General features: G+C 35.1%; 52 protein-coding genes and 1 tRNA gene (1 of these 53 running past the window's edge). 30 read left to right on the top strand and 23 right to left on the bottom strand.

Annotation, left to right across the window (positions count from 1 at the left end; translation table 11 throughout):
• Positions 1–534, top strand: partial view of a hypothetical protein gene (locus LS70_RS05610; protein WP_034287687.1) — the 3' portion only. The gene continues 303 nt to the left of window position 1, outside the view; 534 of the gene's 837 nt are visible here — the last part of the coding sequence; its start codon lies beyond the left edge, outside the window; its stop codon occupies positions 532–534.
• Positions 535–544: 10 nt separating this feature from the next.
• Positions 545–1,753, top strand: a complete 1,209-nt coding sequence (trpB, locus tag LS70_RS05605) for a tryptophan synthase subunit beta (RefSeq protein WP_034287684.1) — start codon at positions 545–547, stop codon at positions 1,751–1,753.
• 29 nt (positions 1,754–1,782) lie between these two features.
• Here the strand turns inward: trpB and LS70_RS05600 are convergent, their stop codons facing one another.
• The 4 genes from LS70_RS05600 to accD are packed head-to-tail and all read right to left on the bottom strand — an operon-like array spanning position 1,783 to position 4,489.
• Positions 1,783–2,802 carry a hypothetical protein gene (locus tag LS70_RS05600; RefSeq protein WP_034287680.1) on the bottom strand — a complete coding sequence of 340 codons (1,020 nt, stop codon included), beginning with the start codon at positions 2,800–2,802 and terminating at the stop codon, positions 1,783–1,785.
• 1 nt (position 2,803) lies between these two features.
• Entirely contained in the window at positions 2,804–3,157 is a 354-nt protein-coding gene (dksA, locus tag LS70_RS05595; protein WP_201273969.1) for an RNA polymerase-binding protein DksA, read from the bottom strand.
• Between the two features lie 9 nt (positions 3,158–3,166).
• On the bottom strand, positions 3,167–3,634 hold the full coding sequence (locus LS70_RS05590) for a 23S rRNA (pseudouridine(1915)-N(3))-methyltransferase RlmH (RefSeq protein WP_034287677.1): 468 nt from the start codon (positions 3,632–3,634) through the stop codon (positions 3,167–3,169).
• A gap of 6 nt (positions 3,635–3,640) precedes the next feature.
• Positions 3,641–4,489: an acetyl-CoA carboxylase, carboxyltransferase subunit beta gene (gene accD / locus LS70_RS05585; RefSeq protein ID WP_034287675.1), complete on the bottom strand. Its 849-nt coding sequence runs from the start codon at positions 4,487–4,489 to the stop codon at positions 3,641–3,643.
• 121 nt (positions 4,490–4,610) lie between these two features.
• Between accD and LS70_RS05580 the strand changes: the two genes are divergently transcribed.
• On the top strand, positions 4,611–5,396 hold the full coding sequence (locus LS70_RS05580) for an MnmC family methyltransferase (RefSeq protein WP_034287673.1): 786 nt from the start codon (positions 4,611–4,613) through the stop codon (positions 5,394–5,396).
• A 22-nt stretch (positions 5,397–5,418) separates the two neighbouring features.
• On the opposite strand, the gene LS70_RS05575 is transcribed toward LS70_RS05580, so the two are convergent.
• The 3 genes from LS70_RS05575 to petA are packed head-to-tail and all read right to left on the bottom strand — an operon-like array spanning position 5,419 to position 8,015.
• Positions 5,419–6,261: a c-type cytochrome gene (locus LS70_RS05575; RefSeq protein ID WP_034287670.1), complete on the bottom strand. Its 843-nt coding sequence runs from the start codon at positions 6,259–6,261 to the stop codon at positions 5,419–5,421.
• A 10-nt stretch (positions 6,262–6,271) separates the two neighbouring features.
• Entirely contained in the window at positions 6,272–7,501 is a 1,230-nt protein-coding gene (locus tag LS70_RS05570; RefSeq protein WP_034287668.1) for a cytochrome b, read from the bottom strand.
• Between the two features lie 10 nt (positions 7,502–7,511).
• Positions 7,512–8,015, bottom strand: a complete 504-nt coding sequence (petA, locus tag LS70_RS05565; protein WP_034287665.1) for a ubiquinol-cytochrome c reductase iron-sulfur subunit — start codon at positions 8,013–8,015, stop codon at positions 7,512–7,514.
• Positions 8,016–8,257: 242 nt separating this feature from the next.
• Between petA and LS70_RS05560 the strand changes: the two genes are divergently transcribed.
• From LS70_RS05560 to LS70_RS05550, 3 genes are all read left to right on the top strand, one after another.
• Positions 8,258–9,628 (top strand): MATE family efflux transporter, encoded by a 1,371-nt coding sequence (locus LS70_RS05560; protein WP_034287663.1) that lies wholly within the window; start codon positions 8,258–8,260, stop codon positions 9,626–9,628.
• 126 nt (positions 9,629–9,754) lie between these two features.
• Positions 9,755–11,167 (top strand): aspartate ammonia-lyase, encoded by a 1,413-nt coding sequence (locus tag LS70_RS05555; RefSeq protein ID WP_034287661.1) that lies wholly within the window; start codon positions 9,755–9,757, stop codon positions 11,165–11,167.
• A 27-nt stretch (positions 11,168–11,194) separates the two neighbouring features.
• The gene (locus LS70_RS05550; RefSeq protein ID WP_034287659.1) at positions 11,195–12,538 is read left to right on the top strand and encodes an anaerobic C4-dicarboxylate transporter; all 1,344 of its coding nucleotides are present in this window, start codon (positions 11,195–11,197) and stop codon (positions 12,536–12,538) included.
• Between the two features lie 38 nt (positions 12,539–12,576).
• Here LS70_RS05550 and LS70_RS05545 read toward each other — a convergent pair whose 3' ends face one another.
• The 3 genes from LS70_RS05545 to secA are packed head-to-tail and all read right to left on the bottom strand — an operon-like array spanning position 12,577 to position 17,261.
• Positions 12,577–13,452 carry a radical SAM/SPASM domain-containing protein gene (locus tag LS70_RS05545; RefSeq protein ID WP_034287656.1) on the bottom strand — a complete coding sequence of 292 codons (876 nt, stop codon included), beginning with the start codon at positions 13,450–13,452 and terminating at the stop codon, positions 12,577–12,579.
• Complete coding sequence (locus LS70_RS05540) at positions 13,445–14,683, bottom strand: ABC transporter permease (protein ID WP_034289046.1); 1,239 nt, start codon at positions 14,681–14,683, stop codon at positions 13,445–13,447. The genes LS70_RS05545 and LS70_RS05540 overlap by 8 nt, the downstream gene beginning before the upstream one ends.
• A 7-nt stretch (positions 14,684–14,690) precedes the next feature.
• Complete coding sequence (gene secA, locus LS70_RS05535) at positions 14,691–17,261, bottom strand: preprotein translocase subunit SecA (RefSeq protein ID WP_034287654.1); 2,571 nt, start codon at positions 17,259–17,261, stop codon at positions 14,691–14,693.
• A 129-nt stretch (positions 17,262–17,390) separates the two neighbouring features.
• On the opposite strand from secA, the gene hemE reads away from it, so the two are divergent.
• Positions 17,391–18,404 (top strand): uroporphyrinogen decarboxylase, encoded by a 1,014-nt coding sequence (gene hemE, locus LS70_RS05530; protein WP_034287651.1) that lies wholly within the window; start codon positions 17,391–17,393, stop codon positions 18,402–18,404.
• 62 nt (positions 18,405–18,466) lie between these two features.
• Here hemE and purH read toward each other — a convergent pair whose 3' ends face one another.
• The 7 genes from purH to ppsA form a co-directional block, all read right to left on the bottom strand.
• Complete coding sequence (gene purH, locus LS70_RS05525) at positions 18,467–19,999, bottom strand: bifunctional phosphoribosylaminoimidazolecarboxamide formyltransferase/IMP cyclohydrolase (RefSeq protein ID WP_034287649.1); 1,533 nt, start codon at positions 19,997–19,999, stop codon at positions 18,467–18,469.
• Positions 20,000–20,009: 10 nt separating this feature from the next.
• Entirely contained in the window at positions 20,010–21,083 is a 1,074-nt protein-coding gene (locus LS70_RS05520; RefSeq protein WP_034287646.1) for an LptF/LptG family permease, read from the bottom strand.
• Positions 21,080–21,697 (bottom strand): aminoacyl-tRNA hydrolase, encoded by a 618-nt coding sequence (gene pth / locus LS70_RS05515; RefSeq protein ID WP_034289043.1) that lies wholly within the window; start codon positions 21,695–21,697, stop codon positions 21,080–21,082. The genes LS70_RS05520 and pth overlap by 4 nt, the downstream gene beginning before the upstream one ends.
• A gap of 22 nt (positions 21,698–21,719) precedes the next feature.
• A complete protein-coding gene (locus LS70_RS05510) occupies positions 21,720–22,256 on the bottom strand; it encodes a 50S ribosomal protein L25/general stress protein Ctc (protein ID WP_034287644.1) in 537 nt (178 codons plus the stop codon).
• A gap of 71 nt (positions 22,257–22,327) precedes the next feature.
• Complete coding sequence (locus LS70_RS05505; RefSeq protein WP_034287642.1) at positions 22,328–23,326, bottom strand: transaldolase; 999 nt, start codon at positions 23,324–23,326, stop codon at positions 22,328–22,330.
• A gap of 8 nt (positions 23,327–23,334) precedes the next feature.
• Positions 23,335–23,958 carry a phosphoserine phosphatase SerB gene (gene serB, locus LS70_RS05500; protein ID WP_034287640.1) on the bottom strand — a complete coding sequence of 208 codons (624 nt, stop codon included), beginning with the start codon at positions 23,956–23,958 and terminating at the stop codon, positions 23,335–23,337.
• 125 nt (positions 23,959–24,083) lie between these two features.
• Positions 24,084–26,507, bottom strand: coding sequence for a pyruvate, water dikinase (gene ppsA, locus LS70_RS05495; RefSeq protein ID WP_034287638.1), 2,424 nt, complete (start codon positions 26,505–26,507; stop codon positions 24,084–24,086).
• Between the two features lie 197 nt (positions 26,508–26,704).
• On the opposite strand from ppsA, the gene purL reads away from it, so the two are divergent.
• The 11 genes from purL to LS70_RS05440 all read left to right on the top strand — a co-directional run bounded on the left by purL (position 26,705) and on the right by LS70_RS05440 (position 35,502).
• Positions 26,705–28,915, top strand: a complete 2,211-nt coding sequence (purL, locus tag LS70_RS05490; RefSeq protein ID WP_138109383.1) for a phosphoribosylformylglycinamidine synthase subunit PurL — start codon at positions 26,705–26,707, stop codon at positions 28,913–28,915.
• 36 nt (positions 28,916–28,951) lie between these two features.
• Complete coding sequence (locus tag LS70_RS05485) at positions 28,952–29,401, top strand: hypothetical protein (protein WP_236096444.1); 450 nt, start codon at positions 28,952–28,954, stop codon at positions 29,399–29,401.
• Positions 29,402–29,451: 50 nt separating this feature from the next.
• On the top strand, positions 29,452–30,135 hold the full coding sequence (locus LS70_RS05480) for an AzlC family ABC transporter permease (protein WP_034287636.1): 684 nt from the start codon (positions 29,452–29,454) through the stop codon (positions 30,133–30,135).
• A 1-nt stretch (position 30,136) separates the two neighbouring features.
• Complete coding sequence (locus tag LS70_RS05475; protein ID WP_034287633.1) at positions 30,137–30,469, top strand: branched-chain amino acid transporter permease; 333 nt, start codon at positions 30,137–30,139, stop codon at positions 30,467–30,469.
• 10 nt (positions 30,470–30,479) lie between these two features.
• Positions 30,480–30,833: an arsenate reductase family protein gene (locus LS70_RS05470; RefSeq protein ID WP_034287631.1), complete on the top strand. Its 354-nt coding sequence runs from the start codon at positions 30,480–30,482 to the stop codon at positions 30,831–30,833.
• Positions 30,833–32,191: an SH3 domain-containing C40 family peptidase gene (locus LS70_RS05465; protein ID WP_034287628.1), complete on the top strand. Its 1,359-nt coding sequence runs from the start codon at positions 30,833–30,835 to the stop codon at positions 32,189–32,191. The genes LS70_RS05470 and LS70_RS05465 overlap by 1 nt, the downstream gene beginning before the upstream one ends.
• Position 32,192: 1 nt before the next feature.
• The gene (locus tag LS70_RS05460) at positions 32,193–32,945 is read left to right on the top strand and encodes a metal ABC transporter ATP-binding protein (RefSeq protein ID WP_138109382.1); all 753 of its coding nucleotides are present in this window, start codon (positions 32,193–32,195) and stop codon (positions 32,943–32,945) included.
• Complete coding sequence (locus LS70_RS05455; RefSeq protein ID WP_034287624.1) at positions 32,938–34,296, top strand: FAD-dependent oxidoreductase; 1,359 nt, start codon at positions 32,938–32,940, stop codon at positions 34,294–34,296. The genes LS70_RS05460 and LS70_RS05455 overlap by 8 nt, the downstream gene beginning before the upstream one ends.
• Positions 34,289–35,110: a metal ABC transporter permease gene (locus LS70_RS05450; protein ID WP_138109371.1), complete on the top strand. Its 822-nt coding sequence runs from the start codon at positions 34,289–34,291 to the stop codon at positions 35,108–35,110. Before LS70_RS05455 ends, LS70_RS05450 begins: the two co-directional genes overlap by 8 nt.
• A gap of 8 nt (positions 35,111–35,118) precedes the next feature.
• On the top strand, positions 35,119–35,361 hold the full coding sequence (locus tag LS70_RS05445) for a DUF5408 family protein (protein WP_052083302.1): 243 nt from the start codon (positions 35,119–35,121) through the stop codon (positions 35,359–35,361).
• A gap of 54 nt (positions 35,362–35,415) precedes the next feature.
• A tRNA-Leu gene (locus LS70_RS05440) sits at positions 35,416–35,502 on the top strand.
• Positions 35,503–35,588: 86 nt separating this feature from the next.
• Here LS70_RS05440 and LS70_RS05435 read toward each other — a convergent pair.
• Together LS70_RS05435 and glyS are read right to left on the bottom strand one after the other, a co-directional pair.
• Positions 35,589–36,224 (bottom strand): hypothetical protein, encoded by a 636-nt coding sequence (locus LS70_RS05435; protein ID WP_052083301.1) that lies wholly within the window; start codon positions 36,222–36,224, stop codon positions 35,589–35,591.
• Positions 36,225–36,232: 8 nt separating this feature from the next.
• On the bottom strand, positions 36,233–38,290 hold the full coding sequence (glyS, locus tag LS70_RS05430) for a glycine--tRNA ligase subunit beta (RefSeq protein WP_034287621.1): 2,058 nt from the start codon (positions 38,288–38,290) through the stop codon (positions 36,233–36,235).
• 125 nt (positions 38,291–38,415) lie between these two features.
• Here glyS and LS70_RS05425 point away from each other — a divergent pair, with 125 nt between their 5' ends.
• The 5 genes from LS70_RS05425 (at position 38,416) to LS70_RS05405 (ending at position 47,334) form a co-directional block, all read left to right on the top strand.
• Positions 38,416–39,771, top strand: coding sequence for a sensor histidine kinase (locus LS70_RS05425; RefSeq protein WP_034287619.1), 1,356 nt, complete (start codon positions 38,416–38,418; stop codon positions 39,769–39,771).
• Positions 39,772–39,892: 121 nt separating this feature from the next.
• Positions 39,893–41,482, top strand: coding sequence for a methyl-accepting chemotaxis protein (locus LS70_RS05420; RefSeq protein ID WP_034287617.1), 1,590 nt, complete (start codon positions 39,893–39,895; stop codon positions 41,480–41,482).
• A 168-nt stretch (positions 41,483–41,650) separates the two neighbouring features.
• Positions 41,651–42,781, top strand: a complete 1,131-nt coding sequence (locus tag LS70_RS05415) for an efflux RND transporter periplasmic adaptor subunit (RefSeq protein ID WP_034287614.1) — start codon at positions 41,651–41,653, stop codon at positions 42,779–42,781.
• Between the two features lie 16 nt (positions 42,782–42,797).
• Positions 42,798–45,923 (top strand): efflux RND transporter permease subunit, encoded by a 3,126-nt coding sequence (locus tag LS70_RS05410; protein WP_034287612.1) that lies wholly within the window; start codon positions 42,798–42,800, stop codon positions 45,921–45,923.
• Positions 45,916–47,334 (top strand): efflux transporter outer membrane subunit, encoded by a 1,419-nt coding sequence (locus LS70_RS05405; RefSeq protein ID WP_052083300.1) that lies wholly within the window; start codon positions 45,916–45,918, stop codon positions 47,332–47,334. Before LS70_RS05410 ends, LS70_RS05405 begins: the two co-directional genes overlap by 8 nt.
• An 11-nt stretch (positions 47,335–47,345) precedes the next feature.
• Here LS70_RS05405 and LS70_RS05400 read toward each other — a convergent pair whose 3' ends face one another.
• Positions 47,346–47,894: a membrane protein gene (locus LS70_RS05400; RefSeq protein ID WP_034287610.1), complete on the bottom strand. Its 549-nt coding sequence runs from the start codon at positions 47,892–47,894 to the stop codon at positions 47,346–47,348.
• 125 nt (positions 47,895–48,019) lie between these two features.
• On the opposite strand from LS70_RS05400, the gene LS70_RS05395 reads away from it, so the two are divergent.
• Genes LS70_RS05395 through LS70_RS05375 form a run of 5 tightly spaced genes read left to right on the top strand, consistent with a single transcriptional unit; the run spans position 48,020 to position 54,117 of the window.
• Positions 48,020–49,837, top strand: a complete 1,818-nt coding sequence (locus LS70_RS05395) for an extracellular solute-binding protein (RefSeq protein WP_034287608.1) — start codon at positions 48,020–48,022, stop codon at positions 49,835–49,837.
• Positions 49,838–49,846: 9 nt separating this feature from the next.
• On the top strand, positions 49,847–50,890 hold the full coding sequence (locus LS70_RS05390; protein ID WP_034287607.1) for a microcin C ABC transporter permease YejB: 1,044 nt from the start codon (positions 49,847–49,849) through the stop codon (positions 50,888–50,890).
• A 2-nt stretch (positions 50,891–50,892) separates the two neighbouring features.
• On the top strand, positions 50,893–51,921 hold the full coding sequence (locus LS70_RS05385; RefSeq protein WP_034287605.1) for an ABC transporter permease: 1,029 nt from the start codon (positions 50,893–50,895) through the stop codon (positions 51,919–51,921).
• Positions 51,918–53,504: a dipeptide ABC transporter ATP-binding protein gene (locus tag LS70_RS05380; protein WP_034287603.1), complete on the top strand. Its 1,587-nt coding sequence runs from the start codon at positions 51,918–51,920 to the stop codon at positions 53,502–53,504. Before LS70_RS05385 ends, LS70_RS05380 begins: the two co-directional genes overlap by 4 nt.
• The gene (locus tag LS70_RS05375) at positions 53,494–54,117 is read left to right on the top strand and encodes a thermonuclease family protein (protein WP_052083299.1); all 624 of its coding nucleotides are present in this window, start codon (positions 53,494–53,496) and stop codon (positions 54,115–54,117) included. Before LS70_RS05380 ends, LS70_RS05375 begins: the two co-directional genes overlap by 11 nt.
• A 2-nt stretch (positions 54,118–54,119) precedes the next feature.
• Here the strand turns inward: LS70_RS05375 and LS70_RS05370 are convergent, their stop codons facing one another.
• Positions 54,120–54,500 carry a hypothetical protein gene (locus LS70_RS05370; RefSeq protein ID WP_034287601.1) on the bottom strand — a complete coding sequence of 127 codons (381 nt, stop codon included), beginning with the start codon at positions 54,498–54,500 and terminating at the stop codon, positions 54,120–54,122.
• Between the two features lie 68 nt (positions 54,501–54,568).
• Between LS70_RS05370 and pseI the strand changes: the two genes are divergently transcribed.
• A complete protein-coding gene (pseI, locus tag LS70_RS05365; protein WP_034287600.1) occupies positions 54,569–55,582 on the top strand; it encodes a pseudaminic acid synthase in 1,014 nt (337 codons plus the stop codon).
• 67 nt (positions 55,583–55,649) lie between these two features.
• On the opposite strand, the gene LS70_RS05360 is transcribed toward pseI, so the two are convergent.
• On the bottom strand, positions 55,650–56,750 hold the full coding sequence (locus tag LS70_RS05360; RefSeq protein ID WP_236096451.1) for a YeiH family protein: 1,101 nt from the start codon (positions 56,748–56,750) through the stop codon (positions 55,650–55,652).
• On the opposite strand from LS70_RS05360, the gene LS70_RS10085 reads away from it, so the two are divergent.
• Positions 56,665–56,985, top strand: a complete 321-nt coding sequence (locus tag LS70_RS10085; protein ID WP_201273967.1) for a hypothetical protein — start codon at positions 56,665–56,667, stop codon at positions 56,983–56,985. The two genes, LS70_RS05360 and LS70_RS10085, sit on opposite strands and share 86 nt — an antisense overlap.
• Before the next feature lie 49 nt (positions 56,986–57,034).
• Here LS70_RS10085 and LS70_RS05355 read toward each other — a convergent pair whose 3' ends face one another.
• Entirely contained in the window at positions 57,035–57,508 is a 474-nt protein-coding gene (locus LS70_RS05355; RefSeq protein WP_052083298.1) for a DMT family transporter, read from the bottom strand.
• Positions 57,509–57,671: the final 163 nt, after the last annotated feature.

Genomic DNA, 57,671 nt, shown 5'->3' with positions numbered 1-57,671 from the left:
TTAAAACGTGTTTTTGTTGATTTTTTTTCTTTTAAAGATTCCATAACGCTTAATGAAGAAAAAGCTTTTCATAAAAATATCTATCAGATTGTTGGAGATTATTTCTTTTATTGTTTTTTTGTAGTATTGCCTTCCGCTGTATATTTATTAAGTTTTACTTTTGATAAAAGCACGATTGGAAAAATTTTGCAACTTACGCAGCCGGGTTTTAATGTAATTGTTTGCACACTTTTTGGCTTTGCAATCACGCCATTTTTTAAAGGTGGCATTTATGGATATATAGATTTAGTGCTATTTGTTTTGGGGCTTTGTTTTGTGGGATATTATTGTTTTAAGCGTTATAGCAGTATAGATTCTTATGAGTATTTTAATCTATTTTTGCTGCTTGTAGTGTGTTTTGTGATGCTTTTTGGAAATTTTAAATTTGTTAATGGGGAATCGTATTTTGAAGTGCGTAAAGTATTTTATATTTTAGTATTATTTGGTTGGTGCAATAATTGGATGATGAAATTAACGACAAAGAAAAAAATATAAAGGATAAAAAATGCAAAAAGAAAAACCTTATCTAAAACAATTCCCAGATGAAAATGGATTTTTTGGAAAATTTGGCGGAAGTTTTGTGCCACAAGAGATTAAAAGGGCAATGGAAGAAATCAATGAAGCTTATGATTTAATTGCGCAGAATAGTGATTTTATTACCGAACTTCGTAAGATTCGCAAACATTTTCAAGGACGCCCAACACCTATTTATTTTGCGCATAATTTAACCAAAAAATATGGTGGAGCTGGAATCTATCTTAAGCGAGAAGATTTGAATCACACGGGTGCGCATAAACTTAATCATTGTATGGGTGAAGCTCTCTTAGCAAAATTTATGGGCAAAAAGAAACTCATTGCAGAAACAGGGGCTGGGCAACATGGTGTAGCAATTGCAACTGCAGCAGCGTATTTTGGGCTAGAATGTGAGATTCACATGGGAGAAGTTGATATTGCAAAAGAGTATCCAAATGTCGTGAGAATGAAGATTTTAGGTGCTAAAGTTGTTCCAGTAAGTTTTGGAGCAAAGACGCTAAAAGAGGCTGTGGATTCTGCGTTTGAAGCATATTTAAAGGATTTGGATAATTCTATCTATGCGATTGGTTCTGTGGTTGGACCACATCCTTTTCCTAAAATGGTGCGTGATTTTCAAGCAATTGTAGGAGTGGAATCTAGGGAGCAGTTTTTGAAGATGACAGGAGAGTTGCCTGATATTGTTTGTGCTTGTGTGGGTGGAGGAAGTAATGCTATGGGAATCTTTAGTGGTTTTATTGAAGATGCAGTAGAGCTTGTTGGTGTTGAGCCACTAGGAAATGGAAGTAAGCTAGGACAACACGCAGCAAGTCTTAGTTATGGTAGCGAAGGTGTGATGCATGGATTTAATTCTATAATGCTAAAGGATTCTAATGGAGAGCCAGCACATGTATATAGTGTAGCAAGCGGATTGGACTATCCAAGTGTTGGACCAGAGCATGCATATTTAAATGATATTGGAAGAACAAAGGTTGCAACAATTTTAGATAAAGAAGCTATAAGCGCATTTTTTGCACTAAGTAGAGAAGAGGGAATTATCCCAGCGATTGAATCTAGTCATGCTGTTGCTTATGCGCTTAAGATTGCTCCAGAACTAAAAGGTAAAAAAATCTTAGTTAATCTTAGTGGTAGAGGAGATAAGGATATTGATTTTGTTGTAGAAAATTATGGAATCGGAGAATAAAGAGATTCCATAATGGAATCCCTAGTGAGCTAATCTAGTAAAAAGAGTTCGAGAGGATATTTTTTTCCTAAGCTTTTTAAATCCAAATATGCACGCACTTTAAGAAGTTCATTATCAGGATATGCTTTTAGACGCTCTTTTGCCTCTTCAAGCATTTCAAGCTCTAAAAGGACGTAAAAATATGCCACTTCCGCATTTTCATCTTTAGTAGCTAGCACTTCAAATAAACTCACCCAGCTTTCAGGTTCATAGCATTCTTTCATTTTTTGGGCTAGCAGTAAATAATCTTGCTTTGTGTATCCTACTTCTGTGCATAGTTGGGCAATTTCTTCATTGCTAAAATCCATTTTCTTTGCATAGCACATTCCAAGAACAGTGTTTGCAAGATCTTTGTTAAATTTTATATCGCCAACAAAACGCTTAATCTCTTTTAAATTTTCATTTTCTAAAAGTTTTTTAAAAGCTGCACATTTATAAGCTTCATCAAAGTTAGAGCGTTTTAGCACTTCTGTGGCAAATTTTTCATCGTGTTGGATTTGGTTAAGCGTATTTTGTTGCACAAAGGGTGATTTATTATTTGGATTAAATTTTTTTAAATTGACATATTCTCCACGCTTCAAATTTCCCAAAAGTTCAATAAGCTCGTCCATTCGAGATTCACCACTTTTTAAAGGAATACCATCTTTAATATCAAGAGTGAGGTTATTTAACAAAATAGATAGGGATTTGTAGCGATTCATCGCAGGTTGTTTTAGTGTGGAATCCTTGCCTAAAAGTTGATTCTCTAGCTGTTCAAGTAAGATTTTGTAATCATTTTTATACTTTGTGCGTTTGCGCCACATTCGGTATGCGCCACCCACCTCCAAGAATACAACAATAATAAAAAATAGAATAACAGGCAAAATAAACCAAATTGCCACAGGAAGAGTAATACTTTTTGTGCTAAAGGGGAATATAAAAGTATAGCTTGCTCCACTTAGACTATAAACATAAAGTCCCAAAAGCACAATAAAGACAAATAAGGCTCCAATATAATATTTAAATTTCATATTAATCCTTTGAATTTTTTTCTACGATTTCTCGGCATACTATACAATATTTTGCATGTGGTTTTGCTTTTAAGCGTTCTTTTGCTATTGGTTCATCACACATTTCACAGATTCCATAGACGCCTTGTTCGATTTTATTAAGTGCGGAATCTATATATTCAAGCTCTGTATTGTGGCGCGTAAAAATTGAGCTATCAAGCGTATTTTTCATATGCATTGCCACTTGATCGGCTTCATCAAAAGATAAATCATGCATATTTTCCATAGATTTTCTATGCTCTAGGTTGTTATCTAAAATTGCTTGGCGTTTTTCAAGCAAAATCTTTTTAAAATTTTCCAATTCCACTTGCTGCATTTAACCCCTTTACTTGTGATATGGATGATTATTGAGTAAGCAAAAAGCACGATAAATCTGCTCGCTTAAAACCACTTTTGCGACCTTATGACTGAAAGTAAGCGGAGAGAGCGCAATTTGTGTATTGCAATTTTTAACAAAAGTATCTTCTAGCCCATAAGCTCCACCGATAAAAAATGCAATTTCTCCTTTGTCTTGTAAAAGTCTTGCAAATGCAAAAGAATCTAAAGTTTTAGCATTAGGTGTTAGGGCAATTCTGTATGTATTTTGTTTTGTAACCTTTAAGAAAGCTTGAGTATAAGACTTTTGTGCTTCAAGCGTTTCTTGTTTTTGAGATTCCTTGATTTGTTTGGAAAAAAGGTTAATAAACTCTACCTTAATGTTAAAGGTTGAGCAAAGTGCTGCGAACTCTTCACATAAGCTATCACTTAAATCTTTATTGTTTTTGGCAATATAATACACGCTAATTTTTATCATAAGATTTTAGGCTTGAATTGTGAAATACTCCAAAATTTGAGCAATTGTTTTTTTCATATCTTTGCGCTGCACAATCATATCAATAAGCCCATGCTCTAGTAAAAATTCTGCAGTTTGGAATCCTTTTGGCAAGTCTGCACCAATTGTTTGTTTAATCACTCTTGCGCCAGCAAATCCTATCATTGCTCCTGGTTCTGCCATAATTATATCTCCTAAAAATGCAAAAGAAGCACTAACTCCACCTAATGTGGGGTCGCTTAACACAGAAATGAAAGGCAGTCTTTCTTGGCTTAAAGCATTAAGTGCCGCAGAAGTTTTCGCCATTTGCATTAAAGAATATGTAGATTCTTGCATTCTAGCCCCACCGCTAGCACTCACAATAATTAATCCTTGTTTTTTCTCAATCGCTCTTGTAATGGCGCGTATGATTTTTTCACCTTCTACGGAAGCAAGAGAACCTCCCATAAAGTTAAAATCAAATAATACAATTTGCGCTTTGATTCCATTAATCGTGCATTCTCCGCTGATTATAGAGCTTGGTCGTCCGCATTTTCCAGCGTATTCTTCGATACGTTTTTTATAGCTTTTCTTATCTACAAAGTTTAATGGGTCATTTGGGCTTAAATTTTTATCAAATTCTACAAAGCTATCAGGGTCGCATATTAATGCGATTCTATCTTGTAAGCCAATGTGCATATGAAAATTGCACTTTGGGCAAGTGTAATGTTGGGCAATGACTTCTTTGTAATACATTAAAGCATTGCAGCTTGGACATTTTACCCAGTGGCTTGGTGCTTCTTTTGGCAAGGCTCTCTCTTCTTTTGTAAAGTTTTTAAAAAAATCTGCAAATCCCATTGTGTTTCCTCTATAATCCGTGTCTTCTTAAATGCAGATGTAACACATTTGAATGGTATTTTGTAAAAATAGTTAAAATTGTATAAAATTATCTGTTAATTTTTACTAAAGAAGAGAAAAAATGCAGATTTTGACAAAAGATGCAAGTATAACTCTCTATAATATGGGTTTTGATGAAGCTTATCATAATGTTAATGATGGTGCTTTGCAAGAGACGCTCCATAAGCATATCTTGCCAGCTCTTGCTTTAAAAAAAGAATCACAAACGTTAAATGTGCTAGATATTTGTTTTGGGCTTGGATTTAATGCGTTAAGTTTGCAATATGCAATAAAGAAATTTGGATTTAATGGAAGAGTGAATGTGGATTCTCCAGAGATTAATGGAGAACTTTTAAATACCTTAAGAAACCATCCTTATCCTAAAGAATTAGAATGTGCTGGAGAAGTTATTGATATTTTGCAGCACAAACAAGAATATCATAAGGAGAATTTTCATCTTTTTTTGCATTTAGGTGATGCAAGAGAGATTTTAAAAGAATTTTTAGATGCAATTAAAACAGGCAAAAGAGAAAAATTTAATGTGATTTTTCAAGACCCTTTTAGTCCTTTTAAAAACCACCATTTATGGACTTTTGAATATTTTAAAACATTGTATGTATTAAGTAGCAATGATGTGATAGTTACAACGTATAGTCATAATTCTTGTATGCTTTATTCCGCATTCTTAGCAGGATTTTATTCCTTTAAATTAGTGCAAAAGAATGTGCGTGATTCTATAATTTTTATGAAAGTAAAAGAGATACCTAAGGAGCTATTACAAACATTGGATTTTGCAGAAAAAATTGTTGCAATTAATATAGAAAATAAGATTAAAGCTAATCCTAATCTTAAGGGGTTATATGATTAGCAAAGGGTCAAACCCTTGCTAATTAATGAGAATCCTTCCAAATCTTACGTTTCCATAGATAAGCAATAATACCCATAAATACCATAAAGATAACAAGTTTATATCCTAAAGACTCTCTTTCTGCTTTTTTGCTATCTCCCACAGATTCCATATATGCAATCACTTGATTTTCTGCATTTTGTGTTAAACCAACGCGTGGCATAGCAGTTCCGGGAAGAATTTTTTGTGGGTCATTGATGAAGTTATGGAGATATTCCAAATTGCGGCTACGAATCATCATTGATAAATCTGGAACTTTTGTCCCAAGATAAGCTGTTACACCACCATTTGCTTGCCATTTATCATAGCGCACATCATGGCAACGACCGCAAGCATCAATAAAGACTTCTTTGTTTGTCAATTCTTTTGGAGCAATGCTTTGTAAATATGCAACCATATCTGCAATTTCTTGATCACTCATCCAATTATAAGCTGGCATTGGATGTGCGCCATTGAATTTATGTGTTTGTTTTGTTGCAGTTGAAACATCTTTAATCACATTAGAAAGGAAGTTTTTTTCATAAATTAATCCCGCAGAAGATAAATCTGGAGGTAATACTCCATAAGCTGCAACCGCATCTTCTGGAGCAAACGGAGATTCTAAACCTTCACTTTTGATAGAGTGGCACGCTGTGCAGTTTGCACTTACTAGCTCTTTACCATTTGCCAAATTTCCTTCTGTTGTTTCAAGAGGTTTTAAATCTGCAAAAGTATAGTCTGCTGGAGCGACTTCTGGATACATTTGTCCGTGTGCAAAAGGCTCAACTCCCCAATAAATAATTCCTGTAATAATTACAACAATAATGAGTGCTAAGAATTCTTTCATACCAATCTCCTTAACTTTGCTTTTTATCTTCAATTTTAGTGATGATTGGCAAGAATACAAATAACAATGCTAAAAATGCAATTGTTGCTGCAAAGCCAATATAGGCATTGATTCCAGTTGGAGGGAGTTTGCCCCAAATTGTTAGAATAATCATATCTGCAACTAATAACCAAAAGAAAATCATAAAGCCCGGACGTTTATGTGCTGGCGCAACAACTTTGCTGCGGTCTAGCCATGGAAGTAGAATAAATACAACATTTGCGATTCCAAATGCAATAAGCCCTAAATCCGCACTAAAGAAGAACCCGCGTAAAATTTCATAACTCCATAAGAAATACCATTCAGGATAGATATGTGGAGGTGTTTTTAAGTGGTCTGCTGGATCAAAGTTAATAGGGTCTAACGCAAAGCTATAATGGTAGCAAGTAAGATAGAATAGAATCGCTAAGAAAAAGCTTGCCACAAAGAAATCTTTGGAGAGGAACATAGGCCAAAATGGAATCACTTTAGATTCTTTTTTGTTGCCCGCTTTAAATTTTTCTGCTTCTTTTTCAAAATCAATTTCTTCTCCATACATATTATTAACATGTGGGATTCTTAAAGAATAAAAATGCACAGCAATGACAAGCATAATTACAACAGGAAGTAATACGACATGTAGCATAAAGAATCTTGTAAGTGTTGCATCAGCAACAATGAAATTTCCACGAATCCAAACAACTAAGTCAGGACCAATTACAGGGATTCCACCAAATAGATTTGTAATAACAGCAGCCGCCCAATAACTCATTTGTCCCCAAGGCAACATATAGCCACTAAATGCTTCTGCAGAGAATAAACCAAATAAAATCATACCAGTTACCCAAATCATCTCACGCCCTTGCTTGTAAGAACCATAATAGATTGCTACAAACATATGGATATAAATGACTAGGAAACAAACAGAAGCACTTACTGCATGTAAATGTCTCCAGAGCCAGCCATAAGCCACTTCTTGCATAATTGTGTAATTGACGCTATCAAATGCAAGTTTAGTATCTGGTTTATAATACATTAGCAAAAACAATCCAGAAACTACTAAAAGTGTAAATAAAACAACCAAAACAACACCCATTGCCCATAGGAAATTGATATTTTTTGGAATCCAATATTCTGTCATTAAAACTTTCATTAAAGGCTTTACTGCTAGTCTTTGGTCTAGCCAGTCAATAATGCCATTTGCTTTTTGAATTTGTGCCATACGCTACTCCTTATGCTTTGCCGATGAGTTTTAAGTATTCTGGACCTTCTTCGCCTAGCACCAATTTTGTCCCATCAATTTTAAAAGGTGGAATCACCATAGGGGTTGGAGGAGGACCAAATACATTTCTACCACAGGCATCAAAGCGACCACCATGGCAAGCGCAGTGAAATTCTGTAGAGTTAGAATCATAAGAAGGAATACAGCCTAAGTGTGTGCAGATTTGAATCCCTACACTATAGCTTGATTCTTCAACCATAACATCCCTTTCTGTGCATTGCTGCATTGCTGCAGTTTTTTTAATCACATAAACAGGGGTTCCTCTATATTCAACTTGGCGATATTCTCCTTCTTGCATACTGCTTAGATCAACAGTTGTAAACCCAGCTGAAACAACACTTGGTAATGGATCCCAAGAGGATTTCATCGCAACTAATGATGCACCAACACCAATGGCTGCAACACCTCCAAGAGTCATACCAAGGAAATCTCTACGATTGACATTTTCTGCCATCATTTCCTCCTAAAAAAGTATAAATCTTTAAAGATAAGCGTTAAAGAACCACTAATTTTAGCAAAAGGAAACTTTATTTTTTAGAAAGTCAGTAAATTTTTTTATAAAAAATAAAAAATGTTTCAAAAATGCAAAAATTCATAAGCGTGTGGAGATTCCATATTTTGGGTTAAATTTTAAGTGGGAGTTATGCTACAATTGCGTATTTATTGCAAATTTGATATATTTATTTAGGAAAAACAATGGCACAAGGCGGACAAAAATCTAAAGAGGCACTAAAAACACTTGGGATTCCAAAATTATTTTTTTCTTATTTTTTACCTTCTCTTGTTGCAATGCTTGCCTTATCGACTTATTCTACGATTGATGGGATTTTTGTGGGCAAGAAACTCGGCGAAAACGCACTTGCGGCAATTGGAATCGCGTGGCCTATTTTTCCGATTCTCATTGCTTTTGAACTGCTCTTTAGCGTAGGTGCTGCAGCGATGGCTTCTTATTTTTTGGGTAGAGGGAAAGCATTTCGTGCGCGGATTGTATTTAGTAGTGTATTTTATTTTGCCCTAAGCACAAGTATAATAGGTGGAATTGTGCTGTTTATTTATAGTGACTCTATTGCATTAATGCTTGGGAGCAGTGAAACGCTTTTACCTCTTGTGCGCCATTATACAGAAGTGATTTATTTGGGGGCGTTTATTATTGTTTTGCACCCTATGTTAGATATTTTTGCAATTAATGACAAACAGCCCGTGCTTGCAATGCTTGCAATGGTTGTTGGGTCATTGGCAAATATTATTTTAAATTATATTTTTTTATTTATTTTAGAGTTTGGAATCGCAAGTAGTGCGTTAGCAACACTACTTGGACACGGGATTGGAATGTGTATTTTATTGCAGCATTTTTTGCGCAAAAAAGGAGATTTGTATTTAATCCGCACTTTTGATATTTATGCTCTTTTAAGCGCGACTAAAAATGGAATCCCGCAAAGCAGTTCAGAGATTAGCGTTAGTCTTATGATGTTAATTTTTAATCATACAATTTCAAGTATTGCAGGGGATAGGGGGCTTGCTATTTATAGTGTGATTATGTATATAGGAATCATTCCTTTTACGATTCTGCTTTCTATGGCACAAGGTGTGCAGCCTATTGCAAGTTTTAATTATGGCGCAAAACTTATGGAACGCGTGATGGGGATTTTCAAGTTTGGCTTATTTTTTAGTTTTGTAGGCGGAATCATGCTTTATGGATTTTTTTATTTATGTTCTCCTTATTTTGTGAGTTGGTTTTTGCCTAATGATATTGCAATGCGTGATATGAATTTGTTAAAAGACGCACAAGATTCCGTGCGGTTGTATTTTCTAGGTTATGCACTTTTGGGTGTAAATATTGTGAGTGCGATATTTTTTCAGTCTATCCAAAGGACATTTAGTTCTTTTATGATTACACTTGCCTATACATTGCTTTTTGCTTTGCTTTTTGTATCGATTTTGCCAAGTTTTTATGGTTTTAGAGGGGTAATGCTTTCTTATCCTTTAGGGATTTTGTGTGCGACTTTTGTAACGCTTGGAACTATCTTCTACGAGCGCAAAAATGGGATTTTAAAAATACTTAAATAAAACTTAAAATTAAAAATTAGTCAATATAATATAAAGATGAATAAGCTTTTTAAAAGTAATATTCTTTGCTGTAAAGATTACATAGAGTTAATCTTTAAAATTCAGATTCTTTAAGGAAGATATATCATGGGAACTAGGAAAGAGCATGATTTTATTGGTGAGTTAGAAATTTCTGACGATGTTTATTATGGAGTGCAGACTTTTAGGGCTTTGGAAAATTTCAAAATGACAGGAAGAACTCTTAAAGACTATCCTTTTTTTGTGAAAGCGTTTGCACAAATTAAAAAAGCAGCAGCACTTTCAAACAAAGAATTAGGTGTTTTAGATGCTGATAAGGCAGATGCGTTAGCAAAAGCATGTGATAGGCTAATTGCTGGTGAGTTTATTGACCAATTTGTTGTAGATATGATTCAAGGCGGTGCTGGAACTTCAACAAATATGAATGTGAATGAAGTCTTAACAAACATTGCGTTGGAAAGTATGGGACATAAGAAAGGTGAATATCAATATCTCCACCCAAATGATCATACAAACTTAGGACAATCTACAAATGATACTTACCCAAGCTCAATTAAAGTAGCAACACACGCAAAATTAGGTGATTTGCTAAAAGCTATGGAAGAGTTAAAAAATGAGCTTGAAATCAAAGCAAAAGAATATAAAGATATGATTAAAATGGGTAGAACGGAACTTGAAGATGCTGTTCCTACGACTCTAGGTAACACATTTAATGCATTTGCAACTTATATCAAAACAGATATTGAAAGATTGACTTATGCAAGAAGTGTTATGGAAACTTTAAATATGGGTGCAACAGCAATTGGAACAGGAATTAACTGCCATCCTGATTATAAGAATCTTGTTGAGAAAAAATTAAAAGAAATTACAGGTGTTGCATATCAGCCTGCACAAGATTTGATTGCTGCAACACAAGATACAGCAGACTTTGTCTTTGTAAGTGGTGCGTTAAAAACAGCAGCAGTAAGATTAAATAAAATTGCAAACGATATGCGTTTAATGAATTCTGGTCCTAGATGCGGTTTAGGTGAGATTAATCTACCAAAAATGCAACCCGGAAGCTCAATTATGCCCGGGAAAGTGAATCCTGTTATTTGCGAAGTTGTCCAAGAAGCTTGCTATGAGGTGATTGGAAATGATGTAACAATTATGCTTTGTAGCGAGAGAGGAGAGTTTGAGCTAAATGCAGTAGAACCGGGAATTGCATATGCTCTATTTAATTCTTTGGTGATTTTAGAAAATGCTATGAGAACTTTGGCTCAAAAAGCAATCAAGCACTTAACAGCAAATCCTGAAGCTTGCAAGCAATCTGTGCTTAACTCTATTGGAATCGTAACTGCATTTAACCCAGTGCTTGGTTATGAAAAATCCGCTAGCATGGCAAAAGAAGCATTGCAAACTGGCAAGTCCGTAGCAGAAATCTGCTTAGAAAGAGGCTATTTGCCTAAAGAAGAGATTGATAAAATCTTAGATCCTAAGAATATGTTAAATCCACAAATGAAGAAAAAAAGAGACGCTTAAGTCTAAAATTTAAAAGAAGGAAAGATAATGGACATTATGTTAATTCTCCAAATAATTGTTCTACTTGGAGCAATTTTTGTAGGTATCCGCCTAGGTGGAATCGCAATTGGTTATGCGGGTGGTTTAGGTGTTGTAATCTTAGGGCTTGCGCTTGGTATGAAGCCGGGTAGCATTCCATGGGATGTTATTTTGATTATTATGTCAGTTATTGCTGCAATTTCTGCAATGCAGCTTGCTGGAGGTTTGGATTATTTGGTTCAAATTGCAGAAAGAATCTTGCGTTCTAATCCAAAATACATTAACTATCTTGCTCCAACAGTTACTTATTTTCTAACAATTTTGGCAGGAACTGGACATACCGCATTTTCTATGATTCCTGTTATTGTAGAAGTAGCAAAAGAGCAAAACATTAAGCCATCAGCTCCGCTTTCTATCGCAGTTGTTGCAAGTCAAATCGCAATTACTGCAAGCCCTGTAAGTGCAGCTGTTGTTTATATGACAGGCGTGTTAGAGCCACTTGGTTGGAGCTATCCACTTTTGCTTGCTATTTGGATTCCAACTACATTTGTTGGTTGTATGCTAACAGCTTTAATTATTACAATGTTTTCAAATCTTGATTTAAGTTCAGACCCTGTTTATCAAGACAGATTAGCAAAAGGTCTAGTAAAGCCAGCAGTTGGTGCGCAAAATATGCAATTAAAAGAAGGTGCAAAACTTTCTGTTGGAATCTTTGTGATTGGTGTTTTGCTTGTGGTTTTATATGCAACAGCTATTTCAAAAATCGGTGGAAAGCCAGTATTGATTGAAAATGTAATTGTTCCTAGAGATGCTGCGATTATGAGCTTTATGCTTGCGGTAGCGACTTTTATCACAATCTTTTGTAAGATTGAAGTAGGTAAAATTGCTGAATCAAGCGTATTTAAAAGTGGTATGATTGCTTGCGTGTGTGTTCTTGGTGTTGCTTGGCTTGGAAATACATTTGTTGGTGGATATACAGAAGAGATTAAAACTCTAGCTGGAGATTGGGTTAAAGCTATTCCTTCATTGTTAGCTGTAATTTTCTTCTTTGCTGCAATGTTGCTTTATTCTCAAGCAGCAACTGCAAAAGCAATCACTCCAGTAGTTGTTATGGCACTTGGAATCACAGCAGCAAATCCGGGAGATTCTTATATGCTTGTAGCTTCTTTTGCGGCAGTTTCTGCACTTTTCGTTCTTCCTACTTATCCAACATTGCTTGGTGCAGTGCAAATGGACGATACAGGTTCAACAAGAATCGGACATTATATTTTTAACCATGCATTCTTGATTCCGGGCGTATTAGCAATTGTATTTAGCGTTGCATTAGGATTTGTTGCTACTGCTTTTGTATAAAATATAAGCTTCCCCTTTCTGGGGTAGCCACTTCTTCTTTATTCTTTAACTTTCTTTTTTAAATATTCTGGATATTTACAAGCTTGACAAAATTCTTCAATACGGATATTTTGCTGAAATCCTTGAATTAAATTTTGTGTGCGTTTAGAGTGCAGAATCTCTGATAAGCTTTGTGTGTTGAGGTTACCTAGTGTGATTGTCCCTTTAGTGTCAAAACAGCAGGGAACGACACTTCCATTGCATAAGATTCCAAGTTGTTTGCTAGCTCCATAGCAAAATCCATTAAGTGTTTTTGTAGTATTTTTTAAATTTTCTAAATCTACCCATTCAAAAAAATGTGCTCCTAATAGATGAATTTTATAAGCAAGGCGAGTTTTTTTTGGAGAAATTGTTTTAAGATTGAAAAAATCTTGTATTTTTTGATAGAGAATCACATTTTCTTTTGGGGCACTTAAATCTAAATTGAGATTCCAAAGGCGTAAATTGATAAATTTTTCGGATTGTAAATGTTTGTGTTGCTCGCAAAGTTCTAAAATTGGCTCTAAATAAGAATTGATTGCAATAGGTTTGTTTTGATATAAAGCACTTGTTAGAGATAGATTAATTTGTTGAATATTTTGAGTATTTAAAAGCAAAGAAATAGCTTTTGAATCTAAGAAGAATCCACTTGTTGTAATTTCTAGTTTTAAATGTTTTGCTAGATCTAAATAAGCATTTAGATTATTAAGTGTAAGTGGGTCGCCTAAAATATGTAAAGCACACAGTTTTGTAACAGGGGATATTTCTTGCGCTATTTTTTTGAAAAGTGCAAGCGGCATTGTGGCTTTTGTATCTTTTTTTGGGGTGCAAAAGCTACAATGTAAGCCACAAAAATTAGTAATTTCTACAAAAACTTTTTCAAACTGCTTACTCATTGCGTAAAACTTGCAATGGGTCAATTTGCGTAGCTTTTTCTGCAGGATAGTAAGAAGATAAGAATACGATAATAAAAGAGCCTATTAAAATTGCCATTAAATCAACTAAAGAGAGTTCTAATGGGAGTTTGTCGCTGCCATAAACATCTGCTGGTAAAGAGATGATTGGAAAATTTGCAAGCAAAAATAAAATGATTGCTGCTAGGATTGCTCCTACTAGGATTCCACTAATACCTATCGTATTACCTAAATATAGAAATGTTTTTTTAATTTCTTCAGAACTTGCTCCCATAGTTAAAAGTAAGGCAATTTCTTTGCGGCGGTTCATCACAGTCATTAATAAGGAGCTAATAATATTAAGAGAGGCTACTAAAATAATGAGCATTAGCACAATAAATAGCGCACGTTTTTCTAATGCTAGTGCAGCAAAAAAATTACCATTTTGCTCCCACCAACCCACAAAGTGCATATAAGGATATTTTTCTTTTAGAGTGATAATATCTTTTTGAGGATTTTTAGAATAAATATGGATTCCATCATAGGTATTTTGCGACATTGCCTTAATGGCTTGTAGAGCTTCTAAGGTTGTGTAAATATAGCTTTTGTCATAAGCAATAAGTCCTGAATTAAAGATGCCAACAACATTAAAACGTTTCATTGTAGGAGTTAGGCTTGTTGCTGTTGGATTGAATTGTGTGAAAATGAGTAATAAATTAGAATCAAAATGTAAATGGAATTGTTCTTGGAGTGTTTTGCCGATGATAATTTGAAAAGTCTCTGGGGAATATCTTTCTCCTAGCCTTTCTTCAAAAGTTCTTTGCGTAGATAATAAGGCTTCCTTAAACACAGGATTTATTGCACTCTCGCGTTCAAAATCTATCCCAAAAACAACTGCTCCTTCAATGCTATTTCCTACTTTGGAGAGTGCTTGTGTTTGAATAAAAGGACTAAATTGCAAATGTTTGAAATTGGTTTCTAAATCTTTTAAAAGTTCTATATTTGGACGATCAAATCCAGCACTTACCATTGTAATAGGATAGTTCATAATAAATAATTTGCGCTCAAATTCTTTGTCAAAGCCATTCATTAATGCCATTGCAACAATTAACACCATTACTCCAATGCTAACACCCCAAAAAGCAAGAATCGCAGTAATAGAGATAAAAGGCTGTGTTTTATTAAAGCGTAGATAGCGACACACTAGATAAGTAACAAGATTACGTTGAGCCATTATTACTTTAAACCTTTTTTGCAAGCTCGCCACTTTTTGGTCCGCTTTTTCCACAGCAATCTTTATATTTTTTCCCACTTCCACAAGGACAAGGCTCATTACGCACTGGTCTGCCTTTAAAAAATGGTGCTTTTGGCTGTTTAGCTTGTGCATCTTTTGTAGAATTAGAAAGTTTTTTTCGTGCAGCTTTAGTTTGGTCGATGTTATCGCTTGTTGTTGCTCGTAGTTGCACTTTTTGTAGCATTTTAATTGCTGTGTATTTAATCTGTGAAGCAAGCTCTATAAAAAGATTATAACTTTCTTTTTTATATTCGATTAATGGGTCTTTTTGATTGTATCCGCGCAATCCGATTCCGGTTTTTAGGTTGTCCATTACATATAAATGCTCACGCCATAAATTATCAAGTGTTTGAAGATAAATAAGCTTTTCAATCTCTTCACGTGTTTTTGTGTCAATGTGTTGCATTTTTGCTTCATAATCATGGATTAAAATTTCTTCAATATACCCTTCAAAGCTGTTATTTTTTTTGAAATTTTCTTTTAGGCTTTCTTGGTTTAATTGGATATTGAAGTCTTCTTTGGCTTGTGCGCAGAGTAATTCTAAATCATCATCGTCATTAAACACCTCGCATTTTTCTAAAAGCATTGTAATAGAATCTTGACGATTTTCAATTATCTTGTGTGTGATATTATATTGTGGGTCTAAAAGTTCATTGCGCACACGATAAATTGCTTTTCTTTGCTCATTTGCGACATCGTCATATTCTAATAAATGTTTTCTTGCTTCAAAGTGCATAGATTCCACTTTCTTTTGTGCATTTTCCACAGAGCGAGTTACAAGCTTTGATTCTATATGCTCTCCCTCATCAAGTCCTAGTTTATCCATAATATTTTTAATCTTATCACTTCCAAAAATGCGCAATAAAGAATCTTCTAAGCTTAGATAAAATTGACTAGTCCCAGGGTCTCCTTGACGCCCGCTTCGTCCTCTTAGTTGGTTATCAATACGGCGTGATTCGTGTCTTTCTGTTCCGATAATATACAATCCCCCAAGGGTGCGCACTTCATCATCAATTTTAATATCAACACCGCGCCCTGCCATATTTGTCGCAATAGTTACTGCACCTTTTTTGCCAGCATCTTTGATGATTTCAGCTTCTTTTGCGTGTTGTTTTGCGTTTAATACAGAGTGTGGAATCCTTTCTTTTTGCAAAAGCTCATGGATTTTTTCGCTTTTTTCAATAGAAGCAGTCCCTACAAGAATAGGTTGTCCATTTTTATGAAGTTCTATGATTTTTTGTGTGAGTGCTTTAAATTTTTCTGCTTCTGTTTTGTAAATTAAATCATTTAAATCCTTGCGTCTAACGGGAATATTTGTAGGAATAGAAACGACATCAAGGTCATAAATTTGCAAAAACTCGCTTGCTTCTGTTTGTGCTGTCCCTGTCATTCCGGCAAGCTTTTCATAGAATCTAAAATAGTTTTGGTAGGTAATATCTGCTAATGTTTGGGATTCTTCTTTGATTTTTACACCTTCTTTTGCTTCTAATGCTTGATGTAAGCCTTCGCTAAAACGTCTTCCTTCGCTTAAACGCCCTGTAAATTCATCGACAATAACAACCTCGCCATCACGTAGCACATAGTCTTTATCGATTTGAAAGAGTTTGTTAGCTTTTAGAGCTTGGTCTAGATGGTGAGCAAGAATCGCGTTTTCAATACTATAAAGATTATCAATTTTAAAGAGTTTTTCTGCTTCGTTGATTCCTTCTTCAGTTAGCATTATTGTGCGATTTTTTTCATCGACTGTGTAATGAGTTTCTTCTTTTAGCTTTAAGGCAACTTCATTAGCAATTTTGTAGTTATCTAATATGCGATTTGCTGGACCAGAGATGATTAAAGGTGTGCGTGCTTCATCAATTAAGATGGAATCCACTTCATCGACAATAGCAAAATAGTGGTGTTTTTGCACTTTTTGGTTGTAGTCATATTTCATATTATCGCGTAAATAATCAAAGCCAAATTCGTTGTTTGTGCCATAAACAATATTGCAAGAATATTGAGCTAGACGGTTTGCTTCGTCATAATTTCCGCTAAGCACAATTCCCACAGAATAGCCTAAAAACTCATAAAGAGGGCGCATAAGCTCTGCATCTCTTTGTGCGAGATAATCATTAACAGTTACGATATGCACGCTTTTGCCAACCATTGCATTAAGGCAAACAGGAAGCGTTGCGACAAGAGTTTTTCCTTCCCCAGTTTTCATTTCTGCAATTTTGCCTTCGTGTAATACGATTCCCCCGATTAATTGCACATCAAAATGGCGCATATTTAATATTCTTTTGCTCGCTTCTCTTGTAATTGCAAAGGAAGCGTGAAGCACTTTATTAAGCATAGATTTTGGATCATCGGCATTTTGGACTTTTTCTTTTAATGTTTTAAATTCTTCTTGAAGCTCTGCATCACTTAAATTCTTGTATGTATCTTCAAGTGCGTTGATTTTGCGGATTTCTTTGCGATAATGTCCTATTAAACGATCGTTTTTATTGCTAAAAATCTTTTTTGCAAATTCTAAAATCATATTTAACCTTTGCTAAATACAGAAAATTGAAAATCTATATTTTTTGGTAATTAAAAGGTCAATTTTAGCATAAATGCTATGTTACTTAGATAAAATACGCCAAATATTTTAAGCAAATAAAGGAAAAAAATGGTTTTTATAGATGCTTGTTTTAAGAGACGCACGCCTTATACACCAGTTTGGTTTATGCGTCAAGCTGGAAGATATTTAAGTGAATATAAAGAAGTGCGCAAACAAGCAGGAGATTTTCTATCACTATGTAAGAATCCTAAGTTGGCAAGTGAAGTTACTTTGCAGCCTGTGGAAATTTTGAATGTAGATGCAGCAATTCTATTTAGTGATATTTTGGTAGTTCCTTTAGAAATGGGAATGGATTTGGGATTTTTTGCAGGGGAGGGTCCGAAATTTTCTAGTCCTATTAGAGATGCTAAGGATTTAACACAGCTTAGCGAAGATGCGCACACAAGGTTAAATTATGTTTATGATACAATCTCTTTAACGCGTCAAAATCTTGCTAAAGATAAAGCTTTGATTGGTTTTTGTGGTGCTCCTTGGACGCTTGCAACTTATATGATTGAAGGAGAGGGGAGCAAAACATATGCAAAATCAAAAAAGATTCTTTATCAAAATCCACAATTTTTACATAATATTCTTGAAAAAATCACACAGAATTTAAAGCTTTATTTAGAATCGCAAATTAAAGCGGGTGTTGATGCAGTAATGGTATTTGATTCTTGGGCAAGTGCTTTAGAAGAAAGTGCATATTTGGAATTTGGTTGGAAGTATTGTAAGGAGATTGCAGATTATATTAAGGTGAAATATTCACATATTCCTGTGATTTTATTTCCTAAAGGGATTTCTGGATTTTTAGATAAAATTGATGGAAATTTTGATGTTTTTGGGGTGGATTGGAGCACACCTTTGGCTTTGGCAAAAGAGAAACTAGGGGCTAAATATACTTTACAAGGAAATTTAGAGCCGTGCAGAATCTATGATAAAGAGATGATGCTTAAAGGAACAAAAGAGATTTTGGAAATAATGCAAGGTAGTGCGCATATCTTTAATTTAGGGCATGGAATGTTGCCAGATTTACCGCGTGAAAATGCTATTGCGCTTGTGGAGTTTATCCATAATTATTCATAGCGTCAAATAAAGCTCAATCTTTTACGATTGAGCTTTAAAAATAAGGAATCAGAGAAGCTTTTTTAATGCAAAAAGTGTCTTTTGCCACTAAAATACAATGCGATTCCATTTGTGTTTGCACATTCAATCACTTCATCATCTCGGATACTTCCACCCGGCTCAATTACTGCGCTGACACCAACTTTATGCGCTTCTTCAATACTATCTTTAAAAGGAAAAAATGCTTCGCTAGCTAACACGCAATCTTTTAAATCAAGCCCCATTTCTTGTGCTTTTCTAATAGCAGCTTTTGCAGCATCAACGCGGCTTGTCATTCCCATACCAACAGCAACCATTGCAGAATCTTTCACATACACCACACAATTTGATTTAACAAGGCTTGCAAGCTTATAAGCGATTTCCAAATCTTGCATTTGCTGCGTGCTAGCTTGTTTTTTGCTAACACATTTTGCATTTTTGACTTCATTTGTTTCTATAAAATCAGAATCTTGCAAGACAAAACCCCCTTCAATATGCTTAAAATCTTGCGTATCTTTTGGGAATTTTAACGTGCTGCCTCCACAGACAAAAAGTTTAATTTTCTTTTTGCTTTCAAACTCCTTAAGGGCATCTTGTGTGATTTCTGGAGCGATAAGCACTTCAATAAAAATTTGGTTTAGGGTTTTTGCAAATTCTAAATCTACGATTCCATTAACTGCTACTACGCCACCAAAGGCGGAGACGTTATCGCATTTTAAAGCCTCTTTGTAGGATTCTAGCACATTACTTTTAATAGCAAATCCGCAAGGATTCCCATGCTTTACGATACAAACACAAGGGCGTTCCCCAAAACTAGAGGCAATTTTTACTGCACTATTAATATCGGTTAAGTTGTTAAAACTAACTTCGCCTTTTAGGGTTTTAAAGTCTTTAGAATAAAAGTTTTCAAACTCATAATACGCGCCTTTTTGGTGTGGATTTTCTCCATAACGCGTTGGAGCGACAAGCTTACCTGCGATAAAATGCGATTCCCCAAATCCTCCATTAAAACGCTTGTTCATATAATTTGCAATCATACAATCATAATTTGCAGTGTGTTCAAAAGCTTTAATCATCATACTTTGACGGAATTCTAATGTGTTTTGATGATTCTTTAAACGCTCTAAGACTTCCTTGTAATCGCTAGGATTTGTTAGAATCAACACCGATTCAAAATTTTTCGCAGCTGCACGCACCATTGAAGGACCGCCAATATCAATGTTTTCAATAATTTCTCCAAAATCATTTGTGCGCTCAATTGTGGCTTTGAAAGGATAGAGATTGACACAAACAAGACTAATATCAGCGATTCCATATTCTTTGGCAATCTTTAAATCTTCTGTATTACTGCGGCGATGCAGGATTCCACCATGAATTTTTGGGTGCAAAGTCTTCACGCGCCCATCAAACATTTCTGGACTTTGTGTGTATTTAGCCACATCTAATGCTAAAATTTTGTTCTCTTGCAAAACCTTTAGCGTCCCACCTGTGGAGAGAATCTCATAACCTAATGCAACTAAACCTTTGGCAAATTCTACGATTCCGCTTTTGTCGCTCACGCTCAATAATGCTGTCATATCACTCCTTTTATGATTTTAAGATTTTGTAAAGGCAAAAACTGCTTGTTAAAAATAGAATAAAAACGGGTAACAAAATACTAAATTCTGGCTGTAAAAATCCGCTCATAGACAATCTTGAAAAGCTAAAAAATATCCCCCACAATATCAAAATTCCTAGAATCATTCCAAGCGTCATCAAGCCTAAATTAGCATAACGATTAGAATTTGGGATAAAAATTGCAAGGCATACCATTATTAAAGGAGCAAAGAGTGGGAAGAAAAGTAGATTATATAAAGCTCCGCGCACCTTTTGTGTATTTGCATTTTGTTTTTTTAAGAGCATAAATGCTTCAAATGCGTCAAGAATAGAAATACTACCTTGTTTTTCATAGATATTCTCTAAAATCTTTGGTTTGAAGCCATGTAAAGTGGTGTAAGCGTCTCCTTTTTGTATTTTTATAGGATTTTTGCCTAATGCTAGAGTATGGTCTAAAGTTGTAATCGTAGCATTTTCTAAAATCCAATTTTCCCCATTAAATTTAGCTCTTTTGGATTCTACAATACTGACAAGCGCATCGTTTTTAGGGTCGAATTCATACACAATAACATCTTCAGCACTTTGTAGTAGAGGATAGATTTTTTTAAAGTAGATATAGTTGTGATTATATTTTACAAACAAATCATTTTTGTAATTTCCTGCAAATCCTTGGTCTATAATCAAATCCACGCGTTCTTTAGCGTAGGCAAAGGGCGTTGCATTAAGCGCAATAAATGCAAAGGTGATAAGAAAACTTAGCAAAAAGATAGGAAAAAAGATTTTTATTCTTGCAAAACCTAATGCCAAAAAAGCAGTAAATTGAGCACTTTTAAGTAGATTTATCATTAAAACAATTTGCGCTAGGATTAGCGAGAGAGGTAAGATAAATTGTGAAGCATACATAAAATCATAAACAAATAGAAGGATAAATAAATTTGCAGAATTTGGCAGGTTATCTAAAAATTTTACTAAATCAATTGCTACAAAAAAGCATTCCAAAGATGCAAATAAAAAGAAAAAATATTTTAAATATAAAAAGCTAATATAGCGGAAAAATAAACTCATTGTGTAACTTTGGAAAGATTTTTGGAATCTGTGGTGTTAGAAGGAAGTGGTTTTGGGTTTAGCGTCCATTTGTTTGAGACTTGTGCAGCTAGCTTTTCACTTGAATCTAGTTTTGTAATTTCTAAAGCAGCATTAGCACAATGTGGAATTAAGATTTGATTGTGTTCAATTTCAATAGAGCTAAAATCCTGCAATACCCAATCTATCACTTTTTCTTTTGTTGCAGGTTTGCTGATTCCATAGCGGATTCTATAATATGCGTTGCCACATAAGGAATCAATGGATTTTAAGCCATTATGTCCGCCGCTGCTTCCACCAAACTTAAATTTTACACTTCCAAAAGGCAAATCTAACTCATCATGAATGACTAAAAAACCTGTGATTTTATAGAAGCGCAGCACTTTTTGGACAGATTCACCTGATAAATTCATAAAAGTAGTAGGCTTTAAAAGTAGAATTTGAGAGCTTTTATAAAGCTCTCCTTGAAAGTTTTTGTCGCTTTGTTTTGTGGCATTTAATGTGTGGATTAAGCAATCTAGGACTTTAAAGCCTATGTTGTGGCGATTGTTTTGATAACTTTGTCCCGGATTTCCTAAGCCAACTATTAAAAACATTTGCACAAAGACATAAGAAATACTAGCGAGATTTAATTACACCAACAATTGCAACATCATCACGTTCGACAATTTTTACGCCTTCAAATGCAGGTAAATCACGCACAAGCACAACATCGCCAACATCTAAATCACTTACATTAATTTCATAATCTTTTGGAAGATTTTCAGGTGTTGATTTTACTTTAATGCGTTTTTTTGACATCATTAAAACCCCTTTGTTTTTAAGTCCTTTTGAGGTGCCAACAGTGCGCACTTTTACAGAATACTTAGCTTCAACTCCTTTTTGGGCTAGCATTAAATCCACATGGATAATCTCACTTGTAATAGGGTCTTTTTGGTATTCTTGAATAACAACAGGATATTTTTGTGTGCCAACTTCTACTTCAAAGATTAAGTCTGTTTTTTTCTTGACTTCCCTGATAAAATCATTGCGTTTAAACGCGCAATGGATATTTTCTTTGCCTTTTCCATAGATATTAGCAATTAGATAACCATTTTTTCTGAGCGTTTTAACATCTGCTTTTGAAATACTCTCTCTAATTATTCCGCTTAACATTAATTGTCCTTAAAATTAAAATAAAAGTCGCAATTATAGCAATTTTTTGTAAAAACTATATTTAAATGTGCTTATAAACTTTCTAAAATTTTAGAAAACGCTGCTTTAAAATCATTTAAACCTTGTTCTAGCAACTCTTGAGATATGGAATCCAAATCAATTCCAGCATTTTTGACAGATTCTAAAAACTCTTCTAATTCTTCAATACTTGGTAAATATGCTTCACTAACTGTATTATAATCAAAAGCAGAAATTGCAGAAAGCGGAGCAGTGTTGATTGCGTAAGGGTGATAAAGTTCATTAATATAATAAGCAGGTTCTAAATCTTCGCCTTTAACGCCTGTGCTAGCAAAGAGTGTGCGCACACCCGGAAGCGCATAAGAGTTTAAAATATGATAGAGATATTGCGCATTTTTGATTCCCAAAGTTGCAGTTGGGATTCCATGTTCTTTTAAAATAGAATCACATTTGCGGTCAAATCGAGAGACAAAAATGCTAACAACTGCACGCGGTAAATCCTTTAACTCTAGTTTGCTTACTTGTTTAAGTTTTTCATAACCCTTTTTGAAAGCCTCCATGCAGTTTATCACTTGTTCTTTATTGAAAACTAGAGTGGCATTTACAGAGATTCCTTGTGCGATGAGTTCTTCCATAGCACTAAAGCCAGCTTTTGTAGCTGGAATCTTAATCATCACATTAGGATAGCCAATATCATTAAACAAGCGATTCCCCTCTTCAATCGTTCCTTTAGCATCTTCGCATAAATTAGGATCAACTTCAATGCTAATATAGCCATCATTAGGATTTGCATCATAAAGAGGTTTTAGAAGTTCTGCGGCGCGTTGAATGTCTGTTTTGGCTAATGCTTCATAAAGGCTTTTTTTGTCTTGAATTTGTAAAGATTCTTTTTGCGCTTGATAGCTTTTATTTAAAAAAGATTGTTGAAAAATTGCTGGATTGCTTGTTGCTCCATTAATGATTCCATCTTGAATCATTCCAATAAAATCGTTTTCTAAAAAATCACGTTCAATAAAATCACACCAAAGTGAAAATGAAAAATTGTCTTGCATAAAACCTCCTAGTCTAAATGTTTTGCAATCTGCATCAAGTCTTTTTCATCAATAATAATATTTGCAGCTTCTCTAAGGACAGGTTTAGCACAAAACGCTATTTTCTTTTTTGCATATTTGAACATTGAAATATCATTTGCGCCATCTCCAATGGCAATGGTATTTTCGTAAGTTGCGTTTAAAAGTGTTTGAATTTTCTCAAGCATACGCCCTTTAGAATAGTTAAACATCATTTCTCCACCGACTTCACCCGTTAAGATTCCATCTTTATGGTGAAGAGTATTGCTAAAATGGATATGATAACCCAAAGCCTTTTGTCCAGCACACACACCCTCGTCAAATCCTCCGCTAAAAACAACAACCTTATAATCTTTAGCTTTTAAAATATTGATTAATTCTTTAGCTCCTAAATTATATTTTAGGTTTTCGCATACGGAATGCACTTTTGATAAAGGCATTCCCTTTAGAGTTGCAACACGAAGTTTTAAACTTTGGTGAAAGTCCATTTTACCACCCATAGCTTCTTTTGTGATAGTGCGCACAGCATCAGTGCTTCCATTAGCTTGAGCTAAAAGGTCAATTGTCTCTCCGTCCATTAGAGTGGAATCAAAATCAAAAACAGCAAGTTTCAAGAAAATCCTTATTTAAAGAAAAGTAACGCATTATACACTGCAAACTTATAAAAGCTTTTCAAAGATGAAGTTTAAATTATTTTTTAAGATTTTTTAAAGTTAAGCAGGGATTGCTCCCTGCAATGTTAGGACATTCCTAGTTTTTTCTCTAGTGTTACGATTCTATCCCAAGTTTCAATAATAGAATCTGGATTTAGGGAAATAGACGCTATTCCATTTTCTACTAAAAATTCTGCAATTTCTGGATAATCACTCGGAGCTTGTCCGCAGATTCCGCAGTATTTATTGTGTTTTTTGCAAGCATCAATTGCCATTTTGAACATTTTAAGTAATGCAGGATTTCTTTCATCAAAGACATGGCTTACAAGCTCTCCATCTCTATCAACACCTAAAGTGAGTTGTGTTAAGTCATTTGAACCAATAGAGAATCCATCAAAAAGTTGTAAAAATTCATCGGCTAAAATTATATTTACAGGTAATTCACACATCACATAAATTTCTAAGCCATTTTCTCCTTGCGTGAGCCCATTTTTACGCATAATATCAAGCACTCTGCGCCCTTCTTCTGGAGTCCTAAGGAATGGAACCATAATTTTCATATTTGTAAATCCCATTTCATTTCTTGCCATAGCAAGTGCTTGACACTCCCACTCAAAGGCTTGACGATATTGTTCAGAATAGTAACGGCTTGCACCTCTATACCCAATCATTGGATTTTCTTCGTGAGGCTCATAGTTTTTTCCGCCTACCATTCGACAATATTCGTTGGATTTAAAATCGCTTGTGCGCACAATTACGGGCTTTGGATAGAATGCTGAAGCAATCATTCCTACGCCTTCTGCGATTTTTTTGATAAAAAAGTCTTTAGGGTTTGCATAGCCAGACATAATTTCTTTAACGCCTTCTACGCCGTCAAATTCTTTGTTTCCATTGTGTAAATCAATGAGTGCTAAAGGGTGCGCTTTAATATAGTTGTTAATGATAAATTCCATTCTAGCAAGTCCAACGCCATTATTTGGAATCATAGAAAAAGCAAAAGCTTTTTCAGGGTTACCAATATTCATATAGATTTTTGTTTTAGGTTGCTCTAGGCTACTTAAGTCAATCTTTTCAATTTCAAAAGAATGAATGCCATCATACACAAAGCCATCTTCGCCTTCCGCGCAAGATACGGTTACTTCCATTCCGGTTTCTAATTTTTCTGTCGCCCCTACTGCTCCAACAATCGCTGGAACTCCAATTTCACGCGCAACAATAGCAGCATGGCAAGTGCGTCCTCCGCGATTGGTAATAACTGCCGCAGCTTTTTTCATTGCGGGTTCCCAATCAGGGTCAGTATTATCTGTTACAAGAATTTCCCCTTGTTTTAATTCTCCCATATTTGCAATATTGTCAATCACACGGATTTTGCCTATTCCTATTTTTCCACCCACTGCTTTTCCGGTTAAAAGAATCTCTTTTTCTTCTTTATCTTTAAAAAAGTATTTTTCAAGAGTGTTGCTTTGTTTTTTCATTTTTTGACTTTGCACAGTTTCTGGGCGCGCTTGGACGATAAAGAGTTCTCCGCTATTGCCATCTTTTGCCCATTCCATATCCATAGGGCGGTATTCGCCTGCTTCTTTGGAATAATGTTTTTCAATCAATATCGCATAACGTGCAAGTGTTAAAATTTCATCATCACTTAAAGAAAAGCTTTTTAACTCTTCTTCGGTAGTTTCAATATTTTTTGTAGGGTGTGGAGCTCCGGGTGCTGCATAAATCATTTTAATGTTTTTAAAGCCTAATTGTCGTTTAAGAATCGGACGTTTTCCTAACTCTAGTGCAGGTTTAAAGACATAAAACTCATCAGGATTAACCGTCCCACCTACGACATTTTCTCCTAACCCCCAGCTTGAAGTGATAAATACCGCATCTTTGAATCCTGTTTCTGTATCAATACTAAACATTACTCCAGAGCTTCCTTTATCAGAGCGCACCATTTTTTGCACACCCACAGAAAGTGCTACTTTAAAATGGTCAAATCCTCTTGAAGCGCGGTAACTGACTGCGCGTTCTGTAAAAAGTGAAGCAAGGCAAGATTTTACATAATGGATTAGCTCGGTTTGTCCTTGCACACTTAAATAAGTATCTTGTTGCCCTGCAAAGCTTGCATCAGGCAAGTCTTCAGCAGTGGCAGAGCTTCGGACTGCAACATCTGCTTCTTCCATTTTATATTCTTCACTTAGAATTTTGTAAGCATCTAAGATTTCCTTGCGTAAATCTTCCGGCAATGGTGTTCCAAAAATCATATCACGGATTTTTTTGGAGCGGACATTTAATACATCAATTTCAGTTACATCAATTCCATCGAGCAACTCTTTAATTTTTTCTCTAATTCCAGCACTATCTAGCAAATACCAATAAGCTTCACTTGTAATTGCAAAACCATTTGGGACTTTGATTCCCATTGGAACAAGCTCTTGAAACATCTCTCCGATACTTGCATTCTTTCCCCCGACTATGGGAACATCTCTATTGTTTAACTCTTTGAAAAACTTGATGTATTTCATCTTAGATTTCTCCTTAAAATTCCTGCGTTGTGGTTGCCAAAGCAAAACGCAAATATTTTACAGAATTTAACTTTATTGCAATCTTAGTTTATCTCTACTTTATGCGTCATTTGTTAAACTTTCACTTACTTTGTAAAATTTACACACAAAGAGTCTGTAAAAGCCTAAATTTATTTTTCTTAATCAAGGAAGTCAAAATGGAGAATCTCTCTCAAGTTTTAAAACAACACAAACTCACTAAAGAGGATTACGACAAAATTTTAAGTATTTTAGGCAGAGAGCCAAACTTAGTAGAACTCGGCATTTTTTCGGCAATGTGGAGTGAGCATTGTAGTTACAAATCTAGTAAAATCTATCTTAGCGGTTTTCCAACACGTGCTCCTTGGGTGATTCAAGGACCCGGAGAGAATGCCGGTATTATTGATATTGGCGGAGGTTATGGAGCGGTTTTTAAAATGGAATCGCATAATCACCCAAGCTTTATTGAGCCTTATGCAGGAGCAGCAACAGGTGTTGGCGGAATCATGCGTGATATTTTTACAATGGGTGCTAGAGTGGTTGCAAGCCTAAATTCTATTCGTTTTGGTGATATTACAAAAAAGGATTCTATCGGAGCAAAACATCGTTATTTGTTGCGTGGAGTAGTCGCAGGAATCGGTGGGTATGGAAATTGTATGGGTGTGCCAACAATTGGCGGAGAAATGAGCTTTGAACCAAGTTATAATGGAAATATTCTAGTCAATGCTTTTTCATTAGGAATCGTCAAAAACGATGAAATCTTTTATGGTAAAGCAGAAGGAATCGGAAATCCTGTCATTTATGTTGGTTCAAAAACCGGGCGTGATGGCTTAGGTGGGGCTGTGATGAGTAGCGATTCTTTTAGCGAGGATTCTAAATCTCTCCGTCCAACAGTGCAAGTGGGCGACCCATTTACAGAAAAGTTGCTTTTGGAAGCTTGTTTGGAATTATTCAAGCAAGATTTAATTGTTGGAATCCAAGATATGGGTGCAGCAGGGCTTACTAGCTCCAGCTTTGAAATGGCGGGACGCAGCGGAAGTGGAATGATAATGCACTTAGATAAAGTCCCAATGCGAGAGAGTGGAATGACGCCTTATGAATTGATGTTAAGCGAAAGTCAAGAGAGAATGCTCATTTGTGCCAAAAAAGGCTGCGAAGCAAAAATTATAGAGATTTTTGCAAAATGGGAATTAGATTGCGCAATCATCGGAGAAGTTACAAATAGTGGCAAAATGGAGCTTTTTTGGCATAATGAAAAATGTGCAGAGATTCCTATTGCGCCACTTAGTGAAAAAGCACCAATTCTTAATCGTCCTGTAAGTGAAAATCCACATTATTTAGATTCTATTGAAGCTTTAGATGTGCAAAGTTTAGAATCCCAAAATCAACAAAATGTCTTTGAAACTTTACTTAAAAGCCCAGAAATTTGTGATAAATCTTGGGTTTATACGCAATACGATTCTAGTGTGCAGACTAATACGATTATCCCTAGCGGCGCGGGTGGTGCTAGTGTGATTCGCGTAAAAGAAAATGGTAAAGGTTTGGGAATGAGTGTCGCTTGTCAAAGCAGACTTTGCTATCTTAATCCAAGAGAAGGTGCAAAACAAGCAGTGGCAAAAGTTGGACGAGATGTTGCTTTGCGTGGTGGGCGCGCTTTGGCAATTACAGATTGTTTGAATTTTGGAAGCCCAGAGAATCCAGAAGTTATGTGGCAGTTTAAAGAAGCTTGTGAGGGTATTAAAGAGGCTTGTAAAGCGTTAAATACGCCTGTTGTTAGCGGTAATGTTAGCCTTTATAACCAAACAAATAATCAAGATATTTATCCAACGCCTAGTATTGCAGGGGTTGGTATTATTGATGATGTGCATAATGTTTTGCAATCGCATTTTGAAGTTGCAGGGTTAGAAGTTTATCGCCTAGCACCAAAAGGAATTACTCCAAAATTTGGTGCAAGCTTGGTGGCAAAATATTTTGGCAATTCTTTCAAGAGCGAGATTGAAAACATTAATCTACAAGATGAGTTATTTTTGTGGAGTGTGCTTAATGTTGCCAATGAACACAGGCTTATCAAAGCGGCGGTAGATGTTTATCAAGGTGGTTTAGCATTAGCGTTAGCAAAAGCTTGTATAAGGGGAAATATCGGTGTTGAAAGTGTGGCAAATCTTGAATTTAACGCGCTTTTTGGTGAAGCTCCTACACAGATTCTGCTTGCTGTGGAATCCCAAAATGTTTCAAAGCTTGCCGATTTACTCAAAGATTCTAATTTGATTTTGACAAAAATTGCAACACTTGGTGGCGATTGCCTTAAAATCGGCGAAATTTCCCTATCTCTACAAGATGCGCGACAAATCTTCTATCAGCAATTCCAAAATGTCGTGGAATCCCTTTAATCTCCATTTTGGGGTTGCGCTATGGAATCTTAAAGAATGAAAATCAACTTAAAGATTCTATGGCTTGCACTTTTTCCTTTATTGCTTAGTGCGCAAGATTCTAAGATTCCTTTGATACAGACTAATTTTATGAATTTTGACCAATTTTATGAACAAGTGCATAAACAAACCCTTGCGCGTAATTTTGTGCGATTTCGTCATCGCATTGTTGTGAGTCGTGAAGGTTATCATTTGCTAAGCCCAAAAGAAAAGGAATCCTTAAACAATCTTCACGCACTTGTGTTAGTTTTTAGCAAAATTTCTTGGTTTATTTATTTTAATGAGCAAAGTGGAGTTGGAATCTCAACGAGTGCAAATAGCCATTTGCAATTTGATATTCGCTATTATGAAACTTTGCGTGATATTGGGATTGATGGCGATATTAAAGCAATGTGCGTGCTGCCTTATTTTGATAAATGTATTTTGCTAGGGTATAAAATGTTTTAAAGATTGTAGTTAATTTGTTATAATGTGTGCTTTAATTTTGGAATAATGCAATGTTTTTTAAAAGCTTTATACAAACTTTACCAGTAATGATGGGATATTTGCCACTTGGTGCTACTTTTGGAATCTTGTATGCAAATTTACATTTGCCTTGGTATTTTGGCATTTTATGTGCGGTTGTGATTTATGCAGGAGCAGGGCAGTTTTTGCTTGTTTCGCTTTTGGCTGCGCATTCTGGATTTTTTGAAGTAGCTATTGCTTCATTTTTATTAAATATTAGACATCTTTTTTACTCACTTTCAATCCTCACAGACATTAAACATTTTGGACTAACTAAGTATTATGTGCTTTTTGGGCTGACAGATGAGACATTTGCTGTTTTAAAGAGTCATCAAGCTTCTTTAAAACTTGCTCCAAAAGATTTAGAGAAAAATTATTTATTCGTTACTTTATTAAACCATTTATATTGGATTATAGGCTGTGGGCTTGGAATCTTTTTGGGTGAGTATTTTAGGTTAAATCCAGAGGGGATTGAGTTTGTGCTAACAGCACTTTTTAGTGTGCTAACACTTTCTTTGTTGCAAAATTCCACATTTAAAATGCCTTTTTATATTGCGTGTGTGCTTGGCGTTTTTGGGCTTATTATGTTTCCTAGAGATAATTTTTTATTACTTAGTATTTTATGTGGAATCGCAATTTTACTTGTCTTAAAACCTTGGATTTTCAAAAAGGCATAGCGTGGAATTAGAACATTTAAGTGATTGGTATATTCTTGGTGCTATTATCGCAGCAACAATTGGAACTGCATTAACGCGCTTTTTGCCTTTTTTTGTGCTTAAAAATAAAGTCAATACTCCATTGCTTCAGTATTTGCAAGCAACAATGCCTTTGCTAATAATGACACTTTTGGTGTTTTTTACGCTTAAAGATGTAGAGTGGAGTGCGCATTATGGAATCTATGAAATTGGAGGGATTGCATGTGTGGTTGTATGTTTTTTGCTCACAAAGAATACAATTTTAAGTATGTTTGTAGGTATGATTATTTATATGGTTGCATTAAATTATTTTTAAAGGAATCTTAATGGTGAAGTTATATGGAATTAAAACTTGTGGTAGTGTGAAAAAAGCAATGCAGTTTTTAGATTCTAAGGGAGTGGAATATACTTTGGTGGATTTTAAAAAAGAATCTCCAAGCTTAGAAAAGATAGAGTGTTGGTTAAAATTTGTTCCACTTAAAACACTTTTGAATCATAAAGGAACAACTTATAAAAAATTAGGATTAAAAGATAAAAATTTAGATGATAGTGGAATCAAACAATGGTTAATTGACGCTCCATTGCTCATTAAGCGTCCTGTGATTGAATCTAAAAAAGGCAAAAAAGAGCAGGTTATTGTGGGTTTTGATGAGAAGTTATATGAGGAGATTTGGGGATAATGCAAGCTAGAATCACCACTTTTATTTGTGTTGTATTTGTTACTTTAGTTTTTTTAGGATGTGCGCCAAAGGAAGTAGAGCATAGTGTTTTGCGTTTCCCACCACAAGATTTAAGGGAATTTGTAAAAGATTCTAAAGTTTTAAATCGCGCAACACTACAAGCACAAAAGAAAGAATATTTGGAGAATTTTTTTAGCCCTTGGGATAAAAAACCACACATAAAAGCTAGTGAAATGAAATGGGGATTAAATGCGGCATATTCAAAACAAGGTTTTGGGGAGAATCTGCAAGTCTATGATGATAATGAAATAAAAGCATTAGAGCTAGAAGCAAATCTTAGCACATATCCTAGCGTAAAAAAACCCGCAATTATCACAAGAAGCACAAATTTGCGTGTGCTGCCTACAAACAAACCGCGCTTTTTGAATCCAAAGTTAGCAGGTGAAGGCTTCCCTTTTGATTATTGGCAAAATTCTTATATTTATTTAGGAACACCTGTTTTAATCACGCATTACTCGCGTTCTAAGTCTTGGGCGTATGTGGAGAGTGGATTTGTAAGTGGTTGGGTTAATGTGCTTGATATTGGAATTTTAAATGATAATCAAATTAAGAATCTCAAACAAACAAAAGATTTTTTAGTTGCAAAACGTGATTATATCTCTCTTAAAAATACGCATAATGAGTTTTTAGAAAATGCAAGAATTGGAATGCTTTTACCATTGCTTGGTCGCACAAAAACGCAGTATGAAACAGAAATTTATGTGCGTAATGCGCGTGGATACGCACATGCAATTAAAATCGCATTAGATAAAAATGATTTTGCAGAATTTCCTATGGCATTTTCAAGTGCAGAAGTCGCACAATTAGCACAAAATTTAATGGGGGAGAAATATGGCTGGGGCGGAATGTTTGGGAATCGTGATTGTTCTATGTTTTTGCGTGATATTCTTGGAAATTTTGGATTTTATCTTCCTAGAAATTCACAAGCACAAATGCACCAAGATTCTAAAAATAGCACCCTTTATATATATAGAGATATTAGCAAACAAAATGCTCAAGAAAAACTAAAAACGCTAAAAGAATATGGAATCCCATTTGCGACTTTATTAGGAATGCAAGGGCATATTATGTTGTATTTAGGAGAGATGAATGGAGAAATTTATATTTTGCACGATATATGGGGATTAAGAACGCTACAAAATGAAACACAAGAAGGGAGAAAAATCATAGGAAAAATTGCAATTACTTCTTTAGAAATTGGCAAAAATGTCCCCGAGATAAAGCAAGAAAGTTTGCTTCTTTATCGGATTTATGGAATGCGGAATCTCTTTTTAAAACAAGCATTAAGTGATGAATAAAATGTTGCAAGAAAAAATAATTGAATGCAAAAACGTTAAATTTTATTTTACCAAAGAGAGAATTTTATATAATGTGGATTGGACGATTTCTAAAGGAGATTTTTGGGCAATTATTGGTCCAAATGGTGGTGGCAAAAGCACATTGGCGCGCCTTTTGGTGGGATTGCTAAAGCCTAGTAGTGGAGAGATTATTAAAGATTCAAATCTACGCATTGGTTATGTGCCACAAAATACTTTTTTAAATCGTCATTTTCCTATAACTTCACTTGAAGTAGTGATGATGGGATTTTTAAAACCAAAACTTTTTGGGGGATTCTTGCCAAAAGGTGCAAAAGAGACTGCAATGCAGCTTTTAGAAAAGTTTAATATGGAATCTTTTGCACATAAAAAGATTGGCGAACTCTCTGGTGGGCAAAGACAACGTGTTTTGATTGCTAGGGCGTTATGTAGCAATCCAAATTTATTGGTCTTAGATGAGCCAACAGCGAGTATTGACCCAAAGAGCCAAAAGGAAATTTATCGTTTATTGCAGCAAATCAATCAAGAAAAAGCTATAATAATGATAAGTCATGATGTATCTGTTTTGCTAGGATATGCAAAAAAAGTTTTATATGTAAATAAAGAAGTAAAGGTGCATAATTTGCCAAACAATATAAATACCGCTTGTAATACAGATGCTTTTGATGAGCATTTTTGCGAGGTAGAGATGCTTATGGGCTTATGGCACTCTAAAATAGGAGAAAGAGATGAATAATACTTATGATGTGGCGATAATTGGAGCTGGGATTTCTGGAAGTGCGTTATTTTATGTTTTGACACATTACACAGATTTAAAGAAAGTGGTTCTATTAGAAAAGTATTCCGAACCAGCTACACTAAGCTCCAGAGGTAATAATAATTCCCAAACCATTCACGCAGGAGATATTGAGACAAATTATACTTTTGAAAAAGCAAAAAAGGTTGCAAGGTCAGCAAAAATGTTAGTTTCTTTTGCTTTGTTTCATGAATTACAAAATAAAAGTATTTTTGAGTATCAAAAAATGGCAATTGGCGTGGGCGATAAAGAAGTGGAATTTATAAAAAAGCGATACGAAGAGTTTAAAGAGATTTATCCAGAATTAGAATTTTTTAGCAAAGAAGACATTAAGGAGATTGAACCTAATGTTATTAAGCTAGCAGATGGAAGCGATCGTGCAGAAAATGTGGTGGGTTCTGGAATGCGTAAAAGTTTTTGTGCGATGGATTTTTGTTCTGTGGCGCATCATATGGTTGAAAAAAGCGTATTTGGTGAGCATCAAGCAAAATTTAACTATCAAGTGAAAGATATTGTTAAGCAAGGTGACGGGAAATACACACTCCGAGCTAATAACCAAGAGCCAATTACTGCATCTTTTGTGCTTGTTAATGCAGGTGCGCATTCTTTGCTTCTAGCGCAAAATATGGGGTTTGGTTTGGAGCTTGGTTGCTTGCCTGTGGCAGGTAGCTTTTTCTTCATTCCCGGAGATAAACTAAGAGGAAAAGTTTATACAGTTCAGAATCCAAAATTACCTTTTGCAGCAATCCATGGAGACCCTGATATTATCGCAAAAGGGAAGAATCGTTTAGGACCAACAGCACTTTCTATGCCAAAATTAGAACGATTTAAAAGTGGCACTTATTTAGACTTCTTCAAAACTTCGGGTTTTGGAGAAATAGCGACAACAAAAATTATGTGGGACTTATTTTCAGATAGCGAGATTCGCAACTATATTTTAAGGAATTTCTTGTATGAAGTGCCGGGGATTGGCAAGAAATTTTTTATCAAGGAAGCACAAAAAATTATTCCTTCTTTGACTTTAGAAGATTTAACTTATGCAAAAGGCTTTGGAGGAATCCGTCCGCAAGTGTTAGACAAACAGCAGAAAAAATTAATGTTAGGAGAAAAAAAGATTAAAAGTGGCGAGGGAATTACCTTTAATATGACACCAAGCCCGGGTGCTACAAGCTGTATGCGTAATGCTTTAATTGATATGCTTGAAATTACAGATTATCTTAATGCAAATGTTAAAATGGATATTATCAAAGCTGAACTTAATGAGGAGAGTTTGGAGTGGCTAGTTGATTGACGCACTTTCCTATACTTTTGTGCAAAATGCTTTAATTGGTGCATTTTTCACAAGTATTATTTGTGGGATTATCAGCACACTTGTGGTTACAAATCGTATGGTTTTTGTCGCAGGTGGAATCGCACATAGTGTTTATGGTGGGGTTGGAATCGCTGCGTTTTTTGGGTTGCCAATTTTAGTTGGAGCCACAGGATTTAGTGTGTTTTGCGCAGTGGTTTTGGCGTATATGCTCCTATATGCAAAAGAGCGTTTGGATTCCCTTATTGGCTCATTGTGGGCATTTGGTATGGCTTTAGGAGTAATTTTGGTGGAGCTTACTCCGGGATATAGCAAAGACTTTATGGGATATTTGTTTGGGAGCATTTTAAGCATAACGCAAAATGATATTATGGTAATGGCGGGATTTAGTGTTCTTTTGCTTATCTTTATAATATTGAACTATCGTGTAATTTTGGGTTTATCTTATGATGAAGAATTTACACAACTGCAAGGCATTAATACACGTTTTTTTAGTATTATGCTAATGGTATTAATTGCTATTGGAATCGTAATTTCTATGCAATCAGTTGGGATTATTCTTATTATCGCGCTTTTAAGTATTCCTGCATATTGCAGCGAAATTTTTACCGCTTCTTTAGCTAAAATGATGTTTTGGGCAAGTATAATTTCCTTTGCTTCAATGCTAAGTGGAATCGTAATTGCATATTATTATGATTTGCAAGCGGGAGCAAGTATTGTAATGGTTTTGGCATTTTTTTCGTTTGTGCTAGCATTAGTGTATCGATTTTTGCAATCAAAATTACAACTCAATTAAGGAATCTTATGGAGAATGAAATCCTAAAAGCATTGGAATTAGCGCAGAATACAGCAAAAAAAGCAGTAAAAATTGCATTAATTTCTTGTGTGGTTACAATACTTTTTGCAACACTTAGTCTTTGGGTGCTATTAAATCAAATTACTGCTACTGCAAATTTAGCAAAAATGCAAAAAGCGCAAGATTTGCGTTTGGAAAATCTGGAAAAAAACCTTTATTCAAAAAGAGTTTTAGGATTTTATAATTTTTAGTAACTTTTTAAGTTAATATTCTATTTTCTTAGTTATAATACCATTTCTCTCTTTGCCGGGGTGGTGAAATTGGTAGACGCGCCAGACTCAAAATCTGGTGGGGGCAACCCCGTGTCGGTTCGATTCCGACCCTCGGCACCATTAGCTTATAATCAATAGCATCAAACAACAACTTTATCATTATATTAAACTTTAGCTACTAGGTAATATTATTTGATTTTAGATGTTTAGTTTGTGGAATCAATGATTTTTGCATCTAGTGCATTGATATAGTTAGAATTGTTTTGTTCTGCATTTATGGGGCTGATAATAATTTTTTCTTTTGGAATTAAAGGAATAAGCGAGAAATTTTCATTGATATTTAAAAGATCTGCTTTAGAGAAAATTGCTTTTGTTAAATCCTCTTGTGTTTCTATGCAAAATACACGTTCTAATCCCAACCTTAGTGCATAATCGCTAAGCTCTTTAAGCTTTGATTGTTCTAAGTATTTTGGATAAAGTGTAATACTATCAGCACCATATACAAGGGATTCTAAAAGTTGATAGGAATCTAAAATTAAAAAATCATAAAGAATCGGCACACAAACATAACGCCTAAGATATGTCGCAAACTCTAAAGATTCCACAATGAAAGTTTTTGCATTTTTCTCAAGTTCTTTTGCGCGGTGGAGAAAGTTTGAATCTTTATAATCATAAAGTCTAAAAATAGAATATATATTGTCTTTGCGTTTTAAATCTAAGGAGCGCGGTTGATAAGGAGTGTAAGCAAGGCTTCTGCCAAGCCAATTTTCATCAAAACTTTGCTTTTTTTGTGCAATAGCTTGTTGAATCTGTGTAATTGACACTCCTTTAAAATCTTGCAATTTGATTCCTAAAAGCTAATTTCTTTAATATCTGCTACACTTAAAAACTCTTTATAAATACGAGCAATTAGGTGTTTGCGGTTGTTTTTAAAGTCTGCATCTGGTGCATTAACTAATACTTTATCAAAAAAACGTTCCAAAATCGGACTTAAACTAAGGAGGGATTCTAAACGTTTTGAATAGTTATCACCACTTATTAGACAAGCTTTGAAATTTTGATATAGCTCAATTTCTTCGCTTGCAAGAAGTTTATCTTCTCTAATCGGTAAATCCCCGCTTAAATCCACTTCTTTAGTAATATTTGCCAAACGCTTAAAAGTCTGCATTAAAAGCTGCTTGTCTTGATTTTTTAGGGCATTATCTAGCGCATCTAATTTTTGAAAGATTTGCACTAAGCTGCGTTCGTTTGTCGCAAGAACTGCGCGTAAAAGTGAAGGGTTAAAGTCTAACATTGTTTCTAAACGTTCTAAAATAAAGGTTTCTAGTAAGTTTATATCAAAATCTTTATAATGTATTTTGAGTGTTTGTAAAATCTCTCTTAGATTTAAGGGAAGATTAAAATGTAAAATAATTTTAATAACACCATTTGCAGCGCGGCGCAAGGCAAAAGGGTCGCGAGAGCCACTAGGAATTTTTCCAATACTAAAAAGTCCTAAAAGATTATCTAATTTGTAGGAAAGTGCTATAATTGCGCTAATTAGGTTCGAAGGCATAACGCTTTCTTCGGAGTTTGGAAGATATTGTTCTTTAATAGCAAGGGCAACTCTATCATCATAACGCAATGCCTTTGCGTAGTAATAACCCATGATTCCTTGCAATTCTGTAAATTCATAGACCATTTCACTCATTAAATCTGCTTTGCTTAAGAGTGCTGCTTGCTCAAGAATTTCTAAAGTTAAACTTAGATTCTCTTCTTCTTTTTGCAAAAGGGTTTTTAAAGAATCGCTAAGAGTGCGGACGATTGCAAGTTCGCGTTCTGTTTTATCCCACATTGAACCTAATCCCTCTACAAAAGTAACGCTTTTTAATTTTTCTGGCATAAAGCCGTTTTTCAAATCGTTATGATAGAAAAATAATGCGTCTTCTAAGCGTGCGCGCAAAACCTTGACATTTCCTGCAATAATAGCTTTTGAATCTTTGCTAAGGCTATTTGAAACTAAAATAAATCCATGGTGGAGATGACTATCTTTATAGGTCGCAAAATAGCGTTGATTGACTTTCATAGACGTGATAATACATGGAGCTGGAAGCTCTAAAAAATGTGGGCTAAATTCTCCAAAAAGAGCTGTTGGATATTCTGTGATTGCGACAACTTCTTCGAGTAATTCTGCATCAATTTCTACTTGAATATCTTGTTCTTTTTCAATAGCTTTGATTGCGCTTAGGATTCTATCTTTTCTTGCGTTTTGGTCTAAAATAACACCATTATTAGCAAGTGTTTGTAAATAGGATTCTAAAGAATTGACATCAAAAGGTTCAAAACTTATATTGCGGTGTGTGTAAGTTTGGGCTTTTGCTTCTATTCCATAAAGTTTGAGGGGGACAAGTTTAGAATCCAAAAGGCATAAAATCCAAGAAATAGGGCGAATAAAGGATTCTTTTAAGCTGCCCCAACGCATTGCCTTGCCAAAATTTAAAGATTCTAAAAATTCTTTAATGATTGCTTCTAATAGTGAGCTTGCAGGAAGTTGCTCCGCTTCTTTTTTGCAATAAAGAATTGTTTTTCCTTCCTTTTGTGTGGTTTGCACATTTTCTTGAGAGATTCCACATTTTTTGAAGAATCCTAATGCTGCAGGTGTAGGTTTGTCGTCTTTATAAGCAATGTTAAGGGGCGGTCCAAAAAATTCTAAAGTTTCTGCACTTTGGAATTTTGGGAATTCTTTTGTGAGAATTACTAAGCGACGTGGTGTATAATAAAAATCAAATGTGCAATTTAGGCGATTTGCTTTTAGGATTTTTTGAAACTTGTTTTTGATATTTGGCAATTCCGCTAAAAATGGAATCGCAGGTAGTTCTTCTGTGCCAATTTCTAGTAAGAGCGAGGTAGTTTGTAATGCGGTTGTCATTCATTTACCTTTTTAGAAAAAATCCTAAAATTGTAACAAAACAAAAACTAAAAAACTCTAAAAAATGATTAAAATATGGAATTGGTGGTATATAATTTTAGAAGTGATAAACAAGGGAGTATTGTATGGAATGGCTAACGCGATGGAATGAAAATTACTCGCTTACAATTTTAATCTTAGGGCTTTTGATTTGTTTGGTTTGGGCTGTGCTATATCTTGTAAATCACTTTAAAAGATTAAGCAATGAACTTAAGGACAATAAGGAGTTAATAGCGAATTTACAAAGCAGAAGAGAAACAGTTGAGTTTTTAAGTAAAGAACTTGTTAATCAGATTGAACATGAAGTGGCACAACGTTTAAAAAGTGATTATGCGCATAATTTTTTGTTTGAAAGTAGTCTTAATGCAATTATTATTTGTCAAGATGAAGATTTGAAGATTATTAAATATAATAGCTCTGCTTCTGTTCTTTTTGGTATGAAAATGCTAAATTATAATATTTTGGAGCTTTTTAAAGATATGGATTGTAAGACTTCTGTTTTGGAGAAAATTGACCAACTAAAGAAAAGCAAACAGCGTCAAAATTTTCGTATAAATTTACAAACTGCACATGCTGTGATTCCGGTTATGGCTTCAATTAACTTTTTAGAATTTGCACAAAAAACAACTTTATATTTTACTTTTATTGATATTTCTGATGTTGCAAAACTTGAAGAAGAACTACAAAATAAACATTTAATGCTTACGCAAAAATCCAAAGAAGAGGAAATGGGTAGAATGCTAGGCAATGTTGCTCACCAATGGAAACAGCCTCTTAATGCGTTGTATCTTGCATGTCAGAATCTTAAAGAAATTCAGAATTTAGGGACATTAGATGATGTAGAGCTTGAAAGATATTTGCAAATTATGATTGAGCAAATCAAATTTATGTCAAATACAGTTGAAGCATTTCGTGCATTTTATATTCCCTCAACAAAAAAGGAAGAATTTGAAATTTGCTCTGTCATTCAAAATACATTAGATTTATTTTATAGTATTGTAGATAATAATATTGCCATTAGATTTTTATCTTGCGAAGATAAGGAATCTTTAAAAATTAATGCGATTAAGAGCGAGTTTCAAAATATTATTATTATTTTAATTGATAATGCAATTGAGGCAGTAAAAGAGCATTTGAAAGAAGGGGGCATTGAAGAAGGAAAGATTACAATCCGCTGTTTAATGGAAGAAAATATTGCTGGGACGCAGATGTGTATGCTATATATTAGAGATAATGGAGGTGGAATCCGCTCAGATATTGCAAGAAAAATTTTTGATACATTTTTTACCACCAAAAAAGGTGGAGCAGGGATTGGGTTATCTATTGTGCAGATGTTTTTAGAGTCAATGCATGGTAGAATTTCTTTTATCAATGAAAAAGATGGCGTAGAGTTTAAAGTAGAATTGCCAATAAGCAACCAAAATACTCAAGAAATTGCGTAGATTTACAAAAATAGAATTTCTCTTAATCTTTTAACAAGCTTTTAGGGTAGTTTTTTTATACTAATAAGAATTGATTGTGTGGTATTAGTTAGTTGCGCTGGGATTCCTATGGGAGAGAATTATGCTAAAAACTATCCGTTCTAAGATTATTGCAATGATTGTTGGGTTTTTGTTGGTGCTTTTGGCAATGGTCTATTATAACTTGCAAAATGGTTTTAGTAGCATTGCTAAGAGTAGCTCTACAAGAGAATTGTATCAGCTTAATGCGATGCTAACAGAGGGATTAAAAATTGCAATGAATACAGGAGACCCCATTGTGATTGGTAGTTTTATTGAGGGTTCTAAAAAAGTCAATGGAATCGCAAATTTAGAAATTTTCCCTGCAGAAAATGTGATTGAGCTAATGGGGATACAAAAAGATTTTACGACAGAGGCAGAAATTTTAAAAGTTTTTGAAAGCAAGAAAGAATTTATTAGAACTTATAAAACAGAGAGTGATGAAGGATTTTTGATGGCAAAGCCAATTTTGGCTGAAGAGGCGTGCGTAATGTGCCATGCAACTTCTCAAGTTGGCGATGTGTTGGGTGTATCAGAAATGCAAATTTCTGTTAAAGAGCTAATGCAGGATTCTAATGCTGTGCAAAATAAGATTATTCTTTTAATGGTAGGTATTGGGGTTGTTGCATTATTTTTGTTACTTTTGCTGTTTAATCGTTGGGTATTTTATCCTATCTCAAATTTAACCGAAGTTGCATTTGATTTAGCACAAGGTGATGGGGATTTGACAAAGCGTTTGCCGGTGAAAAATGAAGATGAAATCGCAAAGGCGAGTGCCTATATTAATCGTTTTATTCAAAAGATAGGAAATACAGTTTGCAGCGCAAAGGATATTAGCCACCAAAATATTACACAATCTAATCAGCTTTTTGGTGCTTCTAGTGAAATTAATGAACGTATCGGACGTTCTGTAGAAGTTGTGAAAGATAGCACGCGTTTAGGTGGAGAGATTGAGGTGATGCTAAATGCAGCAAAAGATTTAGTGCAGCTTAGTGCAAAAGATATTCAGGAATCTTCTGAACAACTTGCAGAAACAAAAAGATTGTTATTAAAAGTCGCAAATAATGTGCAAGAGAATGTGAGTGCAGAACATAATATTGCAGAACGTTTAGAGCAAAGCGCGCAAGAAACTGATAAGATTAAGGACGTTTTAACAATCATTGCAGAAATTGCAGACCAAACTAGCTTGCTTGCACTTAATGCAAATATTGAAGCAGCAAGAGCGGGAGAAGCTGGACGCGGTTTTGCTGTGGTTGCTGATGAGGTAAGGAAACTTGCAGAACGCACACAAAAAAGCTTAGGTGAAATTAATGCTGTGGTTAATACGATTATTCAATCCATTACTGATGCAAATAATGCGATGCGTATAAATGTTCAAAAAATTGTAAGTGTTGCTGATGATTCTATGGAAGGGACTGAAATTTTAGAAACAAGCACAAAATCTCTTGAAGCAGCAGTTAGTGCTTCTGTGGAAGCATTAAGTAAAACAAATACTCTTTTTGAAGCGATGCAAACAGTATTAAAGCAAATTAGCGAAGTCGATAAACTGACAAATGATAATAGCGAAGCAGTGCATATGATTAATGCGATTTCAAAAGAAATGGCGCAAAAAGCAAGTATGCTAAATGCGCAATTGGATTCTTTTAAATGTTAAATTAAAGCCCATTTTTGCTTCACGCTTTTTAGATATGTTCAAAAAGAATCTAAAATACATAAATTTATTTTTAAGCAAAAGTTAATTAGAATTCTACGATATTTTTTTGTAATGGTGATTACAGTTTGTAATTATTGATTCAAAGTTGATTTTCAAATAAGGAAAAAAATGAAAAAAGCTAATACAATATTTCTTAAAATGCTTATTAGTTTAGCATGCGTGGCACTTTTATTTGCTGGTTGTTCCAAAGAAGATAAAAATGCACAAGCAGCACAGCAAAATATGGTAATGCCTGTTAATACATATAAAGTAAAAAATGCAGACGTTTCTGTTAGTTTTGAATATCCTTCCAAACTTACAAGTTTGCAGAGTGTGGATATTTATGCGCGTGTAGAAGGAGTGCTATTAGAGCAAAATTTCATAGAAGGTGGGATTGTTAAAAAAGGTGATAAGCTCTTTAAAATTGATCCAGCAAAATATCAAGCAACTTTTAATATGTCGCGAGCACAGCTTCTTTCTGCTCAAGCGACTTTTAGGGCAGCAAATAGAGATTGGAATCGCGCACAAAAACTCTTTAAAGAAAATGCGTTAAGTCCAAAAGAATATGATTCTGCGCAATCTGCATTTGAAAGTGCAAATGCTGCTGTAGCAAATGCTAGAGCTAGTTTGAACCTTGCTAAAATTGATTTAGATTATACTGATGTGATTGCGCCATCAAGTGGTAAAATTAGTATGAAACGTTATGATATTGGAGATTTAGTCGGCAAAGCAGGTGCGGATAATGTGCTAACAACCATTACGCAATTAGACCCTATTCACGCAGAGTTTTCTATTCCTAGCAATGATTATTATTTTTTACGCACTTTAGATTATGAAAATACAAAAGTCGTTTATCTTTTGCCTGATGGCACGCCTTTTGGGCAAGAGGGGAAATTAGATTTTATTGATAGTGTTTTAGAGTCAAGCACAGCAACCATTAAAGCGCGCGCCATTGTAGAAAATCCTGAGCATTTACTGATTCCCGGAGAATTTTCACGCATTCGTTTAGAAGGAATCGTCGCAAAAAATTCTATAGTGATTCCACAAGTAGCGTTAATGCAAGATGCAAAAGGAAGCTATGTGTATAAAATCGTAGATGGTAAAGCCGAGCCAACTCCAGTAGTTTTGGGTTATAATGTCGGGAATAACGTCATCATTAAAAGTGGTTTAAATGATGGAGATGTGGTTATTACAAGCCAATTAATCAAATTGCGTCCGGGTGCTCCTGTAACTCCGATTGACCAATCACCAAAGCCTTAAAAGAAAGGTTCTTATAATGTTTTCTAAATTTTTTATCGAACGTCCTGTTTTGGCAATGGTAATGTCTATTATCATCGTCATTGCCGGGGGGTTGTCTGCTTTTTCTTTGGCAGTAGAAGAGTATCCGCAAGTTACCCCTCCCCAAGTTGTCGTGAGTGCAACTTATCCGGGTGCTAGTGCGGAAGTTATCTCTAGCAGCGTAGCAAGTGTGCTTGAAAATAGTATCAATGGTGTAGAAAATATGATTTATATGCAAAGCTCCTCTACTTCAAGCGGTTCTTTGAGCATTAGCGTTTATTTTACGAATGAAACAGACCCAGACCAAGCAGCTATCAATGTCAATAACCGCGTCCAAGCAGTGCTAAGTAGTTTGCCACAAGAAGTGCAACGATATGGGGTAACAGTAGAGAAAAGAAGCTCCACGATTTTAGCAGTTTATGCAATGTATTCTGATTCACCAAATCAAGATGCAACTTATATTGCAAACTATACGGCTATTAATATTTTAGATGAGCTTAAACGTGTTCCGGGTGTTGGAGATGCGGCTTTGTTTAGTAGAGAGCAGTATTCTATGCGTATTTGGCTTTCTCCTGATAAGTTGCGCAAATACAATCTCACGCCTTCAGAAGTGATTGCATTAGTTCAAGAGCAAAACTCACAATTTGCCGCAGGATATTTCGGGCAAGAGCCTGCAAGAAAAGATTTGGAATTTACTTATAGTGTTACAACAAAAGGGCGTTTAAGTGAGGCAAAAGAGTTTGAAGAGATTTTGATTAAGACTAATGAAGATGGCTCTTCTTTGCGTCTCAAAGACATTGCTCGGATTGAATTAGGCGCAGAAGATTATAGCGTAAAAGCATCTTTCAAAGGGCAAAATGCTGTAGCTTTTGGTGTTTTCCTCCAACCTGGAGCAAATGCACTAAATGTCGCCGATGGAGTCTCTCAAAAACTAGAAGAGCTTTCTAAAACTTTTCCTGATGGTTTAAAATACGCGATTCCTTATGATACGACAAAATTTGTAAAAGTATCCGTCAAAGAAGTTATCAAGACTTTTATTGAAGCAATTATACTTGTTGTGATTGTTATTTACTTTTTCTTGCAAAACTTTAGAGCCACAATTATTCCTGTAATTGCTGTGCCTGTATCTATTATTGGGGCATTTGCAGGAATGTATTTGTTAGGATTCTCTATCAATCTTCTAACGCTCTTTGGGTTAATTCTCGCTATTGGAATCGTAGTAGATGACGCAATTATTGTGATTGAAAATGTCGAGCGTCTCATTCATACCGAAAAGCTATCGGTAAGAGATGCTACGATTAAAGCTATGGAGGAGATTCAAAGCCCTGTAATTGCTATCGTGCTTGTTCTTTCTGCGGTGTTTATCCCTGTGGCATTTATCGGAGGATTCTCCGGAGAGATTTACAAGCAATTTGCGATTACAATCGTTATTTCTGTCGTCATTTCGGGATTTGTTGCTCTGACACTCACTCCAGCACTTTGTGTTTCGATTCTTAAAACCAAAGAACCAAAACCCTTTTATATTGTCAAGAAATTTAATAATTTCTTTGATTGGCTTACGCATAAATTTACTGATAAAGTCGCACATACGATTCGGAGAGGAAGTTTATATGTCTTATTATTTGTAGGGTTGATTGCGGTTACTATTGGGCTTTTTATGCGTGTTCCAAGCGGACTTGTGCCTTCAGAAGATAAAGGTGTTTTGCTTGTTTCTATGCAATTACCACCTGCAACTGCTCTTAATAAAACAGAAAAAATGGCAGATTTTGTGGGAAAATTTGCTATGGAGAATCCTAATGTAGATGGGATTATGACATTAGCAGGTTATGATATGCTCTCAAGTGCTGTAAGAAGCCATGGTGGGACAGCGTTTATGGAGTTAAAAGATTGGAAAGAGAGAAAAAAAGCCGAGCAGCATTCTCAAGCTTTAGCAGGTGCTTTCACAGGACAGCTAATGCAATATCCAGATTCTATAATCTTTGCTTTGAATCCTCCACCAATTATGGGATTAAGCTTGACAGATGGATTTGAAGCGTATATCCAAAACCGCACAGGTGCTTCCACAGAGGAATTACAGAAATACACACAACTTGTTTTGCAAGCTGCACAAAAGCGTCCAGAGCTTGCAGGAGTGAGAACAACTTTGAGTGTGAATGTGCCGCAGTATCGTGTGAATTTGGATAGAGAAAAAGCTAAGGCTATGGGAGTGAATGTTAGTGAAGTCTTTACGACACTCCAAGCAACTTTTGGGGCATATTATGTGAATGATTTTAACCTCTTTGGTCGCACATATAAGGTTAATGTGCAATCTGAAAGCCCATTTAGAGAATCTCCAGAGGATTTACGCAATGTCTTTGTGCGCTCAAACAATGGAGAATTAGTTCCTATTAGCGCATTGGTGAGTTATGAGCGCGTGGTTGGTCCAGATATTTTGGAGAGATTTAACCTTTTCCCAGCAGCAAAACTTATGGGAGATGCTGCACCGGGTTATTCTTCAGGAGATGCGCTCCTTGCCATTGAGCAGGTTGTAGAAGAAGTGTTGCCAGATGGTTATTCTGTGGCATTTTCAGGAAGTTCTTATCAAGAAAAAGCAAGTAGCGGAACAGGCGCAGTAGCTTTTATTTTTGGGCTTATTTTTGTATTTTTGATTCTAGCAGCACAATATGAGCGGTGGCTTATGCCTTTAGCGGTTGTTACAGCAGTTCCATTTGCGGTATTTGGAGCGATTTTAGCAACATGGCTTAGGGGCTTAAATAATGATATTTATTTCCAAGTAGGTTTAATCACATTGATCGCATTAGCGGCAAAAAATGCAATTTTGATTATTGAATTTGCAATGCAGGCGCGTGAGGGTGAAGGTAAGGATATTTATGATTCCGCAGTAGAAGCTGCTAGACTTAGATTTCGTCCGATTGTAATGACTTCTCTTGCATTTACAATCGGGGTTTTCCCGCTTGCTATTAGTAGTGGAGCGGGAGCAGCCAGTCGCCATGCGATTGGGACAGGGGTAATTGGAGGAATGCTTGCAGCAACCTTTATTGCGACTTTCTTTATTCCTCTGTTTTATACTTATTTTGCAAAATTGAGTGAATTTATAGCAACTTTTAGGAGCAAACATGATTAAGATTTCTAATTTTTGTTTTCATATCACTTTGCTTGCGATTTTAGGAAGTGGTTGTTCGCTTTCTCCTAAATATGTGCAGCCAACGACAAATTTACCGGATTCTAAAGAAGCCATAGAAGCAGCACAAGAAATGGTAATTTCTCAAAAATGGTGGGAAGAGTTTGGAGATGAAACTCTAAATCTTTTTGTAGAAGAAGCTTTAAAGAATAATTATGATTTGCTTGTTGCAATGGAGCGCATAGAACAAGCACGCTCACAATGGAGCTATGCAAGAAGTGATCGCTATCCTAATATTCAGGCAAAAGGTGAAGCTTTAAAAAATCGTAAAAATCCAATGCAAGGGCAGTTTGAAAACTATAATAATTTTTCTCTTAGTGCAGTGCTTAGTTTTGAGCTTGATTTGTGGGGGCGTGCAAGAGATGCAGATAGAAGTGCTTTAGCAAAGCTTCTTGCAGTCAAAGCAAATGGAGATATGGTGCGTCTAAGTTTAATTGCAAATGCAATGCAAAGTTATTTTGGTGTTTTAACGCTTAATAATCAAGTGCAAATCTCCCAAAATACATTAAAAAGTCGCACAGAAAACTATGAATACCGCAAAAAAGAGTTTGAAGCAGGTAAGATTTCAGAGATTGATATGCAGCAAGCAAAGTCTGAAATGGCAAGTGTTAAAGCGCAGTTGCAAAGCCTTTTGATGGAGCAAAATTCCGCTCAAAGTGCGTTTTTGATTTTACTTGGACGTGATGGGGCAGGGGTATTTGCAAATGAGATTCCAACACAACCGCGAGAATTGCCCGCACCTCCTAGTATCGAAGCAGGCTTGCCTTCAACGATTTTAGAGAGACGACCTGATATTGAAGCAGCAGAGCAGAGTCTAAAAGCTGCAAATTTTTCAATTGGTGTAGCACGTAGCGCATATTTTCCGACAATTTCCCTAACTGGGCTTTTTGGTTATGCAAGCCCGCAATTAAATGAGCTTGTAAGGACTTCTAATTCTACATGGAATTTTGGGGGAAATTTTATAGGGAATTTGATTGATTTTGGGCGCACAAGTGCAAATGTTGATTTGGCAAAGTCGCAGTATAGAGAGATGTTATTAACTTATGGACAGACCTTGCGCACAGCATTTGGCGAGGTTAGAGAAGTTCTATTTAATTATCAAACTACAAGTGAGCGGCTAATTAGTTTAAGCGACCAAGTTAGCGCATTGCAACGCACATTAGAGCTTGCAAATTTGCGTTATGAAGAAGGTTATACAAATTACCTTGAAGTTTTAAGCACGCAAGGTGCTCTTTTTGCTGCAGAGTTGCAACAAGAAGGGGCTAAGTTGGAATCCTTAAGCGCGGCAATTAATTTATATAAGGCTTTTGGGGGAGGTTGGAGTAAAGAAGAGTTTGAGAAATCTAAGCGTTAGCTTAGATTTATTCATAAAACGCTTAAAGCACCTAAAGCAATACTAATAATACAGCCTGCTAAAATAGTAGCATATTGGATTGAGCGATTCTTTTTGCTATTAAAAAGTGTAATCATTAAGCCTGAAAGATAGAGTAGAGCTAAAGTGATTCCAAACCCAATAGCTAGCACATCAAAATACCATTTTGCTTTAGCTTTGTGAAGCATAATCATATCTCCAATAATAGAACGTTTTAGAGTTGTGATTGTGTATGTGGAATCTGCATTTTTCTTGATACTAGCACTATAATGTGTGCTTCCTACACTTAGCTCTTCGCCTCTACCTTTTTTTGGAGTTAAATCTGAAGGAATACTTAAGTTATTATCTTTAAGATATTGCACAAGTGCATCAATTTCTTTGCCTTCTTCTACATTTTGTGTCAGCGTGTAGTTATATTTTGTCGCCCAACTATCTTGATTAAACCCACTAATGTATAAGATTCCAGTCGCTGCATACATTAATGCAATAGGCAAGAAGAATAAACTAAGATAGATGTGAATGTTGCGAAATTGTTTTGTCATCAAGGACTCCTTTAAAAAATTTGTAGAAGTTTAGTCAAAAAATGTGAAGAAAAAGTGAATTCTTGTCCATTAATTTGCAAATAATTTGTTACAATGAATTTCTATTTTTAGGCTTAAGGATTTCTATGCGTTTTGTTGTTTCTTGGTTTTTTGCATTGCTGTTTTTTGGTGTATTTGTAAATGCGCAAACTTACAGCGATTCTGCATTGAGCGCACAAGGAGAAGTTAAATATAAGAATTTTAAGTATTTTGATTATGTCAATCCCAGCGCACCAAAAGGAGGGCATATTAAACAATATGCCTTAGGAAACTATGATAGTTTTTATGATTTTTTGTTAAAAGGCGTAAGTGTTAAAGGTTTAGAATTAATCTATGATACTTTAATGGTGCGCTCTTTTGATGAGCCAAGTAGCCAATACGGACTTATTGCTAAACAAGTGCAAAGGGCAAAAGATAATACTTTTGTTATTTTTCATTTAGATGAAAATGCACGTTTTAATGATGGAAAAGAGATTACTGCTTTTGATGTGGAATTTAGTTTTAAAACTATTGCAAGAGGAGAGAATCCTTCAATGGTGCGTTATTATGCAGATGTAAAAGATGTTATTGTGGTGGATAAATACACTGTGCGCTTTAACTTTAAAGATAATAAGAATCGCGAATTAGCTTTAATTTTAGGGGATTTACCAATTTTACCAAAGCATTATTATCAAGACGTGGATTTTAATAAGAATCCTTTAAGGATTCCACTAGGCAGTGGTCCTTATGCAATAGAATCTTTTGATGCAGGGCGCAGTGTAACTTATAAGCGTGTAGAGAAGTATTGGGCTAAAAATCACCCAACGCGTATTGGATATTTTAACTTTGATAAAATCACGATTGATTATTATAAAGACGATACAGTTGCCCTAGAGGCTTTTAAAGCTGGGAGATATGATTTTAGAGAAGAAGTAAGTGCGAAAAACTGGGCGTTGGGCTATAATGGAGCTGCATTAAATAACAAAGATATTCAAAAGCAAGAATTTTTACATTTTTTACCAAGTGGAATGCAAGGGTTTGTGTTTAATGTGCGTAAAAGTTTTTTTGATGATAGACGTGTAAGAGAGGCAATAGGGCTTGCATTTGATTTTGAATGGAGCAATAAGAATCTTTTTTATGACCAATACACGCGCACAAAAAGTTTTTTTGATAATTCAGAGTATGCAAGCGTTGGGATTCCATTAGGAGCAGAATTAGAGTTGCTTGAACCTTTTAGGAATCAGCTACCAAATGCACTTTTTACACAAAGTTTTTCTTTGCCCCAAAGCAAAGGTAATGGAGATAATAGAGAGAATCTAAAAAGAGCACAAGCATTATTAAAAGAAGCTGGGTATAGTATCCAAAATGGAAAATTGCAAAAAGATGGAATCCCTTTTGTCTTTGAGTTATTATTAGTTAGCCCAGCAATGGAACGCGTTGCGATTCCTTTTCAGAAAAATCTGCAAATTCTAGGCATTACAATGCAGCTGCGCACAGTGGATATTGCGCAATATGTTAATCGTTTGCGCACTTTTGATTATGATATGATTGTAAGCGTGTTTCCCCAAAGTCTATCACCGGGTAATGAGCAGGCATTTTTTTGGGGAAGTGAGGCAGCACAGACAGAGGGAAGTTATAATTATATTGGAGTGAAAAATAATGTAGTTGATGCTTTGATTGCTAAAATTATTCAAGCAAAATCTCACGAAGAGTTGCTAATTGCCACGCGTGCGCTTGATAGAGTATTGCTATGGGAATATTATATGATTCCACATTTTCATACTAAAACTTTTTGTGTGGCATTTTGGAATTTTTTAGAACATCCAAAAATTACACCTCTTTATGCAGTGGGTTTTGAAACTTGGTGGATGGACTCTAAAAAGCTAGAAAATATCCAAAAGAAATATCCTAATTTTAGACGATAAAGGAAGAATTTGGGAAGCTATATTCTAAAAAGATTATTGCTTGTGATTCCGACATTATTAGGGATAATGACGCTTAATTTTTTTATCATTCAAATCGCACCGGGTGGTCCTGTGGAACAAATGATTGCACGATTAGAAGGGGTTGGGACACAAGGGGAAGTGCAAATCAATTCTAAAGGAATGTATAAAAATCAAGGCTTAGACCCTGAAATTTTAGAGAAAATTAACGCGTTATATGGCTTTGATAAGCCTATTTTGGAACGTTATCTTTTAATGCTTAAAAATTACTTGACTTTTAATTTTGGGGAGAGTTTTTACAAAAATGCAAAAGTTGTGGATTTAATAGCGCAGAAGCTTCCTGTTTCTATTAGTCTTGGACTTTGGAGCACACTTTTAATCTATTGTATTTCTGTCCCTTTAGGGATTAAAAAAGCTGTCAATGAAGGAAGCGCATTTGATAGTGTTACTAGCACAATGATTATTATTGGCAATGCGATTCCAACATTTCTATTTGCATTAATTTTGGTGATTTTATTTGCCGGAGGGACTTATTTTAGTATTTTTCCTTTGCGAGGAATTGTAGGGGATAATTTTGAATCTTTAAGCTTGTTTGGAAAAGTTAAGGATTATTTTTGGCATATTACATTACCTGTGCTTTCTTTGAGCATTGGAGGGTTTGCGACTTTAACATTGCTTGCTAAAAATTCCTTTTTAGAGGAGATTCATAAGCAATATGTGTTGCTTGCTTATGCAAAGGGATTATCTGAGCAACAAGTCTTATATCGGCATATTTTTCGTAATGCAATGTTGCTTATCATTGCTTCTATTCCTTCAGCATTACTTGGAATGTTGTTAAGCGGTTCATTGCTAATTGAGATTATTTTTTCGCTTGATGGTTTAGGGCTTTTAGGCTATGAGTCGATTATTTCAAGAGATTATCCTGTGATTTTTGGCTCTTTGTATATTTTTACACTTTTTGGGCTTATTGTTGGGATTATTAGCGATATGTTTTATGTTTTGGTAGATCCTAGAATCAACTTTCAAAAGGTGTAATGATGCAAGAGATTTTTACAATGCGTAGATTTCAAACTTTTAAAGCAAATCATCGTGCATACCTCTCTTTGTGGATTTTTGGTATTTTATTTTTACTTTGTATGTGTGCAGAGATTCTTGCAAATGATAAACCTTTGTTTGTGCGCTATCAAGGAGAAAACTATTTTCCTTTATTGCAAGATTATCCAGAAACGACATTTGGGGGAGATTTTGAAACGAGTGCAAATTATAATGACCCTTATTTGCAAGAAAAAATTGCGCAAAAGGGCTTTATGATTATGCCTTTGATTCCTTATTCTTATGATTCTGTGATTTATACTTTAGAATCCCCAGCTCCTTCTGCTCCGACTTTAAAAAATCTTTTAGGCACTGATGATTTAGGGCGTGATGTGCTAGCTAGATTGCTTTATGGGTTAAAAACTTCTATGCTTTTTGGAATCGTTTTAACTTTCTTTAGCTCTATTTTAGGGCTTTGCATTGGTGCAATTTGTGGTTATTTTGGTGGAAAAGTCGATTTAATTGGGCAGCGTCTCATTGAAATTTGGAGTGGAATGCCTGTGCTTTTTGTGCTTATTATCTTTGCAAGCTTGCTAAAACCTACGTTTTGGAGCATTTTATGTATTATATTGCTGTTTTCTTGGGTGTTTTTAGTGCCTTTTGTGCGTGCGGAGTTTTTAAAAGTTCGGAATCTTGATTATATTAAAGCAGCAAAAATGCTAGGCGTTAGCCATATTCGCATTATGCTACATCATATTTTGCCTAATGCCTTAGTGGCGGTTTTGACTTACTTGCCTTTTATTTTATGTGGAAGTATTACAACGCTTGCTTCATTAGATTTTTTAGGGCTTGGGTTACCGCCACCTAGTGCGAGTTTGGGAGAGATTTTAGCACAAGGTAAAAATAATCTTAATGCCCCTTGGCTTGGGTTAAGTGGATTTTTTGCGCTTAGTATTTTGCTATGTTTGCTTGTCTTTATTGGGGAAGGTTTGCGTGATGCAATGCGCACAGAAGCGATAGGGATAAAACAATGAGCCTTTTAAAAGTGGAATCCCTAAATGCAAAAATAGGGAAATTTTTTCTAAAAGATATTAGTTTTAGTTTAAAAGAAGGTGAAGTTTTAGGCATTGCTGGAGAATCAGGAAGCGGAAAGACTTTATTAAGCCATTTGATATTGCGTTTGATTAAGGATTATAAAATTAAGCAAGGAAGTATTAGATTTTTGGGTGAAAATTTGCTTGAGATTCCAGAATCTAAAATGCAAAATTTACGCGGCTTAAAACTTAGCTATATTTTTCAAGAACCATTAAGCGCGCTAAATCCTTTACAAAAGATTGATAAGCAATTAAGTGAAGCGATTTTAATCCATAATCCTAAGATTACATCTTGTGTATTGCAAGAGAGAATTAATACACTATTAACAAATGTGCAGCTTCCAAAGAGTGTGTTGGAATCCTATCCTTATGTGCTAAGCGGAGGGCAAAGGCAGCGTGTGTGTATTGCGATTGCTTTGGCGAATAATCCTAAGATTTTGATTGCTGATGAGCCAACAACAGCTTTAGATTCCACGACACAAGCACAAATTATAGAACTCTTAAAAAATTTACAAAAAAGTTTTGGGTTGAGTATTATTTTTATTAGTCATAATTTAGCAGTTATTTCTAAACTTTGTAATCGTGTGCTGATAATGCAAGATGGAGAGATTATTGAGAGTGGAGGCAAAGAGGAGATTTTTAAAACTCCAAAAAATGCCTATACAAAAATGCTTATTGACGCACTAGCATTTCATTACAATAAAGAATCTTATGAAAAAGAAGTAGTGCTAGAAGCCAAAAATATAAGTGTGGAATATCCTAAGAAAAAAAGCTTTTTTGGAAAAACTTTGGAATCTTTTACTGCGCTAAAACCCCTTAGTTTTTCTTTGTATAAAAGGGAGAGTTTAGGAGTTATTGGAGAATCTGGAAGCGGTAAAAGTAGCCTTGCTAATGCACTTTGTCGTCTAGCAGATGAGGAATGTGTAAAAGGAGAGATAAGGCTTTTGGGTAGAGATTTTTTAGGATTAAAAGGAAGTGCATTAAGGGAATTTCGCGCATCAATCCAACTGATTTTTCAAGACCCTTTTAGCTCCTTAAATCCTAAAATGAATCTTTTTAAAATTTTACAAGAAGGGTTGCAAGCGCATATTTGCCTTGATAAAGAAAGTCAAAAACGCCGTATTATTCAGAGTTTGGAAGATGTTGGATTAGATGCAAGTTATATGGAGCGTTATCCTAATGAGTTAAGCGGAGGTCAAAGACAAAGAGTAAGTATTGCTAGAAGTTTGATTTTGCGTCCTAAAGTGTTAATTTTAGATGAACCAACAAGTGCGTTAGATTGTGCGACACAAAGACAGATTCTAAAGCTATTATTAAAACTTACTAAACAATATGGGTTAAGCTATATTTGCATTAGCCATGATTTAAGCGTTATTGCAACACTTTGCCAAAATGTTTTGGTGCTAAAGGAGGGCAATGTTTTGGAGAGTGGATTAACACAAGAAGTTTTTAGCTCTCCAAAAAATGCCTATGTTAAGGAATTATTACAAGCAAGCGCAATAGGGAATACTAATGTTTTGTAGGATAAAAATTTTAATAGTATGTGGAATCTTAAGCGTGCAGAGTTTTGGTTTTAGCATTCCACCTGTGAGTATGCAAGTGTTAATGAAGCATATTTTTGCACCAACACTTTTTAGTGTGTATAGCAAGGATTATGGAATGATGTATTGCCAACTTTATGGTGTGGCAGGAGTTAGCAAAAGCTTTAAATGGGGAGGGTGTGAGATTACACCACAAGCACTTAAGGAAATGCGCCATTTTGCAATGCAGTATGTGCAAAATAAAATTGACTTAGAGCAGCAATATCGCTTGGGTTATAAAAATGGCTGGTGCTTTTTGCAAAGAGGTGGGAATCTTTATAATGCAGAAGTAGTGCGTGATGGCTATGCGGTGGTGCAGCATTTTGATTTAAGTGAAGAAGAAACTCTAAGAAGTTTAGAGGAATTAGAAATGATTGCAAGAAGTGAAAAAAGAGGGCTTTGGAAAGAGTGGGGACAAGAGATGCAGTGTCTAAAGATAGCTTTAAAAGAAATTGCACAAGTGGGATTAAAAGAGAGCTTAGAGAAGAGTTTGGAGCTAAGAATGAAAGGATTTATAGAGCCAGAAACAAATTTAGAAACAGAATCGCAAGAGTAGGGCTAAATAGATTCCACATTTGCTGGTTGGTTTGTATTTTGCTTGCCTTCTAAAATCTCATTAAGATTCTCCATTTGTTTTTGTAGGATTTCTTTTGTTTTATTGGATTCTACAATTTTTCCTAATTCGTTAGCCCCATCTTTTATAATTTCTGTTTGTTTTTCTATAAATTCTTTTGTTTTGTTAGATTCTAAAAAATCATTAAGTTTTTGTGCGTGCGATTCTAACGTATCTTTTAAACCAGAATCTTGTAAGGCATTTTGAAAAGTTTGTCCAGCTTTATTTTCTAAATCATTTAAACTTTGCTCATCGCAGCCATTTAAGAATAGCCCCAAAGTGCTAAAAAGCAGTATGCAGTTTTTTCTATAAGATGATTTTTGCATAGAAAAGCCCTTAAATTTAAGAATTTAAGTTATAATCTTAGCAAAAATTATAAGATTTTGGATAACAAATGCAAAATAACAAAATTTTTCTTGTGGCGGAGCTTTCTGCCAACCATAATCAAAACAAAGAATTAGCGTTTCAAACCATAAAAGCTGCTAAAGATTCTGGCGCTGATGCAATAAAATTGCAAACTTATACGCCAGATTGCCTGACGCTAAATTGTGATTTAGACGATTTTAAGATTAAAGGCACATTGTGGGAGGGCAAGAATTTCTACGCGCTTTATAAAGAGGCAATGACACCTTGGGAATGGCATAAAGAATTGTTTGATTATGCTAAAGAAATTGAATTGGTGTGTTTTTCTAGCCCATTTAGCAAAGAAGCGGTGGATTTTTTGGAGGAATTAGGGAATCCTATTTATAAGGTTGCGTCTTTTGAGATTGTGGATTTGGAGCTGATAAAATATATTGCGCGTTTGGGCAAACCGGTGATTTTGTCAAAAGGAATCGCGACAAAAGCAGAGATAGAAGAGGCGATTAATGCTTGTAGAGAGGTTGGGAATAATGCTATTACGCTTTTGCAATGCACAAGCTCGTATCCCGCACCTTTAAAGAGTGCAAATTTATCTTTGATTCCGCAGCTTAAAAAAGATTTTGGTATTGAAGTTGGATTATCCGACCATACATTAGGAATCACCGCTCCGATTGCTGCTGCCTCACTAGGTGCGAGAGTGATTGAGAAGCATTTTATTTTAAAGCGAGAATTAGGAGGCGCGGATAGTGCTTTTAGCATTGAGCCAAATGAATTTGCGCAAATGGCAAAAGCAGTGCGAGAAGTCGAGGAGTTGCTTGGGATTCCAACTTATGAGCTTAGCGAAAAATCCAAAGAAGGCAGGGTTTTTATGCGTTCTTTATATGTGGTGAAGGATATTAAAAAAGGAGAAGTTATCACTCAAGATTCCATTGCTTCCATTCGTCCGGGATATGGAATCCCCCCAAAATATTTAACACAAGTCATAGGAAAACGCGCTAATAAAGATTTGTGGTATGGAAAAGCATTGCAATTTGGAGATTGGGAGTGATAATGTCGTTATTTTATTTGATGAACAAATTGCAAACTAGATTCATAAAAGATAGATTACCATAAAATTACTTCATAAAATTTACCCAAAAATCATAGAAAACATAAGAAGATAGAAAATATCCGAGTGGTAGATTGATAGCTACACCAATAGTAAAAGCTAAAAATGGTTTAGTGCCGATGACAAAAATATCTTTAAATTGCGTGTTTAATCCAATACATAAAAATGTCCATACAAAAAGCCAATTGCGCAAAGTTTTGATTACTCCAAGGGATTCTTTGGAAAATTGCGCATTTGCAATAGAATCAAGATTTAAAGTTAAAGCACTAATTAAAGCAGATGCAATCAAGAATCCTAAAATAAATTTTGGAAACCTTTCCCAAATTGTTTTAATATTGGCTTGTGCATTCTCTTGTTTATTCCACATCGTAATTGATAAAAATGCTACTAACACAGCCCAGATTCCAATAAACATATCTCTGCCAATTACTTTAATTAATGTAAAGGCTGCGATTGCTCGTTCATCACCGATAGATTGGGCAGCAGCTAATCCTGCAGAATCTGCAAACTCTGAAGTCCCAATCCATGCTCCAGCTACCCCAGCATCTAAACCTAATATTCTACAAAGAATAGGTAATACAATGACCATAACCACAGCCCATAATACTACAATGCTAATTGTAAGGCTGATATGTTCTTGTTTTGCTTTTGCTGCACTACCAATCACAATTGCCGCACTCACCCCGCAAATAGAACCACCTGCGCCCAAAGTTACTCCAAAGCTTGGATTTAGCTTAAAAATTCGTGTCGCAGCAAAGTAAATTGTCCAAAAAGTAATTATTGTAATAATGCAGGCTTGCAAAATCGCAATTCCACCAGCACTTATTAAAAGTGTTAAAGGCAAAGTCGCACCCATTAGAACGATTCCTGTTTTGATATAAAATTCTGTAAGTAAGGAATCCTTAAACCATTGTGGAAGTCTGATGAGGTTTCCTAAGACTAAACCAAATAATAATGCAACTAAAGGAGACTCTAATTGATATTCTTTTGCGCTTGTGTGGCTACTAATCAAAAAAACAATTATGCTTAAAACAAATAAAATACTGAAACTGAGAAGAAAAGTTCGTATTTTTTTACCTAAGAATTTTGAAGCAATCCCAAAACAAATCCCAAAAAAGCAAAATAATGCAAAAAAACTTAAGAAAGATAAAGAGGAAAAAGCATTTATGGGGTTTATACCTTGCCAAGGGTTAAATTTTATATTAAAAATTTTTATAATAAAAAACATATCAAAAAGCCAAAAAATGCTAAGGATTAAAACTAAAAATAACCCAATAATGTTTGCCCAGCTATCTTCTTTTGTGAGCCATTTTATTTTTATGTTTTCCATTTTTATTCCTTAATTTTTCAAGATTTTATAAATTGAATATTTTTTAATAATTTTTAAATGCGCTAGCTATAAATTTGCAATCCTTCTTTAATCTCTTTCATAAAAAACACTAAAAGCCCTCCAAATACAATAACAAGCCCTAGAATTTTATGCCAAGAAATGGGTTTAATATTTAGTCCAAAAGCTCCAAAATTATCTAATAACATTCCTGTAATGAGCTGCCCAATAAGTATCAATAAAAACATATTAATTAAGCCAATTTTAGGTGCAAGCAAAATCGTGCCAAAAACAAAAAATGCTCCTAATATACCCCCTAAAAATTTCCACCAACTTTGTTTGAGTAAAGATTTGAAAATATCAGCATTAAGCTCGCCGCTTAAGCAAGCAAACAACAAGAGGCAAGCCGAACCAATAACAAAAGAAATGAGGGCGGCAAGTATGGGCGATGCTTGTAAAGAGCGGCTAAGACTTGCATTAATAGGGGCTTGCATAGAAATTGCAATACCCATAACCAAACTAATACCATAATAAAGCATTGATATTCCTTGTAAAACAATTTTGATTTGCTTAATGATTATACCACTCTCCTTTTAATCTCCCCTTAAGCTTACTTAGCTATAATTCCATTTCCTTTTTTGCACTAAATTTTAACCTCTTATTAGCTAACACTTATGCGTTTTATCACTAACGCTTCTTGTT

Source organism: Helicobacter sp. MIT 11-5569 (assembly GCF_000765695.2).
Taxonomy (GTDB): Bacteria; Campylobacterota; Campylobacteria; order Campylobacterales; family Helicobacteraceae; genus Helicobacter_D.
This window is presented reverse-complemented; position numbering and strand designations above follow the sequence as displayed.

What these genes read in the sequence shown, in the direction of transcription:
- LS70_RS05510 (WP_034287644.1), bottom strand. Translation starts at nt 22,256, where the DNA reads ATGTTAAGCGGAATAATTAGAGAGAGTATTTCAAAAGCAGATGTTAAA.
- LS70_RS05485 (WP_236096444.1), top strand. Translation starts at nt 28,952, where the DNA reads ATGAAAATCAACTTAAAGATTCTATGGCTTGCACTTTTTCCTTTATTG.
- LS70_RS05560 (WP_034287663.1), top strand. Translation starts at nt 8,258, where the DNA reads ATGGCACAAGGCGGACAAAAATCTAAAGAGGCACTAAAAACACTTGGG.
- LS70_RS05540 (WP_034289046.1), bottom strand. Translation starts at nt 14,683, where the DNA reads ATGGCTCAACGTAATCTTGTTACTTATCTAGTGTGTCGCTATCTACGC.
- LS70_RS05460 (WP_138109382.1), top strand. Translation starts at nt 32,193, where the DNA reads ATGTTGCAAGAAAAAATAATTGAATGCAAAAACGTTAAATTTTATTTT.
- LS70_RS05550 (WP_034287659.1), top strand. Translation starts at nt 11,195, where the DNA reads ATGGACATTATGTTAATTCTCCAAATAATTGTTCTACTTGGAGCAATT.
- LS70_RS05600 (WP_034287680.1), bottom strand. Translation starts at nt 2,802, where the DNA reads ATGAAATTTAAATATTATATTGGAGCCTTATTTGTCTTTATTGTGCTT.
- LS70_RS05555 (WP_034287661.1), top strand. Translation starts at nt 9,755, where the DNA reads ATGGGAACTAGGAAAGAGCATGATTTTATTGGTGAGTTAGAAATTTCT.
- LS70_RS05400 (WP_034287610.1), bottom strand. Translation starts at nt 47,894, where the DNA reads ATGACAAAACAATTTCGCAACATTCACATCTATCTTAGTTTATTCTTC.
- LS70_RS05575 (WP_034287670.1), bottom strand. Translation starts at nt 6,261, where the DNA reads ATGAAAGAATTCTTAGCACTCATTATTGTTGTAATTATTACAGGAATT.
- LS70_RS05445 (WP_052083302.1), top strand. Translation starts at nt 35,119, where the DNA reads ATGGAGAATGAAATCCTAAAAGCATTGGAATTAGCGCAGAATACAGCA.
- hemE (WP_034287651.1), top strand. Translation starts at nt 17,391, where the DNA reads ATGGTTTTTATAGATGCTTGTTTTAAGAGACGCACGCCTTATACACCA.
- petA (WP_034287665.1), bottom strand. Translation starts at nt 8,015, where the DNA reads ATGGCAGAAAATGTCAATCGTAGAGATTTCCTTGGTATGACTCTTGGA.
- dksA (WP_201273969.1), bottom strand. Translation starts at nt 3,157, where the DNA reads ATGCAGCAAGTGGAATTGGAAAATTTTAAAAAGATTTTGCTTGAAAAA.
- accD (WP_034287675.1), bottom strand. Translation starts at nt 4,489, where the DNA reads ATGGGATTTGCAGATTTTTTTAAAAACTTTACAAAAGAAGAGAGAGCC.
- LS70_RS05415 (WP_034287614.1), top strand. Translation starts at nt 41,651, where the DNA reads ATGAAAAAAGCTAATACAATATTTCTTAAAATGCTTATTAGTTTAGCA.
- LS70_RS05455 (WP_034287624.1), top strand. Translation starts at nt 32,938, where the DNA reads ATGAATAATACTTATGATGTGGCGATAATTGGAGCTGGGATTTCTGGA.
- LS70_RS05385 (WP_034287605.1), top strand. Translation starts at nt 50,893, where the DNA reads ATGCAAGAGATTTTTACAATGCGTAGATTTCAAACTTTTAAAGCAAAT.
- LS70_RS05505 (WP_034287642.1), bottom strand. Translation starts at nt 23,326, where the DNA reads ATGCAAGACAATTTTTCATTTTCACTTTGGTGTGATTTTATTGAACGT.
- purH (WP_034287649.1), bottom strand. Translation starts at nt 19,999, where the DNA reads ATGACAGCATTATTGAGCGTGAGCGACAAAAGCGGAATCGTAGAATTT.
- LS70_RS05465 (WP_034287628.1), top strand. Translation starts at nt 30,833, where the DNA reads ATGCAAGCTAGAATCACCACTTTTATTTGTGTTGTATTTGTTACTTTA.
- LS70_RS05420 (WP_034287617.1), top strand. Translation starts at nt 39,893, where the DNA reads ATGCTAAAAACTATCCGTTCTAAGATTATTGCAATGATTGTTGGGTTT.
- LS70_RS05375 (WP_052083299.1), top strand. Translation starts at nt 53,494, where the DNA reads ATGTTTTGTAGGATAAAAATTTTAATAGTATGTGGAATCTTAAGCGTG.
- LS70_RS05370 (WP_034287601.1), bottom strand. Translation starts at nt 54,500, where the DNA reads ATGCAAAAATCATCTTATAGAAAAAACTGCATACTGCTTTTTAGCACT.
- LS70_RS05380 (WP_034287603.1), top strand. Translation starts at nt 51,918, where the DNA reads ATGAGCCTTTTAAAAGTGGAATCCCTAAATGCAAAAATAGGGAAATTT.
- LS70_RS05355 (WP_052083298.1), bottom strand. Translation starts at nt 57,508, where the DNA reads ATGCTTTATTATGGTATTAGTTTGGTTATGGGTATTGCAATTTCTATG.
- LS70_RS05580 (WP_034287673.1), top strand. Translation starts at nt 4,611, where the DNA reads ATGCAGATTTTGACAAAAGATGCAAGTATAACTCTCTATAATATGGGT.
- pth (WP_034289043.1), bottom strand. Translation starts at nt 21,697, where the DNA reads ATGTTTTTAATAGTTGGCTTAGGAAATCCGGGACAAAGTTATCAAAAC.
- purL (WP_138109383.1), top strand. Translation starts at nt 26,705, where the DNA reads ATGGAGAATCTCTCTCAAGTTTTAAAACAACACAAACTCACTAAAGAG.
- LS70_RS05545 (WP_034287656.1), bottom strand. Translation starts at nt 13,452, where the DNA reads ATGAGTAAGCAGTTTGAAAAAGTTTTTGTAGAAATTACTAATTTTTGT.
- secA (WP_034287654.1), bottom strand. Translation starts at nt 17,261, where the DNA reads ATGATTTTAGAATTTGCAAAAAAGATTTTTAGCAATAAAAACGATCGT.
- LS70_RS05395 (WP_034287608.1), top strand. Translation starts at nt 48,020, where the DNA reads ATGCGTTTTGTTGTTTCTTGGTTTTTTGCATTGCTGTTTTTTGGTGTA.
- glyS (WP_034287621.1), bottom strand. Translation starts at nt 38,290, where the DNA reads ATGACAACCGCATTACAAACTACCTCGCTCTTACTAGAAATTGGCACA.
- pseI (WP_034287600.1), top strand. Translation starts at nt 54,569, where the DNA reads ATGCAAAATAACAAAATTTTTCTTGTGGCGGAGCTTTCTGCCAACCAT.
- LS70_RS10085 (WP_201273967.1), top strand. Translation starts at nt 56,665, where the DNA reads ATGCTTAAAACAAATAAAATACTGAAACTGAGAAGAAAAGTTCGTATT.
- LS70_RS05480 (WP_034287636.1), top strand. Translation starts at nt 29,452, where the DNA reads ATGTTTTTTAAAAGCTTTATACAAACTTTACCAGTAATGATGGGATAT.
- LS70_RS05590 (WP_034287677.1), bottom strand. Translation starts at nt 3,634, where the DNA reads ATGATAAAAATTAGCGTGTATTATATTGCCAAAAACAATAAAGATTTA.
- ppsA (WP_034287638.1), bottom strand. Translation starts at nt 26,507, where the DNA reads ATGAAATACATCAAGTTTTTCAAAGAGTTAAACAATAGAGATGTTCCC.
- LS70_RS05405 (WP_052083300.1), top strand. Translation starts at nt 45,916, where the DNA reads ATGATTAAGATTTCTAATTTTTGTTTTCATATCACTTTGCTTGCGATT.
- LS70_RS05520 (WP_034287646.1), bottom strand. Translation starts at nt 21,083, where the DNA reads ATGAGTTTATTTTTCCGCTATATTAGCTTTTTATATTTAAAATATTTT.
- LS70_RS05425 (WP_034287619.1), top strand. Translation starts at nt 38,416, where the DNA reads ATGGAATGGCTAACGCGATGGAATGAAAATTACTCGCTTACAATTTTA.
- LS70_RS05470 (WP_034287631.1), top strand. Translation starts at nt 30,480, where the DNA reads ATGGTGAAGTTATATGGAATTAAAACTTGTGGTAGTGTGAAAAAAGCA.
- LS70_RS05570 (WP_034287668.1), bottom strand. Translation starts at nt 7,501, where the DNA reads ATGGCACAAATTCAAAAAGCAAATGGCATTATTGACTGGCTAGACCAA.
- trpB (WP_034287684.1), top strand. Translation starts at nt 545, where the DNA reads ATGCAAAAAGAAAAACCTTATCTAAAACAATTCCCAGATGAAAATGGA.
- LS70_RS05410 (WP_034287612.1), top strand. Translation starts at nt 42,798, where the DNA reads ATGTTTTCTAAATTTTTTATCGAACGTCCTGTTTTGGCAATGGTAATG.